This window comes from Pseudomonas sp. NFIX28 (assembly GCF_900107395.1).
In the GTDB taxonomy this organism is placed as follows: domain Bacteria; phylum Pseudomonadota; class Gammaproteobacteria; order Pseudomonadales; family Pseudomonadaceae; genus Aquipseudomonas.
Genome location: NZ_FNPW01000009.1, coordinates 230,942 through 287,216, shown reverse-complemented (window position 1 = coordinate 287,216; position 56,275 = coordinate 230,942). Strand labels below are relative to the sequence as shown.

General features: G+C 64.8%; 53 protein-coding genes and 1 pseudogene (2 of these 54 cut by a window edge). 23 read left to right on the top strand and 31 right to left on the bottom strand.

Annotated features, from left to right (window positions below):
- On the top strand, positions 1-317 hold the 3' portion of the coding sequence (locus tag BLV20_RS19060; RefSeq protein WP_256577826.1) for an SEL1-like repeat protein. It extends 706 nt beyond the left edge of the window; 317 of the gene's 1,023 nt are visible here — the last part of the coding sequence; its start codon lies off the left edge, out of view; it ends in the stop codon at positions 315-317.
- 72 nt (positions 318-389) lie between these two features.
- On the opposite strand, the gene BLV20_RS19055 is transcribed toward BLV20_RS19060, so the two are convergent.
- The 4 genes from BLV20_RS19055 to BLV20_RS19040 are packed head-to-tail and all read right to left on the bottom strand — an operon-like array spanning position 390 to position 5,220.
- Positions 390-1,250 (bottom strand): efflux RND transporter periplasmic adaptor subunit, encoded by an 861-nt coding sequence (locus BLV20_RS19055; RefSeq protein WP_092304041.1) that lies wholly within the window; start codon positions 1,248-1,250, stop codon positions 390-392.
- 10 nt (positions 1,251-1,260) lie between these two features.
- Complete coding sequence (locus BLV20_RS19050; RefSeq protein WP_007930063.1) at positions 1,261-1,461, bottom strand: DUF1656 domain-containing protein; 201 nt, start codon at positions 1,459-1,461, stop codon at positions 1,261-1,263.
- Complete coding sequence (locus BLV20_RS19045; protein ID WP_092304040.1) at positions 1,451-3,655, bottom strand: FUSC family protein; 2,205 nt, start codon at positions 3,653-3,655, stop codon at positions 1,451-1,453. The genes BLV20_RS19050 and BLV20_RS19045 overlap by 11 nt, the downstream gene beginning before the upstream one ends.
- A gap of 53 nt (positions 3,656-3,708) precedes the next feature.
- A complete protein-coding gene (locus BLV20_RS19040) occupies positions 3,709-5,220 on the bottom strand; it encodes an efflux transporter outer membrane subunit (protein WP_092304039.1) in 1,512 nt (503 codons plus the stop codon).
- Between the two features lie 265 nt (positions 5,221-5,485).
- On the opposite strand from BLV20_RS19040, the gene BLV20_RS19035 reads away from it, so the two are divergent.
- A complete protein-coding gene (locus tag BLV20_RS19035; RefSeq protein WP_092304038.1) occupies positions 5,486-6,454 on the top strand; it encodes a LysR family transcriptional regulator in 969 nt (322 codons plus the stop codon).
- A 284-nt stretch (positions 6,455-6,738) separates the two neighbouring features.
- Positions 6,739-7,713: a 2-hydroxyacid dehydrogenase gene (locus BLV20_RS19030; RefSeq protein WP_092304037.1), complete on the top strand. Its 975-nt coding sequence runs from the start codon at positions 6,739-6,741 to the stop codon at positions 7,711-7,713.
- Positions 7,714-8,011: 298 nt separating this feature from the next.
- Here the strand turns inward: BLV20_RS19030 and BLV20_RS19025 are convergent, their stop codons facing one another.
- Positions 8,012-8,911, bottom strand: coding sequence for a DMT family transporter (locus BLV20_RS19025; RefSeq protein ID WP_092304036.1), 900 nt, complete (start codon positions 8,909-8,911; stop codon positions 8,012-8,014).
- 260 nt (positions 8,912-9,171) lie between these two features.
- Here BLV20_RS19025 and BLV20_RS19020 point away from each other — a divergent pair, with 260 nt between their 5' ends.
- The gene (locus BLV20_RS19020; protein WP_092304054.1) at positions 9,172-10,047 is read left to right on the top strand and encodes a helix-turn-helix domain-containing protein; all 876 of its coding nucleotides are present in this window, start codon (positions 9,172-9,174) and stop codon (positions 10,045-10,047) included.
- Positions 10,048-10,180: 133 nt separating this feature from the next.
- On the opposite strand, the gene dacB is transcribed toward BLV20_RS19020, so the two are convergent.
- The 4 genes from dacB to BLV20_RS19000 form a co-directional block, all read right to left on the bottom strand.
- Positions 10,181-11,629 (bottom strand): D-alanyl-D-alanine carboxypeptidase/D-alanyl-D-alanine endopeptidase, encoded by a 1,449-nt coding sequence (gene dacB, locus BLV20_RS19015; protein ID WP_092304035.1) that lies wholly within the window; start codon positions 11,627-11,629, stop codon positions 10,181-10,183.
- Positions 11,630-11,773: 144 nt separating this feature from the next.
- Positions 11,774-12,097: a DUF3325 domain-containing protein gene (locus BLV20_RS19010; RefSeq protein WP_092304034.1), complete on the bottom strand. Its 324-nt coding sequence runs from the start codon at positions 12,095-12,097 to the stop codon at positions 11,774-11,776.
- Positions 12,098-13,666 (bottom strand): PepSY-associated TM helix domain-containing protein, encoded by a 1,569-nt coding sequence (locus BLV20_RS19005; RefSeq protein WP_092304033.1) that lies wholly within the window; start codon positions 13,664-13,666, stop codon positions 12,098-12,100.
- A complete protein-coding gene (locus BLV20_RS19000) occupies positions 13,663-13,968 on the bottom strand; it encodes a DUF3649 domain-containing protein (RefSeq protein ID WP_092304032.1) in 306 nt (101 codons plus the stop codon). Before BLV20_RS19000 ends, BLV20_RS19005 begins: the two co-directional genes overlap by 4 nt.
- Before the next feature lie 218 nt (positions 13,969-14,186).
- On the opposite strand from BLV20_RS19000, the gene BLV20_RS18995 reads away from it, so the two are divergent.
- The 3 genes from BLV20_RS18995 to fecA all read left to right on the top strand — a co-directional run bounded on the left by BLV20_RS18995 (position 14,187) and on the right by fecA (position 18,265).
- Positions 14,187-14,675, top strand: a complete 489-nt coding sequence (locus BLV20_RS18995) for a sigma-70 family RNA polymerase sigma factor (protein ID WP_092304031.1) — start codon at positions 14,187-14,189, stop codon at positions 14,673-14,675.
- Positions 14,676-14,697: 22 nt separating this feature from the next.
- Entirely contained in the window at positions 14,698-15,663 is a 966-nt protein-coding gene (locus tag BLV20_RS18990; RefSeq protein ID WP_092304030.1) for a FecR domain-containing protein, read from the top strand.
- Between the two features lie 241 nt (positions 15,664-15,904).
- Positions 15,905-18,265, top strand: a complete 2,361-nt coding sequence (fecA, locus tag BLV20_RS18985) for a TonB-dependent Fe(3+) dicitrate receptor FecA (RefSeq protein ID WP_092304053.1) — start codon at positions 15,905-15,907, stop codon at positions 18,263-18,265.
- A gap of 295 nt (positions 18,266-18,560) precedes the next feature.
- On the opposite strand, the gene BLV20_RS18980 is transcribed toward fecA, so the two are convergent.
- Both BLV20_RS18980 and BLV20_RS18975 read right to left on the bottom strand, forming a co-directional pair.
- Complete coding sequence (locus BLV20_RS18980; protein WP_007932409.1) at positions 18,561-18,968, bottom strand: HPF/RaiA family ribosome-associated protein; 408 nt, start codon at positions 18,966-18,968, stop codon at positions 18,561-18,563.
- A gap of 212 nt (positions 18,969-19,180) precedes the next feature.
- Positions 19,181-20,128, bottom strand: a complete 948-nt coding sequence (locus tag BLV20_RS18975; protein WP_092304029.1) for a LysR substrate-binding domain-containing protein — start codon at positions 20,126-20,128, stop codon at positions 19,181-19,183.
- A 135-nt stretch (positions 20,129-20,263) separates the two neighbouring features.
- Between BLV20_RS18975 and BLV20_RS18970 the strand changes: the two genes are divergently transcribed.
- The 3 genes from BLV20_RS18970 to BLV20_RS18960 all read left to right on the top strand — a co-directional run bounded on the left by BLV20_RS18970 (position 20,264) and on the right by BLV20_RS18960 (position 23,694).
- Positions 20,264-21,640, top strand: a complete 1,377-nt coding sequence (locus BLV20_RS18970; RefSeq protein ID WP_092304028.1) for an L-serine ammonia-lyase — start codon at positions 20,264-20,266, stop codon at positions 21,638-21,640.
- 201 nt (positions 21,641-21,841) lie between these two features.
- A complete protein-coding gene (locus tag BLV20_RS18965; RefSeq protein WP_092304027.1) occupies positions 21,842-23,143 on the top strand; it encodes a serine/threonine transporter in 1,302 nt (433 codons plus the stop codon).
- A 218-nt stretch (positions 23,144-23,361) separates the two neighbouring features.
- Complete coding sequence (locus BLV20_RS18960) at positions 23,362-23,694, top strand: DUF3509 domain-containing protein (RefSeq protein ID WP_092304026.1); 333 nt, start codon at positions 23,362-23,364, stop codon at positions 23,692-23,694.
- On the opposite strand, the gene BLV20_RS18955 is transcribed toward BLV20_RS18960, so the two are convergent.
- A complete protein-coding gene (locus tag BLV20_RS18955) occupies positions 23,691-24,191 on the bottom strand; it encodes a phosphate-starvation-inducible protein PsiE (RefSeq protein WP_009042237.1) in 501 nt (166 codons plus the stop codon). The genes BLV20_RS18960 and BLV20_RS18955 overlap by 4 nt on opposite strands.
- Before the next feature lie 423 nt (positions 24,192-24,614).
- Between BLV20_RS18955 and BLV20_RS18950 the strand changes: the two are divergent.
- Positions 24,615-24,872, top strand: a pseudogene (locus BLV20_RS18950) (YebG family protein); the annotation flags it as partial.
- Positions 24,873-25,407: 535 nt separating this feature from the next.
- Positions 25,408-25,809: an alpha-pore-forming tripartite toxin MakABE regulator gene (locus BLV20_RS18945; RefSeq protein ID WP_092304023.1), complete on the top strand. Its 402-nt coding sequence runs from the start codon at positions 25,408-25,410 to the stop codon at positions 25,807-25,809.
- A gap of 292 nt (positions 25,810-26,101) precedes the next feature.
- Here the strand turns inward: BLV20_RS18945 and BLV20_RS18940 are convergent, their stop codons facing one another.
- The 4 genes from BLV20_RS18940 to BLV20_RS18925 all read right to left on the bottom strand — a co-directional run bounded on the left by BLV20_RS18940 (position 26,102) and on the right by BLV20_RS18925 (position 30,412).
- The gene (locus tag BLV20_RS18940; RefSeq protein ID WP_092304021.1) at positions 26,102-27,211 is read right to left on the bottom strand and encodes a dihydrolipoamide acetyltransferase family protein; all 1,110 of its coding nucleotides are present in this window, start codon (positions 27,209-27,211) and stop codon (positions 26,102-26,104) included.
- 10 nt (positions 27,212-27,221) lie between these two features.
- Positions 27,222-28,208 (bottom strand): alpha-ketoacid dehydrogenase subunit beta, encoded by a 987-nt coding sequence (locus BLV20_RS18935; protein ID WP_092304019.1) that lies wholly within the window; start codon positions 28,206-28,208, stop codon positions 27,222-27,224.
- On the bottom strand, positions 28,201-29,295 hold the full coding sequence (gene pdhA, locus BLV20_RS18930; RefSeq protein WP_092304017.1) for a pyruvate dehydrogenase (acetyl-transferring) E1 component subunit alpha: 1,095 nt from the start codon (positions 29,293-29,295) through the stop codon (positions 28,201-28,203). Before pdhA ends, BLV20_RS18935 begins: the two co-directional genes overlap by 8 nt.
- Positions 29,296-29,392: 97 nt before the next feature.
- On the bottom strand, positions 29,393-30,412 hold the full coding sequence (locus tag BLV20_RS18925) for a Leu/Phe/Val dehydrogenase (RefSeq protein WP_092304015.1): 1,020 nt from the start codon (positions 30,410-30,412) through the stop codon (positions 29,393-29,395).
- A gap of 184 nt (positions 30,413-30,596) precedes the next feature.
- Here BLV20_RS18925 and BLV20_RS18920 point away from each other — a divergent pair, with 184 nt between their 5' ends.
- The 3 genes from BLV20_RS18920 (at position 30,597) to BLV20_RS18910 (ending at position 32,805) form a co-directional block, all read left to right on the top strand.
- A complete protein-coding gene (locus BLV20_RS18920; protein ID WP_092304014.1) occupies positions 30,597-31,400 on the top strand; it encodes a SirB1 family protein in 804 nt (267 codons plus the stop codon).
- 68 nt (positions 31,401-31,468) lie between these two features.
- Positions 31,469-32,281: a class I SAM-dependent methyltransferase gene (locus BLV20_RS18915; protein WP_175540228.1), complete on the top strand. Its 813-nt coding sequence runs from the start codon at positions 31,469-31,471 to the stop codon at positions 32,279-32,281.
- Between the two features lie 56 nt (positions 32,282-32,337).
- Positions 32,338-32,805, top strand: a complete 468-nt coding sequence (locus BLV20_RS18910; protein ID WP_092304010.1) for a GNAT family N-acetyltransferase — start codon at positions 32,338-32,340, stop codon at positions 32,803-32,805.
- A 12-nt stretch (positions 32,806-32,817) separates the two neighbouring features.
- On the opposite strand, the gene BLV20_RS18905 is transcribed toward BLV20_RS18910, so the two are convergent.
- The 4 genes from BLV20_RS18905 to hmgA form a co-directional block, all read right to left on the bottom strand.
- Positions 32,818-34,188 (bottom strand): MFS transporter, encoded by a 1,371-nt coding sequence (locus tag BLV20_RS18905; protein ID WP_092304008.1) that lies wholly within the window; start codon positions 34,186-34,188, stop codon positions 32,818-32,820.
- A 312-nt stretch (positions 34,189-34,500) separates the two neighbouring features.
- A complete protein-coding gene (gene maiA / locus BLV20_RS18900) occupies positions 34,501-35,139 on the bottom strand; it encodes a maleylacetoacetate isomerase (RefSeq protein WP_092304006.1) in 639 nt (212 codons plus the stop codon).
- A gap of 12 nt (positions 35,140-35,151) precedes the next feature.
- Positions 35,152-36,456 carry a fumarylacetoacetase gene (gene fahA / locus BLV20_RS18895; protein ID WP_092304004.1) on the bottom strand — a complete coding sequence of 435 codons (1,305 nt, stop codon included), beginning with the start codon at positions 36,454-36,456 and terminating at the stop codon, positions 35,152-35,154.
- Positions 36,457-36,459: 3 nt separating this feature from the next.
- Positions 36,460-37,764, bottom strand: a complete 1,305-nt coding sequence (gene hmgA, locus BLV20_RS18890; RefSeq protein WP_092304002.1) for a homogentisate 1,2-dioxygenase — start codon at positions 37,762-37,764, stop codon at positions 36,460-36,462.
- A 167-nt stretch (positions 37,765-37,931) separates the two neighbouring features.
- Here hmgA and BLV20_RS18885 point away from each other — a divergent pair, with 167 nt between their 5' ends.
- Entirely contained in the window at positions 37,932-38,723 is a 792-nt protein-coding gene (locus BLV20_RS18885) for an IclR family transcriptional regulator (RefSeq protein ID WP_092304000.1), read from the top strand.
- A 458-nt stretch (positions 38,724-39,181) separates the two neighbouring features.
- On the opposite strand, the gene BLV20_RS18880 is transcribed toward BLV20_RS18885, so the two are convergent.
- The 9 genes from BLV20_RS18880 to BLV20_RS18840 form a co-directional block, all read right to left on the bottom strand.
- Positions 39,182-41,725, bottom strand: a complete 2,544-nt coding sequence (locus tag BLV20_RS18880; RefSeq protein ID WP_092303998.1) for a LuxR C-terminal-related transcriptional regulator — start codon at positions 41,723-41,725, stop codon at positions 39,182-39,184.
- A 148-nt stretch (positions 41,726-41,873) separates the two neighbouring features.
- Entirely contained in the window at positions 41,874-43,241 is a 1,368-nt protein-coding gene (locus tag BLV20_RS18875) for a DUF1329 domain-containing protein (protein WP_092303996.1), read from the bottom strand.
- A 27-nt stretch (positions 43,242-43,268) separates the two neighbouring features.
- Positions 43,269-45,062, bottom strand: coding sequence for a DUF1302 domain-containing protein (locus BLV20_RS18870; RefSeq protein WP_092303994.1), 1,794 nt, complete (start codon positions 45,060-45,062; stop codon positions 43,269-43,271).
- 492 nt (positions 45,063-45,554) lie between these two features.
- The gene (locus tag BLV20_RS18865) at positions 45,555-45,911 is read right to left on the bottom strand and encodes a hypothetical protein (RefSeq protein ID WP_092303992.1); all 357 of its coding nucleotides are present in this window, start codon (positions 45,909-45,911) and stop codon (positions 45,555-45,557) included.
- Between the two features lie 113 nt (positions 45,912-46,024).
- Positions 46,025-46,936 carry an SDR family oxidoreductase gene (locus BLV20_RS18860; protein WP_092303990.1) on the bottom strand — a complete coding sequence of 304 codons (912 nt, stop codon included), beginning with the start codon at positions 46,934-46,936 and terminating at the stop codon, positions 46,025-46,027.
- A gap of 217 nt (positions 46,937-47,153) precedes the next feature.
- A complete protein-coding gene (locus BLV20_RS18855; RefSeq protein WP_092303988.1) occupies positions 47,154-48,056 on the bottom strand; it encodes an alpha/beta fold hydrolase in 903 nt (300 codons plus the stop codon).
- The gene (locus tag BLV20_RS18850; RefSeq protein WP_092303986.1) at positions 48,056-48,838 is read right to left on the bottom strand and encodes a class II aldolase/adducin family protein; all 783 of its coding nucleotides are present in this window, start codon (positions 48,836-48,838) and stop codon (positions 48,056-48,058) included. Before BLV20_RS18850 ends, BLV20_RS18855 begins: the two co-directional genes overlap by 1 nt.
- A 150-nt stretch (positions 48,839-48,988) precedes the next feature.
- Complete coding sequence (locus BLV20_RS18845) at positions 48,989-49,675, bottom strand: LrgB family protein (protein ID WP_092303984.1); 687 nt, start codon at positions 49,673-49,675, stop codon at positions 48,989-48,991.
- Positions 49,665-50,051, bottom strand: a complete 387-nt coding sequence (locus tag BLV20_RS18840; RefSeq protein ID WP_092303983.1) for a CidA/LrgA family protein — start codon at positions 50,049-50,051, stop codon at positions 49,665-49,667. Before BLV20_RS18840 ends, BLV20_RS18845 begins: the two co-directional genes overlap by 11 nt.
- 105 nt (positions 50,052-50,156) lie before the next feature.
- Between BLV20_RS18840 and BLV20_RS18835 the strand changes: the two genes are divergently transcribed.
- Positions 50,157-51,053, top strand: a complete 897-nt coding sequence (locus BLV20_RS18835) for a LysR family transcriptional regulator (RefSeq protein WP_092303981.1) — start codon at positions 50,157-50,159, stop codon at positions 51,051-51,053.
- On the opposite strand, the gene BLV20_RS18830 is transcribed toward BLV20_RS18835, so the two are convergent.
- Complete coding sequence (locus BLV20_RS18830) at positions 51,034-51,489, bottom strand: flavodoxin (RefSeq protein WP_092303979.1); 456 nt, start codon at positions 51,487-51,489, stop codon at positions 51,034-51,036. The two genes, BLV20_RS18835 and BLV20_RS18830, sit on opposite strands and share 20 nt — an antisense overlap.
- 155 nt (positions 51,490-51,644) lie before the next feature.
- On the opposite strand from BLV20_RS18830, the gene BLV20_RS18825 reads away from it, so the two are divergent.
- Both BLV20_RS18825 and BLV20_RS18820 read left to right on the top strand, forming a co-directional pair.
- Positions 51,645-52,118 (top strand): PAS domain-containing protein, encoded by a 474-nt coding sequence (locus BLV20_RS18825; protein ID WP_092303977.1) that lies wholly within the window; start codon positions 51,645-51,647, stop codon positions 52,116-52,118.
- Between the two features lie 51 nt (positions 52,119-52,169).
- Positions 52,170-52,775, top strand: coding sequence for a hypothetical protein (locus BLV20_RS18820; protein WP_092303975.1), 606 nt, complete (start codon positions 52,170-52,172; stop codon positions 52,773-52,775).
- A gap of 29 nt (positions 52,776-52,804) precedes the next feature.
- Here the strand turns inward: BLV20_RS18820 and BLV20_RS18815 are convergent, their stop codons facing one another.
- On the bottom strand, positions 52,805-53,764 hold the full coding sequence (locus BLV20_RS18815) for a MerR family transcriptional regulator (RefSeq protein ID WP_092303973.1): 960 nt from the start codon (positions 53,762-53,764) through the stop codon (positions 52,805-52,807).
- Positions 53,765-53,977: 213 nt separating this feature from the next.
- On the opposite strand from BLV20_RS18815, the gene BLV20_RS18810 reads away from it, so the two are divergent.
- The 4 genes from BLV20_RS18810 to folX all read left to right on the top strand — a co-directional run.
- Positions 53,978-54,535, top strand: a complete 558-nt coding sequence (locus tag BLV20_RS18810; protein ID WP_092303971.1) for an antibiotic biosynthesis monooxygenase — start codon at positions 53,978-53,980, stop codon at positions 54,533-54,535.
- A gap of 155 nt (positions 54,536-54,690) precedes the next feature.
- Entirely contained in the window at positions 54,691-55,401 is a 711-nt protein-coding gene (gene folM, locus BLV20_RS18805; RefSeq protein ID WP_092303969.1) for a dihydromonapterin reductase, read from the top strand.
- Positions 55,402-55,424: 23 nt separating this feature from the next.
- Complete coding sequence (gene folE, locus BLV20_RS18800) at positions 55,425-55,985, top strand: GTP cyclohydrolase I FolE (RefSeq protein WP_092303967.1); 561 nt, start codon at positions 55,425-55,427, stop codon at positions 55,983-55,985.
- Positions 55,986-55,987: 2 nt separating this feature from the next.
- Positions 55,988-56,275: the 5' portion of a dihydroneopterin triphosphate 2'-epimerase gene (gene folX, locus BLV20_RS18795; protein ID WP_007929829.1), read on the top strand. The gene runs 84 nt beyond the window's last position; only the first 288 of its 372 coding nucleotides appear in the window; it begins with the start codon at positions 55,988-55,990; its stop codon lies off the right edge, out of view.

Genomic DNA, 56,275 nt, shown 5'->3' with positions numbered 1-56,275 from the left:
AAGCGCGGGAAGAAGACGTCGGCCGTTACTCTGCCGAGATCTATCAGGACTACCCGGACACCTTTAAGGGCCTGTCGTCCGCCGAGCGTTACAACTACGTCAAGCAAAGCATGTTCAAGGCCATCGACCTGCCGTTCGTCAAGGGCCGTGGCCATGTCCTGAGCTACATCGTGGTGAATCGCCAGGCTCAACTGAAAAAGCCTGGCGTGGACATCGCGCAAGACAAGAAGATCGTCGCAGTGATGGAAGACGACGAACTGTCTGTCGCCGAAACCATCGAGCAGGCGCTGTCGATCGTCAACAAGACCTACCGCTAACCAGGCCTGTGGCGAGGAGCTTACCTGCTCGCCACAACCCAGCCTTTGCCACAAAGACCGGTGTGAGGCGGGTTATTCCCCACCCTGCTTCACCACCACCGTGCAGGTAATCCCCGCCGCCAGCAGCACGCCTTCCGGCACTTCGTCGATATGGATGCGCACCGGCACGCGCTGGGCCAGGCGCACCCAGTTGAAGGTCGGGTTGACGTCGGCGATCAGCTCGCGGCTCTCCGGGTTGTCGCGGTCGTAGATGCCGCGGGAAATACTCTCCACATGGCCCTTGAGCACCTCGCCGCTCATCAGCTGCATCTCGGCCTTATCGCCGACGCGCACATGGGGCAGCTTGGTTTCCTCGAAGAAGCCGTAGACCCAGAACGAATGCCTGTCGACCACCGCCATCTTCGGCTCGCCGATGCGCGCGTAGTCGCCGCGGTGCACGTTGAGGTTGGTCACGTAGCCATCGACCGCGGCGCGCACCTGGGTGCGCTTGAGGTTGAGCTCGGCGGCCTCCAGTTGCGCCTGGGCCTGCTGGTAGTCGGCCAGGGCCGAGTCGGCGATGTTGCTGGCGTCGTCGCGGTTTTCCTTGGAGATCACCAGGTTGTCCAGGTCGGCGCGGCGGTGGGCGTTGACCTTGCGCATCTCCCAGGTGGCCTTTCTCGAAGCCACCAGCGACTGCGCCTGCTTGACCGCGATCCGGTAGTGCTCGGGGTCGATCTGCATCAGCAGGTCGCCCTTTTGCACCAACTGGTTGTCGCGCACCGGCACGTCCACCACTTCCCCGGTGACGTCGGCGGCGACGTTGATGATGTCGGCGCGCACCCGGCCGTCGCGGGTCCACGGCGTGTTCATGTAATGCACCCACAGGGTGCGGCCGATCCACAAGGCCAGGGCCAGCACCAGCAGGGTCGCGAGCAGGCTGAAAAACTTTTTCATCAAAGGACTCTCAACGGTAGACAGTCAGCGCCATGGCGCCGAACAGACAGCAGAACAGGCTCAGGCGCAGCAGCGCCGGGTGCCAGAAAAAACGGTACAGGTCATAACCCGAGATGAAGCGGTCCAGGGCCCAGGCCAGGGCCGCGGCGATGAAGAACATCAGGGTCATGGTCGGCATGTACACGCCGTGGAAGGCGATTTCACGAGGCATGTTCAAGTCCTTGGGACGGGGCCGGTACGGGGCGCGCGGCATAGGCGGCCAGCGGCGATTGCGGGTCGAGCAACGAGCTGCGGATGAAGTGCAGGTAGCTCTTCACCCGGCGCAAGGCCGAAGTATCGAAGTGCGGGGCGAAGGGTTCGTCGCTGGCCTGGACCCGGCTGATCGCGTGATCGACCGCGACCAGTCCACGCTCCAGGTTGCTCTGGCTCGGTTGCAGGAACAGCCGCACCAGCGAGCGGCCCATGACCCGGATCGCCTGGCGCCATGGCTGGGATTCGGCGTAGGCCGGGTGGATCGGCAGGATCGCCTGCTCCTTGCGCAGCTCGATGATCGCGTGGCCCACCTCCAGCACCACGAACATCCAGCGCAGCAGCTCGCGCTGCACCTGCGGCTGCCCCGCCGCCAGGCCGTAAGCCTGGTGCAGCAGGTCGCGGGTGCGGCTTTCGAAGCTCGACGCCAGGCCCTTGAGCTTGCCACTGATGGCGTACACCACCTGGCCGCGCAAGTCCTGTTCCAGGCGGCGCCACAGCCAGCGGCTGTTGGGCGGCAGGATGATCGCCCCGGCGGCGGCGCAGACCAGCATGCCCATGACCATGGCGATGTAGTCGTTGATGAAGGCGTAGGGGTTGTAGACGGTCAGGTTGTCCGGCACCGACCCGGTGCTGAAAAAGATCAGCAGGCCCAGGCCCACGCCGGCGTATTGCGGTCGCGAGCTGAGGAACGAGCCGAGCACGATCACCGGCGCCAGCATCACGCAGAGCAGTGGAAAACCGTCGATCCAGGGGAACACGAAGAACATTTCGATAAAGCCGACCACGGCGCCGATCAAGGTGCCGCAGGCCATCTGGAAGGCCATGCGCTTGGGGTTCGGCGTGGCCGCCGAGAGGCCGACGGTGGCCGCCGCGATCAGCGTCATGGTGGCGCCGCTGGGCCAGGCGGTGGCGACCCAGTAGCTGCCCAGCACGATGAGGATGAACGAGGCGCGGATCCCCGAGGCGGCCGAGGCCAGCCAGTTGGTCTGCGGGGTGAAGGGCTCGTCCCAGCGCTCGCGCTCGTGGCTGTGTTCGGCCAGGGACGCGTGGGTCTGGGCATAGCTGTGCAGCTCGTCGACGAAGCGATAGAGCAACTCATAGGCGGTGTGGAAATCCAGCTGCTCGGCATCGCTTGGTTCGTGCTCCTGGAACAGCGCGCGCATGCTGCGCACCCGCGCCGGCAGCTCGGCCTTGTAGCTCGCCAGCTGTTCGGCCAGGCGCGCGGCGTCGGGGCTGGTCAGGGCGCGGCCGGAGAAACCGTCCAGCAGCTCGGCAAGGTCCTGCAACCCCGGTTTGGTCGCCGCCAGCACATATTCGGCGGCGCTGCCGCGCAGGCGTTCGAGCAACTGGTGCAGGGCGTTGAAGCGGGTGGTGATGCCCATGAATTCGCTGTTCAAACGGCTCAGGCGGCCATTGCGCCGGCGCATGTGCGGGTCTTCGAAAACGGTGACGCTGCGCAGGCCTTCCAGGCCCACCGCTTCTGCGATGAAGCGCACGTTGCCGCTCTCGAACGCATCGCGCTGGCTGCGGCCGCGCAAACCGTCGGTGACGAACAGGGCGAACACCCCGAAGCGCTGGTACAAGGCGTTGCGCATCGCCGCGCTGGCGGTCTGCGGCAGGATCGCGGCGCTGACCAGGGTCGCGCAGAGAATCCCCAGGGAAATTTCCAGCACCCGCCACACCGCCGCCATAAAGGCCCCGTCCGGGTGCGCCAGGGCCGGCAAACCAACCATCGCCGCGGTGTAGCCGGCCAGCACGAAACCGTAGGCGCGAAAGTTGCGATAACGCGCGGCGCCGGCCGAGCAGATGCCGACCCAGATCGCCAGCGAACCGAGGAACAATTCGGTGTTCTGGGCGAACAGGGCGATCAGCGCGACCATCACCGCCGACCCGGCCAGGGTGCCGAGAAACCGATAGAAGCTCTTGGCGAACACCTGGCCGCTCTGCGGCTGCATGACGATGAACACGGTGATCATCGCCGTGCGCGGTTGCGGCAGTTCCAGGCGCATGGCCAGCCACAGGGTGAGGAACGCGGCGGCCAGGACCTTGAAGATATAGACCCAGGTCACGCCGTCGCTGCGTGCCCAGTCGAAGAAACCCCGGCGCCATTCAAGGGAGTACAGCCAGCGCAAGAGTGCAGGCAAGGGAGTCATGGAACCTACTCGGTAGTCGGTGGCTTATGTGGTCGATGGATGAGTGCCGGCAGTCAGTGGTCAAGCAGGGTCAGCGCTGCCGGGGTCTCGCCCGGGCGGGTCTGGCTGTCCTTCGGCATATCGCGCCCCGCTTCCAGGCCGCCGCCCAGGGCCGTCACCAGCTCGGCATGGGCGCTCAGGCGCGCAGCATGGACCTGCTGCTGGATCTGCTGCTGGCGCAGCAGCATGCCCTGGGCATTGAGCACATTGAGGTAGTCGGTGAGGCCGCGCTGGAAGGCGACCATGGCGATGTCGTAGGTCTTCTGCGCCGAGGCCACCGACTCGGCGGCGAACCCGGCCTGCTTGTCCATGGACTCGCGGCGGATCAACTGGTCGGAGATGTTCTTCAGGGCGTTGACCAGGGTCTGGTTGTAGTGGGCCACGGCGATGTCATAACCGGCCGCGGCCTCGCCCAGCTCGGCGCGCAGGCGGCCGCCGTCGAAGATCGGCAGGCTGATGGCCGGGCCGACGTTGTAGTTGAGCTTCTTGCCGGTAAGGAACTCCAGCGCCCCGCCGCCGGTGGCCATGTAGCCGAGGCTGCCCACCAGGTCGACATTGGGGTAGAAGCCGGCGTGGGCGACATCGATGCCGCGCGCCTGGGCCGCCACCTGCCAACGGCTGGCGACCACGTCCGGGCGCTGGCCGAGCAATTCGGCCGGCAGCGCCGACGGCAGTTTCAGCGGCGCGGCCAGCGACAGGCTCGGCCGTTGCAACTGCGCGCCCGTCCCCGGCCCCTTGCCGGCCAGGGCGGCGATCTGGTTGCGGGCCAGGGCGATTTCTTCGTCCAGGGCGTCCAGCTGGCGATGGGTTTCCGGCAGCGGGGTCTGCGCCTGGCTGACTTCGAAATGAGTACCGATGCCGCCGGCCAGGCGCCTTTGCGCCAGTTCGAGAATCTGTTCCTGCTGTTTCAGGGTGGCGAGGACGATGTCGCGCTGGGCGTAGTGCAGCGACAGCTGGATATAGGCGCGCACCACATTGTTCTGCAGCTCCAGCTGGGCCAGGCGCGCCTCGGCAGCGCTCATGTGCGCCAGGTCCACGGCACGCTCGCTGGCATTGCTTTCCCGGCCCCAGAGGTCGAGGGCGTAGCTGAAGCCGAGCGCGGCGTTGTTGTCCCAGGTGGTGCTGTTGGCCAGTTCGCCCGGGCCGTAGAACTGATCGGTCGGCCAGTTGTGGCGCTTGAGGGTGGCGTCGCCCTTGATCTGCAACGACTCGGCCGACTCGGCGATGCCGGCCATGGCACGCGCCTGGCGCACCCGGGCGGCGGCCATGGCCATGCTCGGGCTGCCCTGCACGGCCAGGTCCACCCAATGGTTCAACTGCGCATCGCCATAGGCCTGCCACCACTGGGCGGCGGGCCAGCGGGCGTCGCGCGCGGCGCTCTGGATCGCCTCGTCGGTGGCCAGTGAATTGGCCGGTAGTGCCTTGCCCTGTGGGGCAATACCCCCGGTTCCGATGCAGCCGCTGATTGCTAACGATAAAGCCCAAACACTGAGAGTCTTCAGCTCTCTGCTGATGCGACGCGGCACTGCTGCGAATTCCTGAAATAGGGAGAAGGCGGATCCCTGTAGGAGCGAGCTGGCTCGCGATCCAGACAACGCGCGGTGTCAGGGATGGCGCCTCGCGAACACGCTTGCGCCTACAGAATCGGCGCAATTCTAGGCGGCGGGCTGGGCGGCGATAAGCTGGGATTCCTGTGAATCTTTATTACCGTTCGCGCGATAATCCCTTGGTGGAATAGCCAACAATCTGTTACTTCGTGTCACAATTTGCCATCTCCCCAGAGAGCACCCCATGGACACTTTGCAAAATATGCGCGCCTTCAGCTGTGTCGCCGAAGCCGGCAGCTTCACCGCCGCCGCCGTCCAGCTCGACACCACCACGGCGAATGTGTCTCGCGCGGTCTCCAACCTGGAGGCCCATCTGCAAACCCGCTTGCTCAACCGCACCACCCGCCGCATCGCGCTCACCGAAGCCGGCAAGCGCTACCTGCTGCGCTGCGAGCAGATCCTGGCCTACGTCGAAGAAGCCGAGGCCGAGGCCAGCGACGCCCACGCGCGGCCGTCCGGGCAATTGAAAGTGCACACCATGACCGGCATCGGCCAGCACTACGTGATCGACGCCATCGCTCGTTACCGCAAGTCGCACCCGGACGTGACCTTCGACCTGACCCTGGCCAACCGCGTGCCGGACCTGCTGGACGAGGGCTACGACGTGTCCATCGTGCTGGCCAGCGAATTGCCCGACTCGGGTTTCGTCTCCCAGCGCCTGGGGATCACCTACAGCATCGTCTGCGCCTCGCCGGCCTACGTGAAAGCCAATGGCTGCCCGAATAGCCCCAGCGACCTGTCGAACCATGCCTGCCTGCGCCTGGTAAGCCCGGTGATCGCCCTGGACAAATGGTTGTTCGACGGCCCCGAGGGCCAGGAAGGGGTCACGCTCAACGGCTCGCCGTTCCTGGTGAACTCCGCCGACGCGCTGAAAACCGCGATCACCAGCGGCATGGGCCTGGGCGTGCTGCCGGTGTACGCGGCCATCGAGGGCCTGCGCAACGGCACCCTGGTGCGGGTCATGCCCAAGTACCGCTCCCAGGAGCTGAACCTGTACGCCATCTACCCGTCGCGCCAGTACCTGGACGCCAAGATCAAGACCTGGGTCGAATACCTGCGCAATACCCTGCCGGAAATTCTCGCCGCCCATCAGGCGGAGCTGGCGGCCTACGAACTGAGCGGCGGCCTCGGCGGCGCGCGCCTGACCACTTGAGCCAAAGCCCTTCGGGGCTTTTCTCCTGTTCCCTGTAGCCGCTGCCGAAGGCTGCGATAAGGCCGAAGGCCTTTGGCGACCTCAAGAACACGTCTCCTGCGGAGCCGATCGCAGCCTGCGGCAGCGGCTACATGGATTTGCGCATCACGCTTGGGGCTGGCCGTGACAGGCCTTGAACACGCGCGAAATTCGTCTGGCTGGCCACGAACCTGTAGCCGCTATAAAAAGCCCGTCGAGAATGTTAGCTTGCTTGGCATTTCCTATGCCTGACGAGCTTTCCCGCGATGAAAAAGACCGTACTTGCCTTCAGCCGCATTACCCCGGACATGATCGAGCACCTGCGCCAGGACTTCGAGGTGATAGTGCCCAACCCCAAGCTGGGCGACATCGGCGCGCAATTCAACGAAGCCCTGCCCCACGCCCACGGCCTGATCGGCGTCGGCCGCAAGCTGGGCCGTGCGCAGCTGGAAAACGCCAGCCGGCTGGAAGTGGTCTCCAGCGTCTCGGTGGGTTACGACAACTACGACCTGGCCTATTTCAACGAGCGCGGGATCATGCTCACCAACACTCCGGACGTGCTCACCGAAAGCACCGCCGACCTGGCCTTCGCCCTGCTGATGAGCAGCGCCCGGCGCGTCGCCGAACTGGACGCCTGGACCAAGGCCGGGCAATGGCAGGCCAGCGTCGGCGCACCGCTGTTCGGTTGCGATGTGCACGGCAAGACCCTGGGCATCGTCGGCATGGGCAATATCGGCGCGGCCATCGCCCGACGCGGTCGCCTGGGCTTCAACATGCCGGTGATCTACAGCGGCAACAGCCGCAAGGCCGCGCTGGAACAGGAACTGGGCGCGCAGTTCCGTAGCCTCGAGCAGTTGCTGGCCGAGGCGGATTTCGTCTGCCTGGTGGTGCCGTTGAGCGAAAAGACCAGGCACCTGATCAGCCACCGCGAACTGGCGCTGATGAAACCGGGCGCGATCCTGGTGAATATCTCGCGAGGCCCGGTGGTGGACGAGCCGGCGCTGATCCAGGCCCTGCAGGACGGCACGATTCGCGGCGCCGGCCTGGATGTGTATGAAAAGGAGCCGCTGGCCGAGTCGCCGCTGTTCCAATTGAAAAACGCCGTGACCCTGCCGCACATCGGCTCGGCCACCCATGAAACCCGCGACGCCATGGCCAACCGCGCCCTGGCCAACCTGCGCAGCGCCCTGCTCGGCGAACGCCCGCGGGACCTGGTCAACCCGCAGGTATGGAAAGGCTAACCCCCAGCACCGCCCTCCGTAGGAGCGAGGCTTGCCCGCGAACAGCAGCCACGCGTTGTGCCTGAAACACCACCTTCGCGAGCAAGCTTCGCTCCTACGAAAAACCCCACGGCGAACGCCATCCCTCCGTAGGAGCGAGGCTTGCCCGCGAATAGCAGCCACGCGCTGTGCCTGATACACCGCCTTCGCGAGCAAGCTTCGCTCCTACGGAAAAACCCGCGCGGCGAACGCCATCCCTCCGTAGGAGCGAGGCTTGCCCGCGAAGGCGGTCGATCGCCCATCCCGCGGCAGCTGTCGATCAGGCCATCCGTGGGTCACGGATGGCCAGCGGCTTGGGCTTGCGGAACACCAGCACGTTGCCCAGCATCACCAGGACCAGCCCGGCCAGCGCCGGGGCGGTCCATTGGTAGCCTTCGGCGAAGGCCGAGACATTCAGCGCCACCACCGGGAACAGCACGGTGCAGTAGGCCGCCCGCTCCGGGCCCATGCGCCCGACCAGCGTCAGGTAGGCGGTGAAGCCAATCACCGACCCCGGAATCACCAGGTACAACAACGAACCGATGTAGCGCGCGTTCCATTCCATCTCGAAAGGGATGCCCTGGACCAGGCAGTAACCCGCCAGCATCGCCGCGCCATAGGCCATGCCCCAGGCGTTGGTGGTCAGCGGCCTGAGCCCGGCCTTCTGCTGCAGGCTGGAAAGCATGTTGCCCGCCGAGAAACACAGCGTGCCCAACAGCGCCAGCCCCAGGCCCAGCAGGGTTTGCGGGCTGGCGCTATGGCCCGCCAGCTCCGGCCAGAACAGCAGGCCCAGCCCCAGGAGCCCCAATGCCCCGCCCAGCAAGACATTGCGGGCGATCTTCTGGGCGAAGAACACCCGCGCGTTCAGGGCGTTCCACAAGGTCGCCGTGGAAAACACCACTGCCACCAGGCCGCTGGCAACCCACTGGCTGGCGTGCAGGAAACACATGAAGTTGATACAGAACAGGCACAGCCCCTGGGCCAGGCAGATCAGGTGCCCGCGCCGGTTCATCGTTTGCAGCTTGCGGCTGAGCAGCAGCATGATGAACAGCACCAGGGCCGCGAGGGCGAAGCGATAGACGATGGACACCGGAATCGCCACCACCCCCAGTTGCCACTTGAGGGCGATCCAGGTGGTGCCCCAGATCAGGACGGTGAGCAGATAAAGCGAAAGGTTCATGGCGCGGGACTCCTGTGCAGGGCAACCCAGTCTCAGGCCATTGCGTGCCCGGGCGCTTGCATAAACTTGCGCTTTTGTCGGCTGCCGGGCTGGCAGCGCACCGCCCACGGAGTAGGATGCAAAACATCGTGTAGCCGCTGCCGACAGGCTGCGATCGGCTCCGCAGGAGACGTGCTCTTGAGATCGCTGAAGGCCTTCGGCCTTATCGCAGCCTATCGGCAGCGGCTACAGAATGCAGCTCAACTTCAGATATGACCGCCATGCCCGCACTGGAAACCCTGCAAGTCTTTCAAGCCCTGAACCGCTCGCCCAATGCTCGCCTGGAGCACAGCGCCGAGCTCGGTGACGGCCTGGCAGCGGCCCTGTGGAGCAACCATCACGACGCCCAGGACTACGAAGCGCCGAGCCACCACACCCTGTCGTGCTACATCGCCGGCGGCACCGGGACCTTTCGCCGCGGCCAGCCGGGCACCAAGGGCGGCCCGGACAAGCTGTGCATCCTGCCCGCCGAGCACCGTTCGGCCTGGGTGATCAACGGCGGGATCCGCCTGGCCCATCTGTATTTCAGCCCCGAACAATTTGCCCTGGGCTGCGTGACCCTGCTGGACCGCGAGCCCCGCGAGCTGCAATTGCAGGAAACCACCTTCCTCGACGACCCGCAGCAGGCCCGGCGCTTTCGGCAGTTGATCCAGCTGAACTGGGACGAACCCGGCGAGCGCTTGCTGACCAGCAGCCTGGCCCACGAGATGCTCAACCACGCCCTGCTGACCCAGGTCGGCCAGCGCCAGGGCCTGCGCCTCAAGGGCGGGCTGGCCGCGCATCAGCGCCGGCAGCTGGTGGAATACATCGACAGTCAGCTGGCCGAGCCGATCAGCCTTGGGCAACTGGCCGCACGCTGCAACTTGTCGGAATACCATTTCGCGCGGATGTTCCGCGCAAGCTTCGGCCTGCCGCCCCATCAATACCTGCTGGCGCGGCGCCTCAAGCACGCCCGCGACCTGTTGCGCGGCACCCGCCTGCCCCTGGGCGAGATTGCCCTGGCCTGCGGTTTCGCCAGCGCCAGCCACTTCACCCACCGCTTTCGCCAGGCCCTGGGCGGCACGCCCGGGGAATATCGCCAGGCGTTCCTCGGCTGACGGTCGAGCGATTGGCGGGCGTATCGCGTCGCACCTTTTCGCGGGCAAGCCTCGCTCCTACGAACGCGGCGTCTGTAGGAGCGAGGCTTGCCCGCGAAGACGGTCTATCGGTCAACCCCGCCGCTCCAGGCCTTTACTGCATCAGGACCTGCGCCACGCGGTCTTCCAGGGCCTTGATCTGCGCGCCGTCGGCCCGGTAGTTGTTCGACAGCATCACCAACACCAGCCGGCGGCCATCGGCCGTGCGCAGATAGCCGGACAACGACGACACGCCCTGCATCGAGCCGGTCTTGGCATGCAGGTTGTCCACCGCCGCCGTGCCTTGCAGGCGATAACGCAGGGTGCCGCCAGTCATGCGTTGGGCTGCGCCGGCCACCGGCAGCGCCGCGTACCAGGTGGCGAACCACGGCTGCTTGCGCGCCGCCAGCAACAGATCGCTAAGGCTCTGGCTGGAGATCTGGTTGCGCCGCGACAGCCCCGAACCGTCCACCTGCACCAGCCCTTGCGGGCTCAGGCCCTGGCGCCGCAGGAAGCCCTCGATGGCCGCCACCCCGGCAGCAGCGGTGCCGGCGTTGGCGGTCTTGCGGCCCATGGCCTTGAGCAGCACCTCGGACATGTTGTTGTTCGACAGCTTGAGCAGCGGTGTGATCAGCTCCGCCAGCGGCATCGACGCGTGGCTGGCCAGCACCCGGGCGGCGGGCGCCGTGGGCTGGCCGAGGCGCACCTGGCCCCGCACCGTCACGCCCTGCTCGGCCAGCGCCTGCTGGAACACGTCCGCCACCAGGCGGGTCGGCTCCCACACGCTGACCCAGTTGCGCCGCGACTGCCCCGGCGGCAAGGCGCCACTGACCAGCAACAGATTGCTGCCATGCTCACGGCCGACCTGCAGGCTGTCCAGCGTGCCGACCCGGCCCTGATTGCGCAGGCTCATCAGCCGATTGCTCGGGCTGACGCTGACCGCCAGGGGCGCTCCCGGCCTTGCGGGCGCCGTCACCGAAACCAGCACGCTGCCGGCATCGAAGTCGTCGTTGGGAGAAATGTTCAGGGCCGAAACCTGCGCCGCGTAATACAGGCTTTCATCGTCGCTGGCCCAATCGACGCCCAGGCGCTGGTCATCGAAGGCGGTGTCGTCGAGCACCAGGTCGCCATCGACCTGACGAATGCCCGTGCGCGCCACTGCCGCCGCCAGCGCCTGGTAATCCTTGGCCTGCATGCTCGGGTCGCCGGAGCCACGCAGGTAAAGATTGCCGCGCAGGCGCTCGCCCTGCTGCGCACCGTCGCCCAGCACCTCGGTGGCGAAGCGGAAATCGGCGCCGAGGACGTCCAGCGCCGCAGCGGTGGTCAGCAACTTGAGGCTCGACGCCGGGATCAGGCGGCTGTCGGCGTTGTGCTGATACAAGGCCGCGCCGCTGTCGGCGTCGCGCACGCTCAGCGACACCGTGGCGCCCTGGAGTGCCGGGTCGGCCAGGACCTGATCCAGGCTGGCGGCGTAGCGGGCGCCGGGATGGCTGGCGCAAGCCGCCAGCGACAAGGCCAGGAACAACCCCAGCCCGCGAATGTAAAAACGATGTACTGAACCCATGAGAAGCGTGTTTCCTTGATGACCTCGAACCCAGCGCCGACGACCTTGCAGCCACGACGGCGGGCGGCCAGATAACGATTGGCGAGGGGTGGCTGTCAACGAACAATCGCCACCCGGCGTCTCAGGCCGGGCGCGGCAGACCGTTCATTGCGCCAGGGCGGCCAGCGGGCTGGCCAGCAGGCCGAGTCCGGCCGCCAGCAACGCCAGGCGCGGTTGATACGGCAACAGCAGCACCAGCGACAAGCCGCTGAGCATCAGCGCCGCACACCACTGCACCAGGCCGAAAGCCCAGCCGGCCGCCCCAATCGCCGCCCACAACGAGCCGGCCAGCAGCAGCCAGCCGCCAAGGCGCAGGCCGCCGCGGCGCCGGGCCGAGGGTTTGTAACCGAGGAGTTCGGCGTGATGCCGGTCCATCGACAGGCACAACCCGGCAAAACCGGAATAACACAGCAGCCATGCCAGGAGCATTCAGGCCACCTCCGCTTCAACGGCGGCCCGGCGTGGGCGAGCGGCAGGATGGGCCAGCGGGCGCGCCATCTTCCAGGCCGCCCAGCCGAGGAACAGCCCCGCCGCCAGGCAGGTCAGGTCGAACCCGGCCCGGACCCAGTCGCCATGCATCAGGAAACCATCGAGCGCATCGGGCACCGTCAGCGCATCGAGCAACGGCACGCTGCCCAGCAGCAGCGCCGCCAGGCCCAGTTGTTCGATCCAGGCCTGGCGCCCACGGCGCAGCGTGGCGTGCAGCAGGCTCAGGCCCCAGACGATGAAGAAGCAGTTCACCTCCCAGTCCGCCCGTGCGGCAAAGCTCACCGGCAACAGGCGATTGGCCCAGAAGAAGGCCGCGACGGCCAGCACCAGGCCAGACATGCTGGCGATGTTCAGCACCTCCACCAGGCGCAGTTCGAAGGGCATCACGCCGCTCTTGGCATGCTTGAGCTGACGCTTGCCGAGCCAGATCACCAGCCCGGTGCCGATCATCGCGGTGGCGGCCAGGCCGCAGATAAAGTACAGCCAGCGCAGCAGCGGCCCGGCGAAAAGGCCCATGTGCAGCCCGTAGAAAGCGCCTCTGATGGCGATGGTCGGCGAGTGCGGCGGAGCGACCTGCAACAGCTGGCCACTGACCCCGTCGAACGAAACCGCGCTGCCAAAATCGCGGACCACTGCGTCACCACCGTGGCGCATGACATTCACCGAGGCATTGGCATCCCCCGGGTTGTTCACCGTGATGCGCCCCACGCGGCCACCCGGCCATTGCTCGCGGGCCTGTTCCAGCAGCGGCTGGAGCTGCACCAGCTGCGCTGGCCGGCCCGCGGCGGGCGCGTTGCTGGTGGCGGGAAACGCCTCGTTGAACAGCGCCCGGGTGTCCTCGCCGTAGGTGGCCAGGATGCTCGCCGGCATGACCATCGACATGAAAATCACCAGGCTGCTGTAGGTAATCATCAAGTGGAACGGCAGCACCAGCACGCCCACCGCGTTGTGTCCGTCGAGCCAGGAGCGCTGGCCTTTGCGGGGGCGAAAGGTGAAGAAGTCCTTGAAGATTTTCTTGTGCACGATGATGCCGCTGACCAGCGCGATGAACATCAGCATGGCCGCCGCGGTGGCCAGCCAGCGGCCCCAGGGATGGGGCATCTGCAACTGGAAATGGAAGCGGTAGAAGAACTCGCCGCCCCGGGTAGCGCGGGCCTGCAATTCGGCGCCGGTGGCCGGGTCCAGCAGTTTCTGGGTAAAGACGCCACGCTCACCGGGCTTGCCCGGCAACTGCCACATCACCGACAACGCCGGCTCACGGGCGTCGGGCAGGTTGATGAACCAGCGCGAGGCCCTCTGGGCATGCTGCTGCAAATAGTGCTGGGCAAGGGTCAGGCTGGCCTCGTTGCTGACCGGGCGCGACGGCACTTCGGGCTGCATCCAGTGGCTGATTTCGTCCTTGAAGTAGGCCAGGGTGCCGGTCAGGAAAATCGCCAGCAGCAACCAGCCGAACAGCAGCCCGACCCAGGTGTGCAGCCAGGACATGGACTGGCGAAATCCCTCCCTCATGAAAGATTCGCCCAATACGCCGAGGCGCAAATTGCCGCCAACACCAGCGCCGGCAGCAGCAAGCCGAACCAGGCCTGCCAGGCCGTGCGGCAGGCGAAGCACCAAAGCACCGCCACCAGATAGAACAGGAACGACGCCATCATGCCGCCAAACACCGCATCGGCGCGGGAGATCGGCAGCAGCAAGGTCATGCAGACGCTGGACAAGGCCGCCAGCAGGTAACCGCCAAACACGGCGGCCAATACCCGCGAAGTCACGGCCAGGCGATAGGAAATGGGGGGCGCGGCAGTTTTGCTTTTCATGTTTCAACCTTGAAACCAGGACAGCCTCGGTGCCGGGGTTAGCCCGGCCGGGCTCAAGTCGGCGCAATATTAGATGATAAATATTCTCATGTACAAAAATCCCCGATCACAGGAAAGATCTTCCGCCGGTCCGGGCTGATTGCCGAATGCCACGCCCGGCCACTACAATGCGAACAATTCTTGTTCTCTTAAGCGTTCATGCTGCCGGAGCGTTCGGCTTGGCCCACTCCTCTACTGTCGAAGTCCTTTATCAGGCCCATCACAGCTGGCTGAACGGCTGGTTGCGACGCCGGCTCGGCTGCCCCGACAGCGCCGCCGACCTGGCCCAGGACACTTTCATACGGGTGCTCGATGCCCGGGAAACACCTTCGATCGTCGAGCCACGGGCGTTCCTGACCACCATCGCCAAGCGCGTGCTGTGCAACCATTACCGGCGCCAGGACCTGGAACGGGCCTACCTCGAGACATTGGCGCAGATGCCGGAGCTGCTGGCGCCGTCCGAGGAGGACAAGGCGATCATCCTGCAGACCCTGATGGAGCTGGACCAATTGCTCGACGGCTTGCCGCGCCTGGTCAAGCGCGCATTCCTGCTGGCCCAGGTCGATGGCCTGAAACACGGCGAGATCGCCCGCGAACTGGGGATTTCCATCGCCACGGTCAAGCGCCACCTGCACAAGGCAGCGTTGCGCTGCTACTTCGCCCTGTGAACCACGCCATGAATTCATTCCTATGAACCCTGCCCTCCCCGGCCCGCCGGACATCGGCGCCCAGGTCGCCGAACAGGCCGTGCACTGGCTGATCGAAATGCAGGCCGGCCCGCTCAGCCCGCGCCAGCAACTGGCCTGGCAGCAATGGCACGACGCCCACAGCGAACATCGTCGCGCCTGGGAGCATATCCAGCGGGTCAATCAGCGGCTGCGCGGCCTGTCTTCGCCGCTGGCCCATGCCGCGCTCAACGCGCCGAAGTCTTCCAGCCGGCGCCAGGCGCTGAAGCTGCTGCTGATCCTCGGCGCCGGTTCCGCCGCGGCCTGGGGCCTGCGCGAGCACAATCCGCTGACCCCGCTGATGGCCGACTACCGCAGCCCGGTGGGCCAGCGGCGCACGTTGCGCCTGAGCGATGGCAGCCAACTGCAGCTCAACACCGACAGCGCGGTGGACGTGAGTTTCGACGGCCAGCAACGGCTGATCCGCCTGCTGGCCGGGGAGATCCTGCTGACCGGCGCAACCGACAGCCGGCCGCTGCTGATCCACAGCGCCCAGGGCGTGCTGCGCCCGCAAGGCGCACGCTTGAACCTGCGCCAGTTCAGCCAGCGCACCCAGCTGGCGGTATTTGACGGCAGTGTCAGTCTTAGCCCGTCCGATTATTCGGGGCCGCCGTTGCGGGTGGGCAAGGGGCAGCAATTGAGCTTCAGCGCCGGCGCCTGGGAAAACCCGCGACCGCTGGACGCCGGCAGCGGCGCCTGGAGCGAAGGCATGCTGGTGGCCGCCCATATGCGCCTGGCGGATTTCCTCGACGAGTTGGGCCGCTACCGTCGCGGCCAGCTCAACTGCGATCCACGAGTCGCCGACCTGCTGATCTCCGGCAGTTATCCACTGGACGACAGCGAACGCATCCTCGACCTGCTGGAAATCAGCCTGCCGGTGAAGGTCCGGCGTTTTACCCGTTATTGGGTCACGGTCGAGGCCCGCGCCTGAAACCTATCGCCGCTGTAGCCGCTGCCGCAGGCTGCGATAAGGCCCGAAGGGCCTTCGAGGGCCTCAAGAGCACGTCCCCTTCGGGGCCGATCGCAGCCTGCGGCAGCGGCTACAGGCCGGCATCGATTCACTGTTGGTCCCGACATGCGAATTATTTTCATTTTGTGTGAGCCGTTTTCCAGCACTCGCGTGACAGAGAAGGAAAGCCCCCTTGACTGCAACCTTCTCAGGATCGATGTCCATGCCCCAGCAACCCACCCGCCTTACGCCCCTCGCCCGCACCCTGCGCCAGTTGCTGCTGGGCGCCAGCCTGAGCTTGGCCGCCCTGCCGTTGGCCGTGGCCGCCGATGGCCCGGCCCGCGACTATCACATCGCCGCCTCGTCGTTGGAAAACGCCCTGAACCAGTTCGGCCGTGAAGCCGGGGTGCTGATTTCCTTCGGGTCCCAGGTCACCAGCGGCGTGCAGAGCCAGGGCCTGGAAGGCAGCTACACCACCGCAGAAGGTCTGAATGCCTTGCTCAAGGGCACCGGCCTGCAAGCCCGCGCCGAGGGCGGCAATGCCTTCAGCCTGCAACCGGCGAGTGCCGAGGGCGCACCGGCGGCGCTGGAGCTGGGCGCCTCCAGCGTGGTCGGCGACTGGCTGGGCGACGCGGCGCAGACCAATGTCTTCGAACACCCCGGCGCCCGGGACGTGATCCGCCGCGAAGAATTCGAACGCCAGGGCGCGACCCAGGCCCGCGACGTGCTCAACCGCATCCCTGGGGTCAACGCACCGGAAAACAACGGCACCGGTAGCCACGACATGGCGCTGAACTTCGGCATTCGCGGGCTCAACCCGCGCCTGGCCTCGCGCTCCACGGTGTTGATGGATGGCATTCCGGTGCCCTTCGCGCCCTATGGCCAGCCGCAGCTGTCCTTCGCCCCGGTGAGCATGGGCAACATGGACGCGGTGGATGTGGTGCGTGGCGGTGGCGCCGTGCGCTACGGGCCGCAGAACGTCGGCGGTATCGTCAATTTCGTGACCCGCTCCATTCCCGATGCGCCCACGGTCAAGGGCGGTTTCCAGACCGAGACCAGCCCATCCTCGAGCCACGACGGTTTCAAGACCACCGGCAACCTGCTGGCCGGCGGCACCGCCGACAACGGCCTGGGCGGCGCCTTGCTGTATTCCGGCACCCGTGGCGGCGACTGGCGCGAACACAGCGACACGCAGATCGACGACCTGATCCTCAAGGGCCATTACCAGCTCGACGATGCCAACAGCTTCAACGCCATGGCCCAGTATTACGAAGGCGAGGCCGACATGCCCGGCGGCCTGAACGTCGCCGACTACAAGGCCGATCCGTACCAGTCGACCCGTCCGTACGACAAGTTCTGGGGCCGTCGCACGCTGGTCAACTTCGGCTATCGCTACCAGCAAGACCGCCGCGAATTCACCGTCAACAGCTTCTTCACCAAGACCCTGCGCAGCGGCTACCTGGACCAGGGCAGCTTCCTTTCGCTGTCGCCGCGCGAATACTGGGTGCGCGGCGTCGAAACCCGCTTCGCCCAGGGCTTCGACCTGGGGCCGACCAGCCACGAGCTGGGCATCGGCTACCGCTATATCAACGAGGCCGGCCACGAGTTGCGCTACCGCACGCCGATCAGCGCCAACCAGCAGCTACCGAATACCAGCAGCCGCAACGACCGCGACACCCGCGGCGGCACCGAGGCCAACGCGTTCTTCATCGACGACCGCATCGACATCGGCAAATGGACCCTGACCCCGGGCATCCGCTACGAGATGATCGAGTCCCAGCAGACCAACAACCTGACCAACGTCAAATACAAGGGCGACTACAACACCGCGCTGCCGGCGCTGAACGTGATGTACCACCTGACCGACAGCTGGAACCTCTACGCCAACACCGAAGGTTCGTTCGGCAGCGTGCAGTACAGCCAGATGCCCAACCGCGTGAGCAGCGGCGAAGTGAAACCGGAAAAGGCACGCACCTGGGAACTGGGCACCCGCTATGACGACGGCACCCTGCGGGCGGAGATCGGCGCGTTCCTGATCAACTTCGACAACCAATACGACAGCAACCAGACCAACGACTCGGTGATCGCCCGTGGCGAAACCCGTCACCAGGGGATCGAGACCAGCGTCAATTACGCGCTGGACGGCCTGAGCCCGGCACTGGCCGGTTTTGATCTGTACGCCACTTATGCCTACGTCGACGCCACCATCCGCGAGGACGGGCCGAACAAGGGCAACCGCGTGCCGTTCTCGTCCAAGCACAAAGGCACCCTCGGCATCGGCTACACCGAAGGTCCGTGGAAGCTGAACCTCGATAGCAGTTTCCAGAGCAGCCAGTTCGCCGACAACGCCAACACCTCCGCTGAAAGCGCCGACGGCAGCACCGGCCGGATTCCCGGCTACATGCTGTTCAGCAGCCGCGCCGCCTATGACTTCGGCCCGCAACTGTCGGACCTGAGCGTGGCGGTCGGGGTGAAGAACATCTTCAACCACCAGTACTTCACCCGTTCGTTTGACGACAACAACAAAGGCAAATACGTGGGCGAACCACGGACGTTGTACGTACAAACGTCCATGGCGTTCTGACCCACCGCTTCGCCGGCAAGCCTGGCTCCTACCGAACAGCCCACACCCCGCTTCGTAGGAGCGAGGCTTGCCCGCGAAAGCGTCCCCCCTGACACACACCGCGCCGCGCCCTTCGCCGGCAAGCCTGGCTCCTACAAAACAGCCCACCACCCCGCTTCGTAGGAGCGAGGCTTGCCCGCGAAGCGTTCTCCCTGACACACCCCGCCGTCCCCTTCGCCGGCAAGCCTGGCTCCTACGCAAGCGCGCAAAAAAAAGGGCCTGCATATGCAGGCCCTTTTGTTGGGTGCTTGAACCGTCAGCTATTGAGCGCGGCCTGTTCGTTTTCCAGGAATTCCTCTTCCAGCAAGGCGTCGGCCTGGCCTTCGCGGGCGCTTGGCGCTGCCGCGGCGCGCTTGTTGCGCAACCGGCCAAAGAGGTGTTCCAGGGAATTCTCCAGCTTGGTGGCCGCTCCTTCGATGGCCAGTTCCAAGGATTCGGCTTTGTGAGTCACGGAAATCGGTTGATGGCCTTTTGGCCGCGCCTCCAGCTGACAGCGCAAATCGTGGGGACCGGGCTTGTCGCCGTTCTCGTCCCGCAGATGAACCTCGACTCGGGTCAGGTCCTCCTCGTAGCGTTCGAGCGTGCTCTCAATGGTAGTACGTACCCACTCCTCCAGTCGGATGCTGCTTTGAATATGGTTATCGCTATTGACCTGGATTTGCATAGTTCTTCCCTTATTTCAGCTAGCTCGCCAGAGGTACCGCGTGCCCCTGAGGGCGTACTTTTTGCGGCCTCTTGGTTACAGAGTTGGGCAGAGCGCGGAACAATTCAACCCCTGAAAAAAGATAAATATCTATTCGCAAATAAACCCGGACAAGGAGCAAAAGCACTGTTACTGTCGGGAGTTCACTCGCCCTGGGCCCCGGTCTTTTTCACTTACAACTGCCCCTCTCCCAGCGGGTGCAGGCCACGAAAGATCCCCGCCTCTTCCACCAGCCAGTCGTGCACCGCGCGCACGCCCGGATGGCTCAGCGCACCCGGCGCATACAGCAGCACGTAACGCTTGTGATTGGGCACCGCGAGGCCGAACGGCACGATCAAGGTGCCACGCTCCAGTTCGTCGTTGAGCAGGGTACGCCGGGCGATCGCCACGCCCATCCCGGCAATCGCCGCCTCGATGGTCAGGTGATTGCGATTGAAGGTGTGCCCACGCCGCACATCCGCGCCTTCGAAGCCGATGGCATTGAGGTAGAACTCCCACTCCGCGTACTCATAGCTGCCGCGCCAGGCGGTGATGTCGTGCAGCAACGGAAAATGCACCAGGTCCGCCGGGCCGTGCAGCGGCGGCCGCCCGCGCAGCAGCCCCGGGGCACAGACTGGAAAGATCTGTTCATCCAGCAGGGCTGTGGATAACAACCCCGGGTAGCTGCCGTCGTTGAGGTCGATGGCCAGGTCGAAATCGCCTTCGTGCAAGGCCACGCTGCTGTCCTCGGCCACCAGCCGCAGCTGAATGTCCGGAAAACGCTGCTGCAGCCGGGGCAATCGCGGCGTCAGCCACTTGCCGAGGAACGACGGGATCGAGCGCAGGCGCAAGGTGCCGCTGATCATCCCGGCGTCCAGTCTCTGCAGTTCGGCGTCGATGCTGCCATAGGCCTCGTTCACCGTGATCGCCAGCCGCTGCCCCTCGGCGCTCAGCTCCACCCCCCGCGCACGCCGGTGAAACAGGCGAAAGCCGAGCCGCTCTTCCAGCAGGCGGATTTGCTGGCTGACCGCCCCCGGGGTGATGTGCAGTTCTTCCGCGCAACGGGTGAACGACAAGTGCCGCGCGGCACAGGAAAACACATGCAGCCAGACGTAGGTCTGGGCATGAAATTGACGGCTCATCGTTTAGTCCTGCTAAAGGCTGTCTTAGGAAAATTCGTTGGTCAGTCTTGACCGAGCTAGGCAGTATCGCCGACCTAACGCTCGGCCTACAAAAAATGGCAGCGATTTCTCTTCCATTGCTTGTAAGGCTTTAGCATGGCTATCAGTGTTTTCGATCTCTTCAAAGTCGGCATCGGCCCGTCCAGCTCCCATACCGTCGGCCCGATGCGCGCCGCCGCGACCTTCGCCCAGGCGCTGTTCGAGCAAGGCTTGCAGGAGCAAGTGCGGCGGGTGGAAATCCGCCTGTACGGCTCGCTGTCCGCCACCGGCGTCGGCCATGCCACCGACCGCGCCTGCGTCATGGGCCTGATGGGCGAATGGCCCGACAGCATCGACCCGCGCAGCATCGGCCCGCACATCCAGCAACTGCGCGAAAGCGGCGAGTTGAGCCTCGGTGGCCGCTCGAACATTGCCTTCGACTGGCACCGCGACCTGCTGTTGCTCGACGAAAGCCTGCCTTACCACCCCAATGCCATGTCGCTGTCGGCCTTCGGCGCGGACGGCCTGCTGTGGCAGCAGACCTACTATTCGGTGGGCGGCGGTTTCATCGTCGAGGAAGCCGAAATGGCCGAAGGCGCCCCGGCAGCCAGCGGCGTCGAACTGCCCTACGACTTCAATAGCGCGGTGGAACTCCTGGCCCTGTGCCAACGACACCAGCTGCGGGTCTCGGAGCTGATGATGGCCAACGAACGGGCCTGGCGCAGCGATGCAGAAATCCGCAGCGGCCTGCTGCACATCTGGTCGGTGATGCGCGAATGCGTCGAGCAGGGCATGCGCCACGAAGGCATCCTGCCCGGCGGGCTGGATGTGCCACGCCGCGCGGCCAAGCTGCATCGCAACCTGCTGGAAATCGGCAAGCCCAACGTCATCAGCTCGACCCTGTCGGCCATGGAGTGGGTCAACCTGTTCGCCCTGGCGGTGAACGAGGAAAACGCCGCCGGTGGGCGCATGGTCACCGCGCCGACCAACGGCGCGGCGGGGATCATTCCGGCGGTGCTGCATTACTACATGAAATTCAACCCCGAAGCCTCGGACGACGACGTCGTCGACTTCTTCCTCGGCGCCGCGGCGGTGGGCATTCTCTGCAAGAAAAACGCTTCGATCTCCGGCGCCGAAGTCGGCTGCCAGGGCGAGGTGGGTTCGGCCTGCGCCATGGCCGCCGCCGGCCTGGCCGAAGTGCTCGGGGCCACCCCGGAGCAATTGGAAAACGCCGCCGAAATCGGCCTGGAACACAACCTCGGCCTGACCTGCGACCCGGTCGGCGGCCTGGTGCAGGTGCCCTGCATCGAGCGCAACGCGATCGCCGCGGTGAAGGCAATCAACGCCACCCAGATGGCCCTGCGCGGCGACGGCAAACACTTCATTTCCCTGGACCGGGTGATCCGCACCATGCGCGATACCGGCGCCGACATGCATGACAAATACAAAGAAACTTCACGGGGCGGCCTGGCCGTGAGTTGGGTGGAGTGCTGAGGAGCATTCCCCCAGGCCGTATGAAAACTACTGCGCTCGGCAATACTGCGTTAAAAACAGGCTCGGAATGCTCATGTAGGCCCCTACACTCCGCTTCCTCGCCTGTTTTTGCCTTGTCTTGCCTTCGCTCGCTACGTTTTCAAACGGCCTGACCGTCCGCCCCACGTGAGCCCGAGCAAGAATAATAACGAGGCAATACCGATGACCGATGTACGAACACCCGCTGCCGAAAACCCTGCTGTAGAAACTGCTCGCGAGACCGCGACCGCCAGCAAGGGCTGGAGCAAGCACGACACCACCTGGATGCTCGGCCTGTACGGCACCGCCATCGGCGCCGGTACGCTGTTCCTGCCGATCAATGCCGGGGTCGGCGGCTTCTGGCCGCTGATCGTGCTGGCGCTGCTGGCCTTCCCGATGACTTTCTTCGCCCACCGTGGCCTGACCCGCTTCGTGCTGTCCGGGCGTTCCGGCGACATCACCGAAGTGGTGGAAGAACACTTCGGCATCGGCGCCGGCAAGCTGATCACCCTGCTCTATTTCTTCGCCATCTTCCCGATCCTGCTGGTGTACAGCGTGGCGCTGACCAACACCCTGGGCAGTTTCATGGAACACCAACTGCACATGACCCCGCCGCCGCGGGCGATCCTGTCGCTGGTGCTGATCCTCGGCCTGATGGCCATCGTGCGCTGCGGCCAGGGCGTGATCGTGCGGGCCATGAGCGTGCTGGTCTATCCCTTTGTCGCCGCGCTGTTGCTGCTGGCTCTGAGCCTGATCCCGAACTGGAACGGCGCATTCTTCGCCTCGGCCAATGACGGCATGTCCATGCCGCTGTTCCTCAAGACCCTGTGGCTGGCGATCCCGGTGATGGTGTTCTCGTTCAACCATTCGCCGATCATTTCCGCCTTCGCCGTCGACCAGAAGCGCCACTACGGCGCCCAGGCCGAACGCAAGAGCAGCGGTATCCTCGCCGTGGCCCACGGCATGATGGTGCTGACGGTGATGTTCTTCTGCTTCAGTTGCGTGCTGGCCCTGTCGCCGGCCGACCTGGCCGCGGCCAAGGCGCAGAACATTTCGATCCTGTCGTACCTGGCCAACCACTTCCAGACGCCGGTGATCGCCTATGCGGCGCCGCTGATCGCGCTGGTGGCCATCACCAAATCCTTCCTCGGCCACTACATCGGCGCCAGCGAAGGCTTCCAGGGGCTGATCGTGAAAAGCCTGCGCAGCCGTGGCCGGGTCATGTCGTCACGCTGGCTGGAACGTTGCACCGCGCTGTTCATGGTCCTGACCTGCTGGGCCGTGGCCACTTTCAACCCGAGCATCCTCGGCATGATCGAGACCCTGGGCGGGCCCGTCATCGCCTGCCTGCTGTTCCTGATGCCGATGTACGCGATCCGGCGGGTGCCATCGCTGCGCCAGTATTCGGGCCAGCTGTCGAATCTGTTCGTGGTGCTGGTGGGGCTGATCGCACTGTCAGCGATCATTTATTCGTTCATGCCCTGAAACGGGTAGCCAAAGAAAAACGGACCTTTTGGTCCGTTTTTTTTCGCCCCCGGGTTTATGGGGCGGCGGTTTTTCCGGCATGCCCTTTGCTTTGCAAGAGCCGAGGAATATGGACGTTATCAACCCTCGGCGAACGGCCTGCCAGTGGTCTGGAAATGCGAACTAATACCAATCCCGGCCGGTCAATGACTGCACGATCCAATCAAGCGGTGACGCACATGGACAACCCCTTTCAGCTGATTACCGATGCCTTCGCCCCGGAATACCGGGTCAACCTGAGCATCCAGGGCCTGGACGGCAGCATCATGCTGACCCTTTCCAAGGCCGGTCGGATCGTCGCCAAGCGCATGATCAGCGCCGAGCAGCGCAACGATCCGCAGCGGCTCAAGCGCCTGGTGCAAAGCATTCAGTTCGGCATTGCCATCGAGCAGGGCCACAGCGCCGTGGCCATCCTCGAAGCCATGACCAACAGCGACGGCTTCAAGCTGCCGCTGCCAGCCACCAAGGGCCGGCCCGGCAACCGGCAGCCACCGCTGACAGTGGCGATTTAAAGCTCGCCCTTCTCGACTTCCGGGTGCTCGCTGGAGCCCGCGCCGACTTTGCGCTGCGGGTGTTCGATCTTCACCGACGGGAACTGCGACGAAGCGTAGCGCACCACCAGGATCGAGAACGCCAGCAGCAGGATGCCGCCGCACAGGTAGATGATCCCCAGGTCCGGCGGGTTGTGGTGCGACACGTTGGAGATCAGCAGGCGAGTCAGCGCGGTGATCGCCACATAGATCAGGAAGCGCACCGGCATGTGGTTGGTCTTGAAGTAGATGCCGACCATGGCGCCCAATTCGAGGTAGATGAACAGCAGGAGGATGTCATCGATCTTGATATGACCTTCCTCGAGCATCCCGAGAAACTCCATCACCGCCGCCCAGGCGGTCACCGCACCGATGGCAAACAGCGCCAGGTAGTGAAAGGTCTCGACGAACAGGTTGCCCAGGGATTCGGCCAGTTGATGGACGTTCTGCCGCAGTTTCTCGGCCCAATTGATTTTCACGATGGTTTTTCCTTAGGTCGGCTCGACCGGATGATGCGGGTTGGACGTGACGGTTGTTCTGCATGCAGAAAAAAGGCCAGCGCCGGGCAATGAGATGGCGGCCGGGGGCGGTTGGACACTTCCGGGGCGTTCTTAGCGTCATTCGCGGGCAAGCCTCGCTCCTACGGAAAAGCAGTCACCACCCACCCGCCAAAACTCCGTAGGAGCGAGGCTTGCCCGCGAAAGCGTCCCCCCAATCCTTACCTAGGAGCAAGGCTTGCCCGCAAAAGCGATGGGCTCGACGCCGATCACCTGACAAACCCGGAAACCCGTCTAGATTAAAAACCCACTATTCAAAGCAGAAGGATTCGCTTATTCTTCGCGCCTGTATATAAATACAGTAGTAGCAAATACCCATTATCGTGAAGGCATGTGAGGTGGTGAATGGCCGTCGAAGTGGTATACCGCAGCAGCCGAGATCTGGAGCGCTTGTTCATGGATAAAGCCGAAGCTGACCGTCATGACAAAATGCTCGAACTGGCTGAATTGCTGGCGCAAGTGTTGCAAAAGGCTGTGCCGTCGCTGAACGAGCAGCAAGTGGAAGAAGCCGGGATCTACATGGCGAAGAACCGCGATGTGTTCGCCAAGGCCTTCAAGAGCCAGCCGGACGCCCTGTCCGAACTGCTCAGCGCGCCGGTTGCGGCGGCCGAGCCAGAGGCTCCGCTGGCAGCGCCCGAAGCCGCGGAACCCGCAGCACCGGCCAAGCCCGCCAAGGCGAGCAAAGCGGCCAAGTAAGCAGGCGCCGAATTGAACAGGCCCTGGGTTTGCGCCCAGGGCCTTTTTCATGCCTGCGGTAAAACCAGGCCCAGCTATCTGGCCCAGATTGACTCTGATCTGGTTTCAGTACAGAGCGCTATAGACAATTAGGCAATTAATGCAGCCATCTAAACGGTATTAACGGTTTTATTAAGCATACCGGCCAGTGTTGATACTTCTGAACACTTAACAACTCAGCAAAAAGCCGGAGCATTACGTTCATTCAATATCAACAACTTACATCCTGCTCTGTAACAGCGCATTCACACCAATAAAAAACCGCCAAAAGCATGACTCGACCAATGTTTATCAGCCGCTTAATTCCATGACTTTACTTTCAAAAACCCAGTGCTAACCTCAGCACTCCGTCTGAGCGCTCAGACTAAAGTCGACGGATAACTTACACAAAAGGAATATTGTGATGAAACAAATTGATGTTCTGATAGTGGTCGATGTTGATGGCGCCCTGTCAACTGGCTCAACGGGCGGCCTATCTCAAAACGTGTATTTGATCGACACCAACAAATACTTTGGATCGGGTGCCGAGGGGCAGGCCGAACTCCAAACGGCGTGTACAGAGGGCCAGTTCATCAACTGGAGCGTTACAGGTGTCTCGCCTTCAAGTGCTGTGCAGATCAATCGCTTCACCGGCCAGATGGTGAATGATGGCATTTGCAAGCCTCGGCTGGTCGCGAGCCCTGCGGGTACGTACTGGCAAGGCCAGGTCGAAGCGCAGGGTTTCAAAGGACGCCAGCAGTACTCGGTGGAGCTTACCGTGGAAGGAACAGTGATGAACTTTGATCCATTCCTGAATATAAAATAATCGTTATAAGTGTTGCGCTTCGACACAAGCGAGGCTTGCTGCACAAATAAGATTTTTATTTGATCAGCGTCCACCTTATAGCCTTTCTAGTACAAAACCAAAGAAAAGCCCGTCCCTTGCGCCGGGCTTTTCCGTCCAAACTAACCCTCTCTAAAATTACTTCCTGTTTCTGGCAAAACACATCAATCCCGTTGCCCAGGTTTCCGACGAAGCAGACGGCCTTTACCGATACCGAGGCGATCCATAAATTCGATAAACCCCAAGCTCAAGCATGAGCCAAAGTTATTCCTCCCTAGACTTCGGGTTGCTCTAATGCCTCGACCAGCGCCTTGAAAAACCGCGCCGCCTCGCCGCCGGTGACCACCCGGTGATCGAAGGTCAGGGACAGCGGCAGCGACGGATGCACCGCCACCGCGCCATTCACGGCCACCGGCTCGTCGCGGATCGCCCCGGCGGCGAGGATCGCCACTTGCGGCGGCACCACCACCGGGTTGGCGTAGCGCCCGAACAAGGTGCCGAAGTTGGACAGGGTCAGGGTGGCGCCCATCATCTCCTGGGGCGGAATCGAGCGCGCCTGTACATCGGCGCGCAGGCGCGTCACGCCGGCCTTGAGGTCCGCCGCATCGCGCTGGGCAACGTTGCGCAGCACCGGCACGAACAGGCCGTCGGGGGTGTCCACGGCGATGCCCAGGTCGAGGTGCCGATGCTGCTTGAGCGACAGGCTCTTGCCATCGAAGGCGCTGTTGAGCACCGGTTCCACCGCACAGGCCGCCGCCAATGCCTTGGCCAGGCGGATCAGCGGATCGCGGGCCTGGCCCCAGCGGTGCAGGTCGGCATCGCCATAAATCGTCACCGGCACCACCTCGGCGTGGGAGCGGGCCATGTTCAGCGCCATGCTCCGGCGTACCCCGCGCAGCCGTTCGCCACCGAACCGCTCGCGCTCCTGCTGCGCGGCGTTTTCCACATCGCTGCGGGTGACCAGCCCGTCCTTGGCCGAACCGCCCAGGGCATTCACGTCCACCCCCAGTTGCCGGGCCAGCTGGCGCACCGCCGGGGTGGCGCGCACCGCCATATGCTCGCGGGTCGAGGGCGCGGCGCCGACAAAAAACCGGTCTTCGTGGCTGGCTCCGCCACCTTCGAGACGCCCGACCACGGTGCCGGCATCCGCCTCGCCCTCATAGCCGAGCAAGGGTTCGCCGACGTGCAGGATGTCGCCAGGGGCGCCATAAATCTTGGCCACCACGCCGTCATAGGGCGCGGGAATGTCCACCAGGGCCTTGGCGGTTTCCACCGACACCAGCAACTGATCGGCCTTGACCGCATCGCCGGCCCGGACGTGCCATTCGACGATCTCCGCTTCCTGCAGGCCCTCGCCCAGGTCGGGCAGTTTGAAATATTTCATCGCGGCCTCCTCAGGCGAAGTTCAGCGTGCTGTCGCAGGCATGCAGGATGTCCTCGACAGCGGGCATGTACAGCGACTCCAGGCGATACAGCGGCGGCGGGATGTCCGGCGCGGTGACCCGCAGGATCGGTGCCTGCAATTCCAGCAACACCCGCTCGTAGAGGCTGGCGGCGATTTCCGCGCCGACGCCGCAGGTGCGTGGCGCCTCATGCACGATCACGCAGCGCCCGGTCTTGCGCACCGAGGCTTCCAGGGTGTCGAGGTCCAGCGGCTTGATGCAGGCGACGTCGATCACTTCCGCCGACACGCCCTGCTCGGCCAGCGCATCGGCGGCCTGCAAGGTCTCGACAACGCTCGCGCCCCAGCTGACCAAGGTAATGTCGCGGCCTTCGCGCAGGGTGAAACAACTGTCCAGCGGCAGGCGCTTGCCGTCGTCCGCCAGCGGTTGCGGGTTCAAGCGGTAGAGGCGGGTCGGCTCGAGAAACAGCACCGGGTCGGGATCGTCGATGGCCGCCAGCAGCAGGCCGTAGGCCCGCGCCGGCGAGGACGGCACCAGCACCCGCAAGCCGGGAATATGGGCGAAAAGCGCCTCGGTGCTTTCGCTGTGGTGTTCCGGTGCGCGAATGCCCGCGCCCATGGGCGTGCGCAACACCATCGGGCAGGTGATGCGCCCGCGGGTGCGGTTGCGCATGCGGCTGGCATGGGACACCAGATGTTCCATGGTCGCGTAGATAAAACCCATGAACTGGATTTCCACCACCGGCTTCAGGCCTTGGGCGGCCATGCCCACCACCAGGCCGCCAAGCATGGTTTCCGCCAGCGGCGAGTCGATCACCCGCTTGAAGCCGAAACTGTCGCGCAGCCCCTGGGTGGCGCGGAATACCCCGCCGTTCACCCCCACGTCCTCGCCCAGGACAATCACGTTCTCGTCCTCGGCCATGGCTCGGTGCAGAGCCAGGTTCACCGCTTCCAGCAGGCTGAATGTGCCGTTACTCATGGTTCGAACCTCCGCCACGGCGGGCCAGCCGTTCGAGGAACATTTCGCGCTGCTCGGCCAGCGCCGCCGGCCACTGGGCGTAGACATAGTCCAGCACCGACTCGGCGGCCTGGGTGCCGGCGGCCTCGAAGTTACCCACAGCCTGCTGCACCAGGCCCTGGCATTCGCCGATCAGCGCCTGTTCGCGGCCTTCGTCCCAGACGCCCTGCCCGGCCATGAAACGTTGCAGGCGCTTGATCGGTTCTTCCAGCCAGGCTTGCTTGACCTCGTCCGCGGGCCGGTAGCGAGTGGCGTCGTCGGCGGTGGTGTGGTCGCCCAGGCGATAGCTCAGGCATTCCAGCAGCACCGGGCCCTTGCCATGCTGGGCTCGCTCCAGGGCGGCCTGCACCCGGTCGTACACCGCGAGCATGTCGTTGCCATCGACCTGTTCGCCATGGAAGCCGGCACCGATGGCTTTCTGCGCCAGGGTCGGCGCGCCGCACTGGATACGCCGCGGCACCGAGATCGCCCACTGGTTGTTGTTGACCACGAACACCACCGGCAGCTGCCAGGTGCCCGCGACGTTGAGGGCTTCGAGAAAGTCGCCCTTGCTGGTGGCGCCATCGCCACAGGTGGTCACCACCACCCGATGCTCGCCACGGATCTTGAACGCGCTGGCGACGCCGCAGGCATGCAAGGCCTGGGTGGCGATCGGCACGCAGATGGGGAAATCCTCGGCCACCGCCGGGTCGGCGAAATCGCTGCCGCGCTCGTCGCCGCCCCAGTACAGCAGGATCTCCTCCATGCGCACCCCGCGCATCAGTTGCACGGCGGTGTCGCGGTAATACGGCACCAGCACGTCTTCCGGCCGCATCAGGCTGCCGATGGCCACGCCAATGGCTTCCTGGCCGAGGGTCGGGGCGTAGGTGCCGATGCGTCCGGTGCGTTGCAGGGCCACGGCCTTCTGGTCGAACAGCCGGGTCAGGACCATCTGCCGGTAGAGCCGGGTCAGCAGATTGAAATCGTCGGCCCAGGCCGGCAGGTCGCCGAGCAGCTGGCCGTCGGGGGATAAATAGCGGGTATAGGCAAGCGCAACCTTGTGCGGCATCACATGGCTCCTGGCACGCCGGGTCGGCGTGCGGTTGTTGCGCCCCGCACTTGTGGCGCGGGGCTTACAGGGCGCACGCCGGGTAAGGCCTGCGCGCCTAGCGGTACAGCACGCGCTCCGCCAAGTCGTCGGCCACCCGCGCCGGCGAGCGTTTTTCAGCCTGGGCGTGGGCGAAGACTTCGGTGAGCCGCTGGCTGATCTTCGACAGATGGGCGGTGATGGTCGCCAGCTCTTCGCCGCGATGCTTGAGCGAAACGTAGATCAGCCCGCCGGCGTTGATCACGTAATCCGGCGCGTAGAGGATGCCGCGGTTTTCCAGCTGGTCGGCGACCTGCAGGTTGGTCAACTGGTTGTTGGCCGAGCCGGCCACCGCCGAGCAGCGCAGTTGCGCCACGCTGTGGCTGTTAAGCACGCCGCCCAGCCCGCAGGGCGCGAGGATGTCGCACGGGGTGCTGAGCAAGGCTTCGTTGGCGATCGGATGGGCGCCCAACTGCTCCATGGCCAGTTGCACCTTGCCTGGATCGATATCGCTGACCAGCAGTTCGGCGCCCGCGGCATGCAGCTGTTCGGCGAGGGCGAAGCCGACATTGCCCAGGCCCTGGATCGCCACCCGCAGGCCTTCGAGGTTGTCGCTGCCCAGGCGCGCCATGGCCGTGGCGCGGATGCCGGCAAACACACCCATGGCGGCATGCGGCGCCGGATCGCCGGAAGCGGTGGTGCTGGTGACGTGCTGGGTTGTCTGGGCGATGCAGTCCATGTCGGCGACCGAAGTGCCGCTGTCGATGGCGGTGATGTAGCGGCCATCGAGTTGCTCGACACAGCGACCGAAGGCTTCGAACAGCGCGGCGCGGCTTTCGACGTGGGGCGGTCGGATGATGACCGCCTTGCCGCCGCCGTGGGGCAAGCCGGCCAGGGCGGCCTTGTAGCTCATGCCCTGGGCCAAGCGCACGGCATCGACCACGGCACTTTCGTCGTCGGGGTAGGCAAGGTAACGACAGCCTCCCAAGGCTGGCCCCAGGCGGCTGCTATGAATGGCAATCACCGCCTTCAACCCGGTGGCCGGGTCAACGCTCAGGTGCAGCGATTCAAGGCGAGTGCTTTGCATGAGAGCGAACATCGTCAGGCTCCCGAATCACTTCTTGTAGTCGCCAGTATAGGCTTGTGCATGAAATTTGCTGGAGCGCGCGGGAATAAGCCGGACGCCTTTCCGGGCTTTAGGAAATAACCTGCTACGACATGTGTACGGCACTGGACGAACGCCTGCGACGGGGCTAAAAACGAGGCATTCGCTGGAGATTTCGATGAACCCGCGTCAAGCTTTTTTCGCCTGCCTGCAACAGTCCCCGCCCGCACTTTTCGAGGCGGCGCTGTGGATCGCCGCCGAACACGATAAAGAGGTTTCGCCCGAACAACTGCTGCAGGACTTCAAGGAACTGCAACAACGGGTCAGCGCCGGCCTGCCGTTGCTGCCGGTCAGTGAACTGGGCCAGCCCCTGCTGCGGCGCATGAACGACCTGGGTTTCCAGCAGGACGAATTCCTGCCGCTGCGCCCGCAGGCGGCGCTGCTGGACAGAGTGCTGCACACCCGGCGCGGGCAACCGCTGGCGTTGGGGCTGATCGCCCTGGAGCTGGCGCGGCGCCTGGAAATCCCCATGGTCGGGGTCAATTTCCCCGGGCACTTTCTGTTGCGCGTGCCCGGCGCCGACCACTTGCTCGACCCCTGCGGCGGGCGCCGCCTGTACCCCAACGACTGCCGTGAGCTGCTGGAGCGCCAGTACGGGCCGAACATCAAGCTGGCGTCCGAGCACCTGGCCACCGCCAGCCCGCAGCAGATGCTCCAGCGCCTGTCGCGCAACCTGCGCCAGTTGCACCTGAGCCACGACGACTACCTGAACGCACTGATCGATGCCGAACGGGTGCTGGAACTGGGCAACGGCAGCGCCTCCGACTACCTGGCCCGCGCCAGCCTCTACCAGCACCTGGACTGCCCCAACGCCGAACGCTTCGACCTGGAGCACGCCCTGCTGCTCAGCGAAGACCCGATCCAGCGCCTGCGCCTGACCGAACGCCTGGGCCACCTGCCGCCCAATAGCATCGTCCATTGATGGGGCGCTCTGCCTTCCATGCCACAATGCCCGGCGACAACTCTCCGTTTGCTTCAAGGATGAACAGCATGAACAGCGCCGAACGCTTTCTTCAGGACTTTCACCAACGTCGCCCCGGCACCACGCCGCCGGCTTTCTCCGGGCTGAGCCTGCCAGGGCGCGGTTCATCCTACGAGATGCTGGCAGCCACGCTCGCCACCGCTCAGCCTCGCGCACGGGTGCTGGACCTGGGCTGCGGCGACGGCTTCCTGCTGGATCTGCTGGCCAGGGCGTATCCCGAAGCGCGGTTGACCGGCGTGGACATGAGCGCAACCGAACTGCAGGCGGCCCGCATCCGCCTCGCGAACCGCAGCGTGCTGCTCAATGAACGGGCCCAGAGCCTATCGATTGCCACTGGCAGCGTCGATGCCGTGGTATCGCACCTGGCACTGATGCTCATGAGCGATATCGAACAGGTGCTGGGGGAAATCCATCGGGTCCTGGCCAAGGGCGGGCAATTCTCGGCCATCGTCAGCCGGGCCTTTCTGTTGGGCGAACCGGGCCTGCACTACTTGCAGGCCTTCCGCGCCGCCGCCCGACGCGACCAGCTCCGTCCCCTGCCCCTGGTGGATCCCCGTACTCAGTCACAAAGTGGATGGCGGACGCTGTTGGGCCACAGCTTCACCTCACTGCACTTCGAGGAACTGGACCTTGAATGGAAGCCTACCTTCGAAGAGCTCTGGGACTCATTGACAGAAACCTACGACCTGGATCGTCTGACACCCGCCAATCGCGCGTTGATGAAGAGCGAACTGCGCACGGCCACACAACCCTTGCTGCGGGAGGACGGCACGTTGCTGACCGGTTGGGGGCTACTGCTGATCCAGGCCAGGGCGGCATGACAGCCACGCCCGGGCTCCGCCAGGATGCTCGGTTCATACCAGGGAATGGGCACAGCATGCTGATCAGAAAAGCTCATGGCGACGACGCGCAACGCGTCTTCGTCATTCGCAACCAAGCCATCAACCACCAGTGCAGCGGCCATTACCCCGCCGCCGACCTGCAGGTCTGGACCGCCGGGAGCCTGGGGGACTACTTCATCGAAGTCCTGGAGAAGACCGGGCACGTAGCCGTCATCGACGGCCAGATCGCCGCCAGCGGCATGCTCGACCTGGAGTCGGGGCAGGTCGATGCGGTGTTTGTCGATCCCGCGTACATGGGCCGCGGGATCGGCCGGCAGATGATGGACTACCTCGAACAGCTGGCACTGCAGGCCGGCCTGCCGCACCTGACCCTGGATTCGACCCTGAACGCCGCAGACTTCTATCGCCACTGCAGCTTCGTCGGCGAGCAGGTTGCCCAGTACCATTCGCCGCGGGGCCTGACCCTGGCCTGCGTGCCGATGATCAAGCATCTGCCACGCTGAGCCCGCGCGTCTTCACGGTTTGAGCGGTGCCTGCAGTTCAGGGGCAGGCGCCGCGCCTGCCGAAGGTGCCTCGGACGGCGAGCGCACCTGGATGATCAGCAGCGCCGCAATCACCGCCGGAATCGCGCAGAAGAAGAAAATCTGCTGCACCGGGATGTGCATTGCCAGCAGCAAGCTGCCGAACAGCGGCCCGAGGATCGAGCCGAAGCGGCCGACTCCCAGGGCCCAGCCGGTGCCGGTGGCGCGGACGTGGGCCGGGTAGAAGTTGCTGGCGAAGGCGTTGAGGGTCAACTGGCCGCCGATGATGCAGAAACCCGCGGCGAAGACGAAGGCCACCAGGTAGCGCGGGTTGTCGTGGTTCAGGCCCAACAGCAGGGTGCACAGCGCGGCCCCGGCGAGTACCGCCGAGAGCAGCCGCACCTTGCGTTGTAGGCGGTCGGCGAACCAGGCCATGCAGATGGCCCCCAGGGTGCCGGCGAACAGGAACATCGAGGTCACCAGATTCGCTTCGTTGAGCCCCAGGCCGCTTTCCAGCAGCAGCGACGGCAACCAGCTGATCATGAAATACAGTAGGATCAGGCTGACGAAAAAGGTCGACCAGATCAGCAGCGTCGGGCGCGCATAACCGTGGCGGAACAGCTCGAGCACCGTGAGTTTGCTGCCCTGCCCGGCGTCGTTCTGCGCCCCTGAGGCAGGCGGTGGCTGCCAGCCCGGCAACATGCGCGCGGTGACTTTGCGCAGGCGTGTGTAAGGCGGCTGATCGCGCAGCAGGCGCGGCAACGATTCCGGGAGGAACCAGGCCAGGAACGGAAACAGCAGCAATGGCGTGACGCCACCGGCGAGGAACACCGCCTGCCAGCCGAAACTGTCGATAAACCCGGCGGCGACAAACCCGCCGGCCGCGCCGCCGAAGGAGAAACCGCAAGCGGCCAGGGTGACCATCAGGGTCCGCAGGCGCGGCGGCGAATATTCCGACATCAGCGCCATGGCGCTGGGCATCGCCCCGCCCATGCCGATGCCGCAGATAAAACGCGCGACCATCAGGCTGTTCAGCGAATCGGCGAAAACCATCAGCACGGTGAGGCTGGCGTAGATCAGCACGCAGGCCAGCAGGATCCGCCGCACGCCAAAACGGTCCGCCAGCGGTGTCACCGCCAGCGAGCCCAGGGTCAGGCCCAGCAGGTTGGCGCTGAACACCGGGCCGAACGCGGCTTTCTCCAGGCCCCAGTCCTGGGCCAGGGCCGGCACCACATACCCCAGCACCTGGGCGTCATAGCCGTCGGTGACCAGCAACAAGGCCAGGAGCAGAAGAAGCAACCACTGATAACGCGACACGGGACGGGCGTCGAGCGCCGCCCGAAAGCTGGCAATCTGATTGTGCATCGCAAGGTACCTGCTGTTTTTTATCGTTATGGGAGCCGCACCTCCGGACGGGCACGGTTGATCTTTAGCCCCTGCCGCTGGCTGCGATGGTCCGGACCACGCTGGTCGCAGGCCCTCCGGCGCCCTCAGGAGCGGCGCCCGCTGCGCGGTCGTGCGCAGCCTCGCGTTGCTCGGCAGCGGCTACAGGCGTAACCCACGCAACACAGTCGATGTAGCCGCTGCCGCAGGCTGCGATCGCCTCGAAGAGGCGTGGATCTTCAGACAGCTGAAGGCCTTCGGCCTTATCGCAGCCTGCGGCAGCGGCTACACAGGTCAGGCGGGCGTATCGGGCTGATTGGCCGGATGGGCCTGCTGGAACGCCGGATGCTCGGCGGCCAGGGCGGCGACCCGGCGAATCCGCGGATAGGCGTCCAACGACACCTTGAAGCGCTCGGCCGCGTACAGCTGGGGAATCAGGAAAGTGTCGGCCAGGCCCGGTTGCTCGCCGAAGCAATAGCCCTGCTCGCCGATCAACTGCTCGACCGCCGCCAGGCCATTGCCGATCCAGTGGCCGATCCATTCCAGCACCCGGGCGTCGTCATAGCCCCACTGGCGCAACAGGTTTTGCGTGCCGGAGTTGTGCAACGGATGGATATCGCAACCGATCAGCAACGCCACCGCCCGTTCGTGGGCACGGGCCGCCAGCGCTTTGGAGAGCAACGGCACCTGTGGATAACGTTCCTCGAGGTATTCGATGATGGCCAGCGACTGGATCAGCAGCTCGCCCTCATCGGTGCGCAAGGCCGGCACGCGACCTTGCGGGTTGATCCGCAGGTATTCCGGCTGGCGGTGGGCACCGCCGGCGGGCACCAGCAGGTTGACCGGCAGCGCCTGGTAATCCAGGCCCTTGAGCGCCAGCGCGATGCGCACCCGGTAGGAGGCGGTCGAACGGTAGTAGGTATAAAGCTCCATGACGCACACCTCTTAACGGGCAGGCAGGATTTTGCCGCGGCATTCGCCGAAACCGATGGACGCAAAACCCTCGCGACGGCAGCGACCGCGCAGGATGATTTCGTCGCCGTCCTCGAGGAACTTGCGCACTTCGCCGGACGCCAGCTCGATCGGTTTCTTGCCGCCCTCGGTGATTTCCAACAGGCTGCCGAACTGGCTGCTGTGCGGGCCCGACAGGGTGCCCGAGCCGAACAGGTCGCCGGCCTGCAACTGGCAGCCGTTGACGCTGTGGTGGGCGACCATCTGCGCCACGGTCCAGTACATGTACTGGGTGTTGCTCAGGGTCAGGCGATGAGCCGGCAGGCCCTGCTCGCGCATCGCCTCGGTGAGCAGCAGCACTTCCAGCTCGATGTCGAAACCACCGGCGGCCTGGTCGCGCTTGTCCAGCAGGTACGGCAGCGGTTGCGGATCGCCCTCCGGACGCGCCGGCTGGGCCTTGCGGAACGGTTCCAGGGCTTCGGCCGTCACCACCCACGGCGAGATGCTGGTAATGAAGCTTTTCGACAGGAACGGGCCCAGCGGCTGGTATTCCCAGGCCTGGATATCCCGCGCCGACCAGTCGTTGAGCAGGCAGAAACCGGCGATATGCTCGGCGGCGTCGCCGATGGCGATCGGCTCGCCCATTTCGTTGCCCTGGCCGATCCAGATGCCCAGCTCCAGTTCGTAGTCCAGCCGCGCGCAAGGGCCGAAGGTCGGCTCGCTCTGGCCGGCAGGCAGGGTCTGGCCCTTCGGCCGGCGAACGTCGGCGCCGGAGGGGCGAATGGTGGAAGCGCGGCCGTGGTAACCGATCGGCACGTATTTGTAGTTCGGCAGCAGCGGGTTGTCCGGGCGGAACAGCTTGCCGACGTTCTGCGCGTGCTCGATGCCGACATAGAAATCGGTGTAGTCGGTGATTTTCGCCGGCAGGTGCATCTGGCAATCGGCGGCCAGGGGCAGCAGTTTCGCGCCCTGGGCTTCAATCTTGCCGCACAGGCTGCTGCCTTCGCCGAGCAGCTCCAGCAGGCGTTCGCGCAGGGCGACGCGGGCCGGGCGGCCCAGCTCGAAAAAGGCATTCAACTGGCCGCCACGGGTGGCTTCCACCGCAGCCTTGGCAGCGCCCTCGAACAGCCCGGCATCCAGCGCCGCTTCCAGGTCGAAGATGTGCTCGCCGATGGCCACGCCGCTGCGCGGCGCCGAACCCTGGAGGCTGAACACCCCCAGCGGCAGGTTCTGCAACGGGAAGTCGGCATGGTCGTTGGCGGAGGCAACCCAGCTGCGGGTGACGGTTGGCTGATTCATGGGTTATCTCCGGTTCGGGTTGAAGGTGGCGGGCAGCGAGGCCCAGCAAGCGTCATAGTCGTTCTGCAATTGCGGGCATTCCAGGGCGAACTGGCTCGGGCGCAGCACCTGGCTGGTCTCGAACATGAAGGCCATGGTGTTGTCGATCTTCGTCGGTTGCAGCTCGGCGTTGATGGCCTTGGTGCAGCTTTCGCCATCCGGGCCATGGGCGCTCATGCAGCTGTGCAACGAAGCGCCGCCGGGCACGAAACCTTCGGCCTTGGCATCGTAGGCGCCCTGGATCAGGCCCATGTATTCGTTCATCAGGTTGCGGTGGAACCACGGCGGACGGAAGGTGTTCTCGGCCACCATCCAGCGCGGCGGGAAGATCACGAAGTCGAGGTTGGCCAGGCCGTGCACGCTGGTGGGCGAGGTCAGCACGGTGAAGATCGACGGGTCCGGGTGATCGAAGCTGACGGTGCCGATGGTGTTGAAGCGGCGCAGGTCATATTTGTACGGCACGTTGTTGCCGTGCCAGGCCACCACGTTCAGCGGCGAATGATCCAGTTCGCAGCCCCACAGCTCGCCGAGGAACTTCTGCACCAGGGTGGTGGGCTGCTTGAGGTCTTCGTAGTGGGCGACCGGGGTCAGGAAGTCCCGCGGGTTGGCCAGGCCGTTGCTGCCGATCGGCCCCAGGTCGGGCAGGCGCAGGGGCGCGCCGTGGTTTTCGGCAATGTAGCCGCGGGCCTGCGGGTCCAGCAGCTCGACGCGGAATTTCAGGCCGCGAGGCAACACCGCGATCTCCAGCGGCTCGACCTCCAGCACCCCAAGCTCGGTGGCGATGCGCAGCCGGCCCAGCTCGGGCACCAGCAGCAACTCGCCGTCGGCATTGAAGAACACCCGCTCCATGGAGCGGTTGGCGCGATAGGTGTAGATGCTGATCCCGGCGGGTTTCTGCGCAGCCGAATTGGCGGCCATGTTCACCAGGCCGTCGATGAAATCGGTCGGCTCGCTGGGGATATCCAGCGGGTTCCAGCGCAAGCGGTTGGGCGTGATCTCGCCCAGCGGCCCCCCCGCCAACTGGCGGCCCAGCTTGACGAACGCCGGGTGGTTGGCCGATGGCTGGATGCGGTACATCCAGGTGCGCCGCGCTTCGCTGCGAACCATGGTGAAGGCGGTGCCGGAAAAGAGTTCGGTGTAGAGGCCGTAAGGGGCTTTTTGCGGGGAGTTCTGGCCGATGGGCAAGGCGCCTGGCAGGGCCTCGCTGGAAAACTGGTTGCCGAAGCCCGACTGGTACGCAAGCCCGGACGCCGTGGAATCGAGGTTCATGGAGCCTCCTGGAAGTGGAGTTGGCAGCGGCCTGCGACTCCATTGGGAAGAGCTCTGGGCACGCCTGCGTTATTTTTATCGTAATCCAATTACGTATAACGTAATTTGATTGGTATTGACCGTCAAGCTATAAAGACGCCCATTCGTCCCGGGATCACACCGCCTCCATGGAAAAGCCGCGCAGCACCAGCGACAGCAACGGTAAACAGAAAGTCCGCTCGGCCGAGGTCGGCACCGACATCCTCAAGGCGCTGGCCGAGCTGTCGCCAGCCACCTCGCTATCGCGCCTGGCCGAACATGTGCAGATGCCGGCAAGCAAGGTCCACCGATATCTGCAGGCGCTGATCGCCAGTGGTTTCGCCGAACAGAACACCGCCACCAACCACTATGGCCTGGGCCGCGAGGCCTTGCGGGTGGGCATGGCGGCGCTGGGCAGCATGGACGTGTTGAAGGTCGCCGCCCTGCCCCTGGCCGAGCTGCGCGATGAATTGAACGAGACCTGCTTTCTCGCGGTATGGGGCAACCAGGGCGCGACCGTGGTGCATATCGAGCCGGCCGTGCGCGCGGTGACGGTGGTCACGCAACTGGGCTCGGTGCTGCCGCTGCTCAGCTCGTCCACCGGGCTGGTGTTCGGGGCCTATTTGCCGAGCCGTGAAACCGTCGATTTGCGCGAGCAGGAACTCAAGGCCCACGCGCCCCATGCGCTGGCGGACGACCAGGCCTATGCCGGCCTGTGCGAACAGATTCGCCAGCGCGGCCTGCATCATGTGCATGGCCTGTTGATGCCCGGGGTGGATGCCTTGTCGGCGCCAGTGTTCGACGCCACCGGCAAGATCGCCGCCGTGCTGACAGTGGTCGGCCCGACCTCGCTGTTCCACGCCGACGAAAACGGCCCCGCGGCGCAACGTCTGCTGGCGGCGTCCCAGGCGGTGAGCTGGCGCATGGGTTACCAACCCTAGACGCGGGTCCATCCAATCGTCAGGTTTACGGCCGCTACGCGACCGATCGCAGGCTGCGCCAGCGGCTACAAGGCCTGTAGCGCTGGCGAAGGCTGCGATCGGTGGCGTAGCCGTCGTCAGAAGACCCACGCCATTTGATGAGGGACCGCGTCGCCAGGGTTTACGGCCGCTGCGCGACCGATCGCAGGCTGCGCCAGCGGCTACAAGGCCTGTAGCGCTGCCGGAGGCTGCGATCGGTGGCGTAGCCGTCGTAAAAAGACCCACGCCATTTGATGAGGGACCGCGTCGCCAGGGTTTACGGCCGCTGCGCGACCGATCGCAGGCTGCGCCAGCGGCTACACAATCCTGTAGCCGCTGCCGGAGGCTGCGATCGGCGGCGTAGCCGTCGTCAAAGCGGGCCGCGCGGTTTGGCGGGAGGCCGCGTTGTCAGGTTGGCGGCCCTGATATCTGTCCGACCACTACATCAATCCCAGCGCCTTGGCTTTGGCGACGGCCTGGGTGCGGCGTTCCACTCCGAGTTTGCTGTGAATGCGCCGCGCGTGGGTTTTCACGGTGTGCAGGGAAATGAACAGCTGCTCGGCGATCTGCTGGTTGGAGCTGCCCAGGGCAATCAATCGCAGCACTTCCCGTTCCCGCTGGCTCAGCGGACTTTGGCCGTCCGCCGGGGGCGACATCGGTGGTTCGGCCTCCGCCAGCGGCTGGGCGTCGAACATCCGCGGCTGGCGCAGGCGCAGCTCATGCAGCGCTTGTTGCAGGTGGCAGCGCGCCCCCAGCTCCAGGCCATCCTGCAGCGCACTGGCGGACAACGCCCGGTCCCCTTGCAGATAGGCAACCTCGGCCAGCGCCAGGTGCAACTCGGTCTGCAGGCACAACATGCCCCGTTGCCGGGCCTGTTCGAGCAGGCGCTGCAAGTTTGTCACCGGTGCCTCGGCGCGTTGCAGATACACCTCGGCCAGCACCAGCAGGTATTCGACACGCGGGATCAGCTCGAGGGTCGCCGGTGGTGCCTGGCGCGCCTGCGGCCCGCGAAAATGACGCAGCAACCGCCTCAAGGCTTCATGGGCCAGTTCCGGCCGCCCCTGCTGCAACCAGAACAGGCTGCTGACCTGCAGCAACACGCCGCGGTACACGGTCTCCGGGATCTGCCGTTGCTGCATCAGCCGCTCGGCATCGCGCAGGCGTACAAACGCGTGGGCGTAGTCGCCCTGGTTGGCGGCCAGAAACGCCTGCCCGAGAAACCCGTACAAGGCGCGCTTGTCGTGACTAAGCAGGCACAGCTCGAGGCCGACCCGAAAATGCTCGGCAGCCTGTTCCGCCTGCCCCAGGCGCAGGGCCAGGCGTCCTTGGCGCAAGGCGATACGTCCGAGCAGCGGACCGACCCGGTAAGCCTGGCGGCTCAACAAGCGCTGCACATCGTCCAGCAAGCTCTGCGCTCGGTGGGGCGCCCCTCGCTGCTCCAGCAACTGCGCGTGGTCCAGTTCCAGCAGCGCTTCGAACACCAATGAATGCTGGGCCCGAGCCAGGCACAGCGCCTCGCGGCTGAGCACTTGCGCCAGCTCCAACTCGCCCCTGAGCAAGGCTTGCTGGGTCAGGCCCGAAAGGCACAGCAGACGGGTCGGCCAGGCACTGGCGGAGAGCTCGGTCAGCGCCTCGAGAAAATGCCTTCGCGCCGGTTCCATCAGCCCTTGCAAATGCAGCAGCCAGCCCTGCTGCGCCTGCCAGCGCGCCACCAGCTGGCGCTGCCCGGAAGCCGACGGCTGCGGCGTGAAACGGGCCATCTGCGCCACGCAGGATTGCGCCGGGTCGAAACGCCCGGCGAACAGCAAGGCCGCCGTCAACAGGCCCACCAGCTGCGGGCTGCCGAGCAGCAGCTCATCGCCCTGCTGTTCATAGAGACGCAGCAGCAACACCACGTTCTGCTGCTCGAACAGCTGCTCGAAACTGAAGTGCTGCAACAGGCTGGCCGCGACTTCGTATTCCTGCGCCAGCAAGGCCTGCTCGAACGCCGCCTGCCAGTCTTCCTGGGCGGTAAACCACTGGCAGGCGCGGCGATGCCAGGAGCGCCCCGCCGGCCAGGGTTCGTCGCGCATCAGCCGGGCCAGGGGCGCGAACACTTGCAGCCACTCCGGCGATGCGTCCCAGGGTTCGATGAAGCAGCCCAGCTCCTGCAATGTCCGCAGGTATTGGGCGCCCTCCCCGGCGCCGAACAGGTGCTCGCACAGCGGCGCATTGAAGCGCGGCAGGTGCGCCAGCACATGCCAGACCTCGGACAGCTCCGCCGGCAACACGCTGAACAGCTCATGCTCCAGGTATTCCAGCAAAGTGTTGGGCCGCCCCTGCCGGCATGGCACGGCCGTCAGGTCGCTGCCTTCGAGCAGGGCGATGCGCACCCCGGCGCACCAGCCGGCACTGCGCTGGAAAATCCGGCTGGCGGTGTGGATCGACAAGGGCTGCGGCAGTTGTTGCAGCAACTGCTCGATGTCCGCCTGGGTGAAGGCCAGCTCCGGGCCCGTGCATTCGTAGAGCTGGTCGTCGAGCAGCAGCCGCGGCCAGTTGCATTGCGGCCGGCGGCGGCCGCCCAGCCACCAGGTCAACGCCGGGTTGCTGATCGCCAGCAAGCGGTCGAGCAGCAGGTCCAGCTGCGGCGCGGCGACCCGGCAGTAATCGTCGAGGAACAGCCAGGTCGGCGCCCGCACCTGCGCCAGATGGTCCAGCACGGCCGCCTCGTCCGAGGCTTCCAGGCCCAGGGCCCGCGCCAGTTCGCCACACAGTTGCAGCGGTGTCCGCGCTGCCCCGGCCAGGGGCAACCAGCACACCCGGCACCCGGACGGCGCCTGCAACAGGCATTCGGCGAGCAAGGCCGTCTTGCCGCTGCCGGCGGGCGCACAGAGCAGTTTCACCCGGGCGGGCGATGCCAGGAGCGGGGCACTCAAACGGCTGCGGGACAGGTGATGGGACGACAAACGGGGCAGGAATCCAGGACAGGGGGTCATGGCGGTCATTGCGGCGTGCCTTTTTATAGTTTTAGCCTGCGTGCCCCCACCCTAGCCTTGTCGACCCTGCTTGTTGAGAAGTATTCAGCAGGCTGATCCGCGCCCATAAAAAAGGCGACCGGTCGGTCGCCTTTTGCCATCGTTGGTCTTCGCAGCCTTAACGTACGCCACTCGCGCGCAGGGCGGCCGGGGTGTAGTCGGCGGCCTTGGCGGCAAAACCGAACTCGAAGCTGTGCTTCTCTTCGTTCTTCATCCCCAGGGCGAGGTAGCGCCCGGCGATGATGTCGTACAGCGCTTCGAGGGTGTAGGCCGGCACCTGATGGTTGTAGTAGAACTGCGCGTGCCCCTCGGCCACCCGCCACAGCTGGCCGCGACCGTCGTAATGGTCGACCAGCGCCACCTGCCAGCTGTCCTCGTCGATGTACATGTGGCGCTTGGCGTAGATATGCCGCTCGCTGGGCTTGACCGTGCCGACCACTTCCCAGACCCGGTGCAGCTCGTAGCGGGTCAGGTCCTGGTTGATATGCCCGGCCTTGATGATGTCGTCGTACTTGAGGCTCGGCGAATCCAGCTTGTAGCTGTTGTAGGGGATGTACATCTCCTTCTTGCCCACCAGCTTCCAGTCGTAGCGGTCCGGCGCGCCGGAGAACATGTCGAAGTTGTCCGAGGTGCGCAGGCCGTCGGCGGCGGTGCCCGGCCCGTCGTAGGCCACTTGCGGGGCGCGGCGCACCCGGCGCTGGCCGGCGTTGTAGATCCACGCCAGGCGCGGCTCCTTCACCTGGTCGAGGGTTTCGTGCACCAGCAGCACGTTACCGGCCAGGCGCGCCGGGGCGGTCACCGCCTGCTTGAAGAAGGTCAGCACGTTGGCGCCTTTTTCCGGGTCCAGGTCGGGGATCTGCTGCGGCACCGCCACTTCTTCCTCGAAGCGGATCGGCGTGTAGCTGCCGTTGGTCTGCGGCGTGGCCTGGGTGATGATGCGCCGCAGGTTGCCGCCGCGATAACGGGTGGTGTGGTTCCACAGCACTTCCACGCCGTTCTTCGGAATCGGGAAGGCGTAGTAGCGGTTGCCGGTGAAATTGGCCAGGCCGTTGCCCTCGTTGATCGAGGTGACGTTCAGCGCGCTGCGCTTGGCCGACGCGTAGATGTCCGCCGGCAGGCCGACCGTGCGATGGCTCGGGTAGACCGGGATCTTGTAGGTTTCCGGATAGCGCTTGAACATCGCCACCTGGCCGTCGGACAGCTTGTCCTTGTATTTGTCGACGTTGGCCGCGGTGATGGTGAACAGCGGCTTCTCACTGGCGAACGGGTCGGCGAGAAAGCCCTTGGCATCCACCGCCCCGGCGTTCTTGCCGATACCACCGGTCCAGGCCGGAATCGAACCGTCGGCATTGCCGGCCTTCTGGGCGCCAAGCGGGGTCAGGCTGGTGCCGAGCTGCTCCGCTTCCTGCGGGGTCACCGCCGCCATCACGTTGACCGCCAGCAGGGTCAGGGCCAGGGCACTGCATTGCAAAATCGTCTTGCGCATAGGGTTGTCCATCCTGTCGAGGCCTGATCAGAAGTTCACGCCGAAGCTCAACGCGAGGAAGTCGCGGTCTTCGAGGGTGTTGTAGTCGCCGCCGAAAAAGTCGGTGTAGCTGAGGCTGGCGGTGTAGGTGTTGCGGTAGTCGGCATCGACCCCCAGGCTCACCGCCTTGGCGCCTTCGTTGAACAGGCCGTTGGGCCCGTAGCCGTTGACGTCGTGGGACCAGGACAGGTTGGGCTTGAGGTTGATCCCGCCGATCACGTTGTTGTAGTCGAGGATCGCCCGCGCGCGATAACCCCAGGAGGTGGCCGTGACGAAGCCGTCGGTATCGCCGCCAAAACCGTACTGGCCGTAGACCGAATCGCGGCCGTAGCGCAGCTCGCTTTTCGACTCCAGGCCACCGACGTGAACGATCGCCGCCTCGCCCACCAGGGTCAGGCGGTCGGCGCCCAGCACCTGATCGAAGAACTGCGTCAGGGTGCTTTGCAGCTGGGTGATTTCCTTGCGCCGGTAACCGGTGTTGTCGGCGCCCGCCGAAGTCCGCACCGGCGACGCCAGGCCGCCGGCGATCGGGTTGACCAGGGCCAGGGTCAGGTCGTTGGTGTTGACCTGCACCGGAGCGTTAGGCCGGTAGCTGATCTCGCCGGTCCAGGCCGTGCCGGTGGGCAGCGTGGTGGAAAAGCTGGCGCCATACAGGCGGATGTCTTCCGGGTATTCGAGGTAGTACTGGCCGCGACCGAGCATCACGCTCTGGGCCAGCGCCGAGCCGCTGCCCGGGGCGATGCGGTTGGCGGTGCCGACGATCCCGGGAATGCTCGCCAGCGTGCTGCTTGGCGCGGTGATGGTGCCGACCGTCGGGGTGCGGGCGTGGTAGTTCATGAAATACAGCCCGTATTCGGTGTCGTCGCCCAGCCAGCGCAGGGCGGTGCCCCACTGCCCGGAATCGCGGGCATCGCGGTCGCCGGCGCGGCCGATCACCACGCCTTCGGGAGCCACGGTGAAGCCCTGGCCGAACGCCGCGGCAATCGGTTGCAGCGGCCGGATCGCCGGGCTGCCGACGGTGTAGCCGCTGGTGCAACCGTCCGCCACCACGTCGTTGCCAAAGAACGTGCCGCAGTTGTCGACGACGGTCTGGTCCCACTCCAGCTGATAGAAACCTTCCACGGTCAACTGGTCGGTCAGGCCCTGGGAAGCGAACAGCATGTTCACCGGGATCAGGCCTTCCTTGATCTCGGCACCCGGGCGGCGGAACGCCGAGACGTCGATCGGGTTGATGCTGTTGATCGAGTTGCCGATGAAGGTACTTTCGCCCCAGCTCACCACCTGCTTGCCGGCGCGCACGGTGCCGGGCAGATCGGCGATGGAATAGTTGTGATAGACGAAGGCGTCGAGGATCTGCCCGCCGGACGACTTGGCGCCTTCCTTGCGGTTGTGGTCGCTGATGGGCTTGAACTCGCGGTCTTCGTCCTTGAGTTCGAAGTCGTACCAGTATTTGCCACGGACGAAGACGCCGGTGTCGCCGTACTTCAGTTCAAGGTCGTGGATGCCCTTGAAGATCTTCGAGAAGGTCTCGCCCTTCTTGAAGTTCAGGCGCCCGTCGTCGCCGGTGGAAGACTGCCCGCGCCCGCCGTTGGCGACACCCACCAGGTCCTTGTCGGCATCGCGCATGCCCCAGCTGGCACCGATGGACAGCGAAGAATCGAACTGCCCCTCGATCTCGCCGATGTTGAATGAGACGGCCTGCGCCTGGGCGCAGCAGCCCAAGGCCACCGCGACGGCCAGCGTCCGCGGTTTGAAGATGGCGCGCATTGTTGTTTTTGTCATGCGTCTTCCCCGGTGAGTGACAGAAGGCCTCACCCTACTGCCGGCGCACAGGAGCGATAAGCGCACCAAGGAGGTATTCGCGTTGTCGCTCGAAAGGATGAATGCCCCCTTCGGCCGGGCCTTTGCGCGCTGCATCGACGGGCTGGATGGGCGGGTATCAGGTAGATGGATTGCGCCCTTGCGGGGCACGCCGGGGCGGCGCGCACCACTGTTGCCCATGCTGTAACAGTCCTTGTCCCGAATCGCTATTTTTCATTGCCCGGCCAGCCCTTATTCTGGCCCCGCTCTCACGGCAAACAGCCACGCAGAGTCGCCCAGGGGTGTGGTCACGCCACCTTGGGGCAAGAGGATTCAGAAGGTTTGAAGCAACGATTTCAGATCTTCACCGGGTGTTCACTGACGTTGATTTGTTGCTCCTTGATCTAACGTCTTCCTTCGGCCGCTGCCTTGCAGCGGCCTTTTTTATGCCCGCCGTTTTGCCGCAGGAGCCTTTCAGCCTTTGGGCTCGTCGGGCTCGCAGTGGAAGCGATGCAACAGACGATGGGCCACCGGCGCCAGGATCAGGCCGAAGGCGGCGACGAACACCAGGTTGGTATAGAGGCCGTAGCTGGCGAAGAACAGCTTGCCCCCCGCCGTGGCGGGCATGACCGCCGGCCCGATGCCGCCCAGGACCATGGCGGCGTTGAACAGGGTGTCGTACCCGCTGATATCCGGCTCGAAATACCAATGCCCGGCCATCCCCAGCATCAGCGAGACGCCGATCAGGCCCAGGGTGGCGAGGATGTGCAGAAACAAGCGGCGCAGAAACAGCAGGCGCGATAACAGCGGCTGGGTCCTGGATTCGTACATGGGCTGCGGTCCTTATGCGGTCGATGTTCGACGAGCATAGTGAGCAACGCATAAGGCGTACAGCCGCGCGGGGCGCGGCTGCAGGGGGGCGTGAAATGCGCCGGGGGGATCCTTCAGATCGTGTATTTCTGCAGGTTCTGCATCATCTCTTTCAAGGCTTCGATGTTGTCCTTGGGATGCGCCGCGCCTTCGAAGTCGCAGATCTGCTGCCAATGGGCGGCAACGTCTTCCGGGGAGAACCCTTCGCGCGGGTCGAAGCCCAGGCCCAGGCTGCGCTCCCAGCGCACCTTGCCCATCCAGCCGCCGCCGACTTCGAACAGGCCGGAGGTCTCCTGGCAGTTCTCGCTGCCCAGGTACACCACCAGCGGGCTGACCAGCTCCGGCTTGAGCTGCTCGAACACCTGGGGCGGGATCAGCCCTTCGGTCATGCGCGTGCCGCCGGTCGGCGCAATGGCATTGACCAGGATGTTGTTCTTGCGGCCTTCGATGGCCAGGGTGCGGGTCAGGCCGTAGAGGCCGAGCTTGGCCATGCCGTAGTTGGACTGGCCGAAATTGCCGTAGATGCCCGAAGTGGACGCGGTGAAGATCACCCGGCCATAACCCTGCTCGCGCATGTGCGGCCAGGCGGCGCGGGTCACCTTGTAGGCGCCTTCGACATGGACGCGGTACACCAGGTCCCAATCGGCGTCTTCCATCTTGTGGAACGTCTTGTCGCGCAGGATGCCGGCGTTGTTCACCACCACATCCACCCGGCCGAAGGCATCCAGGGCGTGCTGCACGATCTTGTCGCCGTCGGTCACCGAATCGTGGTTGGCCTCGGCGATACCGCCGGCTTCGCGAATCTGCGCCACCACCCGGTCCGCCGCCGAGGCATTGGCGCCTTCGCCCTGGGTCGAGCCGCCCAGGTCGTTGACCAGGACTTTCGCGCCGTGCCTGGCAAACAGCAACGCATGGGCCTGCCCCAGGCCACCGCCGGCACCGGTGACGATCACGACTTTATTCTCGAAGCGCACAGACTCACTCATACCGAACTCCCACAGGCCAGATGGACAACAGACGGACAATGGCTTGGAGTGTCAGGCACGCGGCTGGCGGTCACAATAAACACGGCAGGGGCTGAATGGTGCGCAATAAGGCAGGGGGATGATCAAGCGGCGGCGATGACGCCGGGCGCAGGCGTACCCAGCTACACAAGCCAGGGGCCGCAGCACTGCAATAGCCGCGGGCAACGCGGGTTTTATCTCAGGAGCAGGCCAGCTTTCGCGGTGGAAACTCCAGGCTTTCGCGAAAGGCCAGGTAGTGCTTGAGCACCTGGACCGGGGCCTCGGTCTGCGGGTAGTGGCCGATACCGGGCAGCAGCACGGTATCCGAGGCGGGGATCAGTTCGCAGTAACGCTCGACCATGTGCGCCCCGGAAATCGGGTCCACGGCGCCATCGATCACCCGCAGCGGCACCTCGCCGCGCTGCATTGCCGCCACCCAGCGATCGCGCTGCACGCGGCGCTCGGGAATGTAGGCGATCAGCTTGTGGAGGATCCGCGGGCCGTTATTGGCCTCCACCAGGCTCCAGAAGTCATCCAGCACGCTTTCGCTGGGCCGGGTCTGCGGGCCGAAAATCTGGCTGAAACTCTTGGCCAGGCCCTCACGGCTGAAGACACGACCGAGCATCCAGCCCAGCGGACTGAGCAGCAGCTTCTGCGTCAGCACTGGGCGATGGGTTTCCGGGAACAGGCCGCCGTTGAGGAACACACAGCTAGCCATGTTGCAACGCTCTTCGTAGTGTCGGGCGAGCATTTCCTGGGCGACGCTGTCGCCATAGTCGTGGGCCAGCAGATGCACGGGGCCATCGACCCCCAGGTGCTCGAGCAAGGCCTGCTGCAGATCGGCCTGCTCCAGCAGGCTGTATTCGTGGCCCCGCGGCTTGGCCGAATCGCCAAACCCCAGCATGTCGCAGGCGATCACGCGATAACGCTGGGCCAGGGGCTGCCACAGGTAATGCCAGTCCCAGGCGGCGGTGGGAAAACCATGGATCAGCAGCAGCGGCTCGCCCTGCCCTGCGGTCCAGTAGCGAATGGTGTGGCCGCGAAACACGAAGTCATGTCCGCGCTTGCGCCACACGCACAGAGGAATCTCGGCCATAGGCATCAGATTTTATAACCCGCGTCTTGTTTATCGAGTTTGCGCAGCAGGGCCGGCCATGCCAGCGCGCCGCCCATGCCTTGAGCGCTTTTGGTGACCCCGGCGATCATCGCCTGGGCCCCGGCCAGGATCTGCGGTTCGATGGCGATCAGCTGCGCCGCACCGTTCTGCGCCAGCACCTGGATCTCGCAGGCGCGCTGGAAGGTGAACATCATCAGGAAGGTATCGGCGATGGTGCCGCCACAGGTCAGCAGGCCGTGGTTGTGCAACATGAGGAAATTGCAGTCCCCCAGGTCGGCCTGCAGCCGGGCCTTTTCCTCGTGGTTCAGGGCCACGCCTTCATAGGCGTGATAGGCCAGGCTCGACAGCACGAACAGCGACTGCTGGCTGATGGGCAACACCCCTTGCTGCTGGGCGGACACCGCGACCCCGGCCGCGGTATGGGTGTGCAGCACGCACGCCACATCGTGCCGCACCTCATGCACGGCGCTGTGGATGGTGTAGCCGGCCGGGTTGATCTCGTAGGGGCTGTCCATCAGCTTGTTGCCGGCCTGATCGACCTTCACCAGACTCGAAGCGGTGATCTCATGGAACATCAGGCCGAACGGGTTGATCAGGAAATCTTCGGTGCCAGGAACCTTGGCGGAGATGTGGGTGAAGATCAAATCGTCCCAGCCATGCATCGCCACCAGGCGGTAGCAGGCGGCCAGATCGACGCGGGCCTGCCATTCGGCGGCGCTGACCTGGTCTTTCACACTCGATGTCGACTGAACGGAGGATAGGCTCACGGCAAGGACCTCAGTGACGGCAGTTTTTATTATTTTTTCAGACGTGGAGTCAGTCTAGTCAGCCGTCAGGGATCGGGTAGTTGCATTGGCAGCCAGCTTACTGACCGAACGGGTCAGTGGTCGGTTTAGTTGCAATCGCCTCCCCGATCGTCAAAGCAACGACGCCAATAAAGGAGCGGCGAACAGGTTCAGCAGGCCCGTCAGGACCATCACCAGCCCCGCCACGGAGCCCTCTTCGCCACCGACTTCATGGGCGCGGCTGACCCCGGCGCCGTGGGCCCCCACCCCGAACAGAGCCCCACGGGCCAGGGCGCTGCGCAGTGGCAGCCACTTGAGCAGGACACCGCCGAGCATGGCGCCGAACACCCCGGTGAACATCACGAACACCGCCGTCAATTCCGGCACGCCGCCCAGGTCATGGGCCAGCGGCATGGCAAAGGGGGTGGTGATCGAACGCGGCACCAGCGACAGGGTCACCGAGCTGTCCAGGGCCAGCAACCGGGCCAGCCCAAAGGAGCTGGCAATCGACGCCGCGCTGCCCGCCAGCATGCCCAACAGCAATGCCGACCAATGGCGCATCAACAGGTGCCGCTGCTGCCAGATCGGCACCGCGAAGGCCACGGTGACCGGCCCCAGCACCAGCATCAACCAATGGGTGTTGGCGGCATATTCGGCATAGGCGGTGTGCAGCGGCACGGCGATCGCCAGCAGCAGCGCCGGCACCAAAATCAGCGGCGACAGCAGGTAGCGCCCGGTGCGCCGATAGATCCAGCGGCTGAACAGATAGGCGGCAAGGGTCAGCAGCAGCCAGAACATCGGCATGGGCTCAAGCGTCATGGCGCATTCTCCAGCGGCACACCCATTCCACGGTGAACGCGGTGACCAGCATCACCATCAGCGTACTGACGCCAATCACCAGGAGGATGCGCCAGCCGTCCTGGCGCAGCAGGCCGCCGTAATCGAGCAGGCTCATCAGCGCCGGAATGAAGAACAGCAGCATCTCGGCCATCAGCAGGCCCGCGCCCAACTGCAACGCCGCCGGCTTGACCCAGCCCAGGGCGAATGCCAGCAACAGCAGGGCCAGCCCGATCACCCCGCCTGGAATCGGCCAGGCCAGCCATCCGGCCAGCTGGCAGCCGAACAGATAGATGGCCAGCAACACCGCCAGTTCGGATAACAGGCGCGCCAGGTGTTTAAAGGTGGAAGCGTTCATGGATTCAGTCCTCGCAGGCCTGCATTTTATGCAAGGGCCTGCCATCACCGAAGCGAATTGTTAGACTTGAAGCCATTCCAAATTGGAATTTCGCACGGACTCCCCATGGACTTCAAACAGCTGCGCAGTTTTGTCGAAGTGATTCACCAGGGCGGTTTCACCCAGGCCGCCAAGACCCTGCACATCAGCCAGTCGGCGGTCAGCAAGCAGATCGCCCAGCTGGAGCAGAGCCTGGGTACCCCGCTGCTGGATCGCCAGGGTTCGCACATTCACCTCACCGCCGCCGGCAGCGTGGTGCTGCAACGTGCCGAAGGCATGCTGCGCCTGCGCAACGAGCTGCTCAGCGAGCTCGACGACCTGAGCCAACTGGCCCGCGGCGAGTTGCGCCTGGGCCTGCCCCTGCTGGGTAGCGACGCGCTGTTCGCCGGCCTGTTCGCCGAGTACCGCCGGCGTTATCCGAACATCAGCGTGCAACTGCTCGAAGGCGGCAGCCTGAACATCGAACAAGCGGTGCTCAACGGTGAGCTGGAGATCGGCGGCAGCCTGACGCCCAAAGACCCGGCATTCGCCTACCAGCCCTTTTGCGACGAACCGCTGGATGCCTTGCTACCGGCCGATCATCCGTTGGCCGCCAAGGCCCAGGTGCGCCTCGAAGAGTTGGCGGACACGCCGTTCCTGCTCTATCAACGCAGCTTTGTGCTCAACGACCGGTTGTTGCAGGCCTGTCAGCAGGTGGGGTTCACCCCGAAGGAAGGTGGGCGCAGCGGCCAGGCGGACTTTCTTGCCGCGCTGGTGGCCGCCGGCCAGGGCGTGGTGCTGTTGCCCAGCGTGGTGGCGCGCGGCCTGGTGCGGCCCGGCGTGGTGCGCCTGACGCTGAAAGCGCCCGGCTACCTGCGCTGGGACATCGCTTTCATCTGGCGTCAGGGCGCCTATCTGTCCAAGGCCGCGCAAGCCTGGCTTACGCTTCTGCGCGAGCGCCCGGTCAGCCGCGCAGAGCGCTGATCAACTCGGCCAGCCAAGGCTCGGCGTCGGTTTCCGGGGTCACGCTTTCGCTGGCGTCCAGGCGCAGCATTGCCAGCACTTCACGCACGCCCAGCTCGGCGAACAGCTCGCGCATCTGCTCGCCACCGCCACAGAAAGTGTCGCCATAGCTCGAATCGCCCAGGCCGAGCACCGCGCCCGGCAGACCGCGCCAGGCCGCCGGCAGTTGATCGCGAATGGCCGAATACAGCGGCAGCAGGTTGTCCGGCAGCTCACCCATGCCGGTGGTCGAGGTCACGGCCAGGAAGGCCTCGGGGCCGAATGCCTGGAGGTCCGCCAGGGTCGCGTGCGGGTTGTGCCAGGTCTCGAAACCTGCGGCATTGAGGAGCTTGGCGGCGTGCCGGGCGACTTCTTCAGCCGTGCCGTACACCGAGCCGGAAAGGATGGCGACTTTCATCAATCTGTTCCTGAAGCTGAGTAAAAGAGTGGGATATTAACAGCTGCACCAAAAAATCCAGCCTTGACGCGCGATTTACCAATAATGGCCAGTGGACAGCTTCGCGCCATGTCTTAGAATTGCCGCCACTTGCCGATCGACTGCGGAAGCCTCCGATGATCAACGCCCACCTGCTGCAACTGGTGATCAACGCCTCCAACGACGGGATAGTCGTCGCCGAACAGGAAGGCGAAGACAACATCATCATTTACGTCAACCCGGCATTCGAACGGCTCACCGGCTACAGCGCCGACGAGGTGCTTTACCAGGATTGCCGCTTTCTCCAGTCCGGCGACCGCGACCAGCCGGCAATCGCGCTGATTCGCCAGGCCTTGGATAGCGGCCAGCCCTGCCGCCAGGTGTTGCGCAACTACCGCAAGGACGGCAGCCCCTTCTGGAATGAGCTGTCGATCACCCCGGTGTTCAACGAAAGCGACCAGCTGACCTATTTCGTCGGTGTGCAGAAAGACGTGACCACCCAGGTCAAGGTCCAGCAACGGCTGGCGCAGGTGGAAAAGGAGTTGGCCGAAGCCCGCGCGGAACTCGCCGTTTTCCAGGCGACGAGCGGCTCTAACAAGATGTCGAATTAGTTGTCAGTACACTTAATCACCAATGATTCCGTAACTTTCTCGAGCTCCATCATGCGCCGTGACGCTCTCCTCACCCAGGATGAACTGGACTTCATTCAGACCATGCAGCACAACCCGCAACTCAACGTGCGGGATGCGAACTCGAGCCTGCTGGTCAACGGGGGCTCGCAGATCCGCGACCTGCTCACCCGCCTGGCGGCCAACGAGCAGGTGACCATCCAGGCGCATTTTGAAAACCAGCAGATGACCTTTCCCCTGCACCTGGTGGAAGACGAATTCCATGCCCTGCACCTGCGCCTGGGCGTGCCGAGCATCTTCGAGGACGGGCCGATGGTCCGCCCATGGCGCCTGACGCTGGACGAGCCGGTGGCGCTGGAGAATGCCAGGGGCCAGCCCACCGCGTATTGGGTGCATGAAGTGTCGTTCAGCGGGGTGTTGCTGGAGATTCGCAACCGGACCAAACCGCCGAAGCAGTTCGCCCAGTGGTTCAGCCCCTCGGGCTATGAGCGCATTGCCCTGCGCGGCCGGCTCGAACGCCAGACCGAAGCCGGCTTCTATGCCTATCAGCTGAGCCAGAGCGACAAGGATGAAACCGAGCGCCTGCGCCAGTTCATCCTGCAGCAGCACCGCCTGGCACACCCCAGCCTACACGTCTGAAATCGCGCTTTTAGCGGCCTGGGCAAGGCTCAGGTATCGAGCGTGCCGCTAAGAAATTGCCGCAGGCGCTGCATCATCAAACGCCCCTCATTGCCCAGGCAGCCCACCGGCGAAGCGCTCAGGCTGTCCTGGGCCAATTCGGCGACATCCCCCGCCAGCAGCAGTGGACAATCCAGGGTCAGCGCCAGGCGGTTCAAGCGTCGAGGCAGCTCCGGCGCGGGGGCGTGACTGGAAAACAACACCAGCGCCCGAGGCTTGATCTTCTCGCACACCAGGGTCAGCTCATCGAACGGCTGCCCCAGCGCCAGCACCCTGATTTCCACCTCGGCACTGCCCAGCATCAGCGCCGCCACCAGCAGCTCCAGCTCGCGACATTGCCCGGCAAGCGCCGCCAGCAATACCGGGCGCGGCTGGTGGCCACGCTGCAACAGCAGGCGCTGGGAAATCCGCGCACGCAGGAATTGGTCGAAAAACAGCCATTCGCTGGTATGGCCGTAAGGCTCCTGGTGCTGCGCCAGCTGCCGCCAGAACGGCATGAGAATGTCCTGGAACACCACCGACAGCGAATAGCTGGAGAATATCTGGCCGTACAGCCGCTCCAGGTGCGGCTCGTCGAACCCGCCGACCGCGCGCTTGAGCTGCCCCTGCCATTGCAGGTAGTCGGTCGATTCGCGCTCGCTGGCCTGGGCCTGCGGCGCCTCGCGGGCGGCCCGGGTCTTGGCGAGGATCTTGCCGACCTTGCTGACCGCGACGCCACGCTCGATCCAGCCGAGGATCTCGCGCACCGTCTCGACATCGTGCATGGAATACAGGCGGTGCCCACTTTCGGTGCACGTCGGCTGGATCAACCCGTAGCGGCGCTCCCAGGCCCGCAGGGTCACGGGATTGATTCCCGTGAGCCGTGAAACTTCCCGAATCGGAAACAGATCGTCCTGCGAGGATGGGTCGAGGGGCTGTGTCGGGCGGGCAAGTTCAGTAATGACGGGCATCTGGGCAGAAAACACCGAAGGACAAAGTAGCGGCCATTCTACTCCGCCTCGGTGACAGTTCTTCAACACAGGACGAATCGACCGCTGCCTCTGGTGTATTTGTCACAATCAGGAATAATCCTTGCTTGTTTTCAAGACGCAGCCCAACACCCCGGTGCTGCGTCCGGCGTCCAGCCTTATCCAGGCAGCGCATTGGCTTTACGGAGATACATAATGTCTACCTCACCCGTCACCCTGATGGTCGCCCGACGTGTCGCCGATGGCCGTTACCAGGACCTGATCGCCTGGCTGCGCGAAGGCGAACAGCTGGCCACCGACTTTCCCGGTTACCTGGGCTCCGGCGTGCTTGCTCCGCCGCCCGACGATGACGAATTCCAGATCATTTTCCGCTTCGCCGACGAGCAGACCCTGCACGTCTGGGAGCACTCCGCCTCGCGCACGGCCTGGCTGGCCCGCGGCAGCGACCTGTTCGCCCACCCTCATGAGCACCGCGTCAGCGGCATCGATGGCTGGTTCGGCACGGCCGGCCAGCGCCCTCCGCGCTGGAAACAGGCGGTGGCCATCTGGCTGGCGTTCTTCCCGGTGTCGCTGATTTTCAACTTCATCCTCAACCCGCTGCTGGCCGACCTCAGCCTGGTGCCGCGCGTGCTGGTCAGCACCCTGGCCCTGACGCCGTTGATGGTGTACTGGTTCATTCCGCTTTCCACCCGCCTGTTGGCCGGGTGGCTCAATGGCACCACCGCCCGTCCGCTGCCGACGACCGCCCCGTAGGAGCGAGGCCTGCCCGCGATGGCTGCGCCGCGGCCTGCCTGTCAGGCCGCGTTACCGTTCATCGCGGCCAGGCCCGCGCCGGCGACCGCAGCCGGAATCGGCGAACCGCGCACCGCGCTGGTATAGTTTTGCTCTACCCGCGACGCGAGCCGTTCATGACTATGTCCCCTGCCCCGATCCTCATCACCGGCGCTGGCCAGCGTGTCGGCCTGCATTGCGCATTGCGCCTGCTGGAAGACGGCCACCGGGTGATCGTCAGCTATCGCACCGAACGCCCCGGCGTGCAGACCTTGCGCGAGCGTGGCGCCGTCGCCCTGTTTGCCGACTTCTCCAGCGAAGCCGGGATCCAGGATTTCATCGCCGAGCTGCATGAGCACACCGACAGCCTGCGGGCCATCGTGCACAACGCCTCGCAATGGCTGGAGGAAATACCCGGCCAGGAAGGCGCGGCCTTTGCCGACATGTTCAGCGTGCACATGCTCGCGCCGTACCTGATCAACCTGCACTGCGCCGACCTGCTGCTGCGCGCAAGCCCCGCCGACATCGTGCATATCGGCGACGACGTCACGCGCCGCGGCAGCAGCAAGCACATCGCCTATTGCGCCACCAAGGCCGGCCTGGACAGCCTGACCCTGTCCTTCGCGGCGAAATATGCGCCAACGATCAAGGTCAACGGCATCGCCCCGGCTCTGTTAATGTTCAACCCCGACGATGACGCGGCGTACCGCGCCAAGGCCCTGGCCAAGTCCGCCCTGGGCATCGAGCCCGGTAGCGAAGTGATCTACCAGAGCCTGCGCTATCTGCTCGACAACCCTTATGTCACCGGCACGACCCTGACCGTCAATGGCGGGCGGCACCTCAAGTAAGGCTTCCCCCGCGAGGACGTTGCATGACTCTTTCCCTGCCCCAGCATTACCGCGAGATCCTCAAGGGTCTCGGCGAAGACCCCGAGCGCGAAGGCCTGCTCGACACCCCGCAACGCGCGGCCAAGGCCATGCAGTACCTGTGTCATGGCTACAGCCAGTCGGTGGACGAGGTGGTCAATGGCGCGCTGTTCGCCTCCGACAACGATGAAATGGTCATAGTCGCCGACATCGAACTCTATTCCCTGTGCGAACATCACCTGCTGCCCTTCATCGGCAAGGCCCATGTGGCTTATATTCCCACCGGCAAGGTGCTGGGCCTGTCGAAGATCGCCCGGATCGTCGACATGTTCGCCCGCCGCCTGCAGATCCAGGAAAACCTCACGCGGGAAATCGCCGACGCGGTGCAGCGGGTGACCCAGGCCGCCGGCGTCGCGGTGGTCATCGAAGCCCGGCACATGTGCATGATGATGCGCGGTGTCGAGAAGCAGAACTCGACCATGCACACCTCGGTGATGCTCGGCGCCTTTCGCGATTCAAGCACCACGCGCCAGGAATTCCTGCAATTGATCGGACGGAGCAAGTAGCAATGCCACAACTTCAGCCAGGAATGGCTCGCATCCGGGTCAAGGACCTGTGCCTGCGGACCTTCATCGGAATCAACGAGGACGAGATCCTCAACAAGCAGGATGTGCTGATCAACCTGACCATCCTGTATGCCGCGCAGGAAGCCGTGCGCGACAACGACATCGACCATGCGCTGAACTACCGCACCATCACCAAGGCGATCATCGCCCACGTGGAGGGCAACCGCTTTGCCCTGCTCGAGCGCCTGACCCAGGAAATCCTCGATCTGATCATGGCCAACGAATCGGTG

Coding starts and splice junctions, on each gene's coding strand:
- BLV20_RS18855 (WP_092303988.1), bottom strand. CDS start 48,056: ATGCCTATGGCCGAGATTCCTCTGTGCGTGTGGCGCAAGCGCGGACAT.
- BLV20_RS18945 (WP_092304023.1), top strand. CDS start 25,408: ATGAAACAAATTGATGTTCTGATAGTGGTCGATGTTGATGGCGCCCTG.
- BLV20_RS18840 (WP_092303983.1), bottom strand. CDS start 50,051: ATGAACGCTTCCACCTTTAAACACCTGGCGCGCCTGTTATCCGAACTG.
- BLV20_RS18920 (WP_092304014.1), top strand. CDS start 30,597: ATGAACCCGCGTCAAGCTTTTTTCGCCTGCCTGCAACAGTCCCCGCCC.
- BLV20_RS18990 (WP_092304030.1), top strand. CDS start 14,698: ATGAACCCTGCCCTCCCCGGCCCGCCGGACATCGGCGCCCAGGTCGCC.
- BLV20_RS18875 (WP_092303996.1), bottom strand. CDS start 43,241: ATGCGCAAGACGATTTTGCAATGCAGTGCCCTGGCCCTGACCCTGCTG.
- BLV20_RS18810 (WP_092303971.1), top strand. CDS start 53,978: ATGTCTACCTCACCCGTCACCCTGATGGTCGCCCGACGTGTCGCCGAT.
- BLV20_RS19030 (WP_092304037.1), top strand. CDS start 6,739: ATGAAAAAGACCGTACTTGCCTTCAGCCGCATTACCCCGGACATGATC.
- BLV20_RS18965 (WP_092304027.1), top strand. CDS start 21,842: ATGACCGATGTACGAACACCCGCTGCCGAAAACCCTGCTGTAGAAACT.
- BLV20_RS18915 (WP_175540228.1), top strand. CDS start 31,469: ATGAACAGCGCCGAACGCTTTCTTCAGGACTTTCACCAACGTCGCCCC.
- BLV20_RS19035 (WP_092304038.1), top strand. CDS start 5,486: ATGGACACTTTGCAAAATATGCGCGCCTTCAGCTGTGTCGCCGAAGCC.
- BLV20_RS19005 (WP_092304033.1), bottom strand. CDS start 13,666: ATGAGGGAGGGATTTCGCCAGTCCATGTCCTGGCTGCACACCTGGGTC.
- BLV20_RS18885 (WP_092304000.1), top strand. CDS start 37,932: ATGGAAAAGCCGCGCAGCACCAGCGACAGCAACGGTAAACAGAAAGTC.
- BLV20_RS18870 (WP_092303994.1), bottom strand. CDS start 45,062: ATGACAAAAACAACAATGCGCGCCATCTTCAAACCGCGGACGCTGGCC.
- BLV20_RS18980 (WP_007932409.1), bottom strand. CDS start 18,968: ATGCAAATCCAGGTCAATAGCGATAACCATATTCAAAGCAGCATCCGA.
- BLV20_RS18910 (WP_092304010.1), top strand. CDS start 32,338: ATGCTGATCAGAAAAGCTCATGGCGACGACGCGCAACGCGTCTTCGTC.
- BLV20_RS18860 (WP_092303990.1), bottom strand. CDS start 46,936: ATGAGTGAGTCTGTGCGCTTCGAGAATAAAGTCGTGATCGTCACCGGT.
- dacB (WP_092304035.1), bottom strand. CDS start 11,629: ATGGGTTCAGTACATCGTTTTTACATTCGCGGGCTGGGGTTGTTCCTG.
- BLV20_RS19000 (WP_092304032.1), bottom strand. CDS start 13,968: ATGAAAAGCAAAACTGCCGCGCCCCCCATTTCCTATCGCCTGGCCGTG.
- BLV20_RS19010 (WP_092304034.1), bottom strand. CDS start 12,097: ATGCTCCTGGCATGGCTGCTGTGTTATTCCGGTTTTGCCGGGTTGTGC.
- BLV20_RS18830 (WP_092303979.1), bottom strand. CDS start 51,489: ATGAAAGTCGCCATCCTTTCCGGCTCGGTGTACGGCACGGCTGAAGAA.
- BLV20_RS18835 (WP_092303981.1), top strand. CDS start 50,157: ATGGACTTCAAACAGCTGCGCAGTTTTGTCGAAGTGATTCACCAGGGC.
- folM (WP_092303969.1), top strand. CDS start 54,691: ATGACTATGTCCCCTGCCCCGATCCTCATCACCGGCGCTGGCCAGCGT.
- BLV20_RS18960 (WP_092304026.1), top strand. CDS start 23,362: ATGGACAACCCCTTTCAGCTGATTACCGATGCCTTCGCCCCGGAATAC.
- fahA (WP_092304004.1), bottom strand. CDS start 36,456: ATGAATCAGCCAACCGTCACCCGCAGCTGGGTTGCCTCCGCCAACGAC.
- BLV20_RS18925 (WP_092304015.1), bottom strand. CDS start 30,412: ATGTTCGCTCTCATGCAAAGCACTCGCCTTGAATCGCTGCACCTGAGC.
- BLV20_RS18845 (WP_092303984.1), bottom strand. CDS start 49,675: ATGACGCTTGAGCCCATGCCGATGTTCTGGCTGCTGCTGACCCTTGCC.
- BLV20_RS18940 (WP_092304021.1), bottom strand. CDS start 27,211: ATGAAATATTTCAAACTGCCCGACCTGGGCGAGGGCCTGCAGGAAGCG.
- BLV20_RS19020 (WP_092304054.1), top strand. CDS start 9,172: ATGCCCGCACTGGAAACCCTGCAAGTCTTTCAAGCCCTGAACCGCTCG.
- hmgA (WP_092304002.1), bottom strand. CDS start 37,764: ATGAACCTCGATTCCACGGCGTCCGGGCTTGCGTACCAGTCGGGCTTC.
- maiA (WP_092304006.1), bottom strand. CDS start 35,139: ATGGAGCTTTATACCTACTACCGTTCGACCGCCTCCTACCGGGTGCGC.
- folE (WP_092303967.1), top strand. CDS start 55,425: ATGACTCTTTCCCTGCCCCAGCATTACCGCGAGATCCTCAAGGGTCTC.
- BLV20_RS19045 (WP_092304040.1), bottom strand. CDS start 3,655: ATGACTCCCTTGCCTGCACTCTTGCGCTGGCTGTACTCCCTTGAATGG.
- pdhA (WP_092304017.1), bottom strand. CDS start 29,295: ATGCCGCACAAGGTTGCGCTTGCCTATACCCGCTATTTATCCCCCGAC.
- BLV20_RS19050 (WP_007930063.1), bottom strand. CDS start 1,461: ATGCCTCGTGAAATCGCCTTCCACGGCGTGTACATGCCGACCATGACC.
- BLV20_RS18905 (WP_092304008.1), bottom strand. CDS start 34,188: ATGCACAATCAGATTGCCAGCTTTCGGGCGGCGCTCGACGCCCGTCCC.
- fecA (WP_092304053.1), top strand. CDS start 15,905: ATGCCCCAGCAACCCACCCGCCTTACGCCCCTCGCCCGCACCCTGCGC.
- BLV20_RS18970 (WP_092304028.1), top strand. CDS start 20,264: ATGGCTATCAGTGTTTTCGATCTCTTCAAAGTCGGCATCGGCCCGTCC.
- BLV20_RS18975 (WP_092304029.1), bottom strand. CDS start 20,128: ATGAGCCGTCAATTTCATGCCCAGACCTACGTCTGGCTGCATGTGTTT.
- BLV20_RS18815 (WP_092303973.1), bottom strand. CDS start 53,764: ATGCCCGTCATTACTGAACTTGCCCGCCCGACACAGCCCCTCGACCCA.
- BLV20_RS18820 (WP_092303975.1), top strand. CDS start 52,170: ATGCGCCGTGACGCTCTCCTCACCCAGGATGAACTGGACTTCATTCAG.
- BLV20_RS18825 (WP_092303977.1), top strand. CDS start 51,645: ATGATCAACGCCCACCTGCTGCAACTGGTGATCAACGCCTCCAACGAC.
- BLV20_RS19055 (WP_092304041.1), bottom strand. CDS start 1,250: ATGAAAAAGTTTTTCAGCCTGCTCGCGACCCTGCTGGTGCTGGCCCTG.
- BLV20_RS18880 (WP_092303998.1), bottom strand. CDS start 41,725: ATGACCGCCATGACCCCCTGTCCTGGATTCCTGCCCCGTTTGTCGTCC.
- BLV20_RS18865 (WP_092303992.1), bottom strand. CDS start 45,911: ATGTACGAATCCAGGACCCAGCCGCTGTTATCGCGCCTGCTGTTTCTG.
- BLV20_RS19025 (WP_092304036.1), bottom strand. CDS start 8,911: ATGAACCTTTCGCTTTATCTGCTCACCGTCCTGATCTGGGGCACCACC.
- BLV20_RS18935 (WP_092304019.1), bottom strand. CDS start 28,208: ATGAGTAACGGCACATTCAGCCTGCTGGAAGCGGTGAACCTGGCTCTG.